Genomic DNA, 55,602 nt, shown 5'->3' with positions numbered 1-55,602 from the left:
GGTCAAGCCGGTGGTGCCCATGCGCAGGAAGCCGAACCCCCAGTAGAGGAAGCTGAACAGGGTGGCGCCCAGTGTCACGCCGGCCAGGTAGCGTGAATCCGGCAGGTGGCCGACCACGGCGGTGTCCACCAGCCCCAGCAGCGGCACGGTGATATTGGAGAGAATGATGGGCCAGGCCAGCGTCCAGATGCGCCGTCGGGCAGCCGCGGGGGTCTCGCTCCGCAGAGTCGCCACCTGGGTCAGGCGGCGGTGATCAGCTGATACTTGGTCATCAGCTCGTCGCGGGTCTCGCGGCGCTCGGGGTCGAGCGGAATGCAGTCGACCGGGCACACCTGCTGACACTGCGGTTCGTCATAGTGGCCGACGCACTCGGTGCACAGGTTCGGATCGATGACATAGATCTCCTCACCCGCCGAGATGGCGTCGTTAGGGCATTCGGGTTCGCAGACGTCGCAGTTGATGCACTCGTCGGTGATCATCAGAGCCATGGATTACCTCGCGATCGGGCGGGCCGCGTCCGGCCTCGCCCAGATATAGCGGCTCGGGAAAGCCGAGTAATTCGGTCAGGTATTATAATGCTTGCGCAGCGCCTCGGCGACCCCGGGATGCACCAGGCGGGAAACGTCGCCGCCGAGCTTGGCGATTTCACGCACGATGGTGGAAGAGATATAGGAATTTTCCACCGCGGGCGTCAGGAATACGCTCTCCAACTGCGGCGCCTGGGCGCGGTACATGTTGGCGAGCTGCAGCTCGTACTCGAAATCGGAGACCGCCCGCAGCCCGCGCAGAATGATGTGCGCCCGTTGCTCGGACATCATGTCGGTGAGCAACCCCGAAAAACCGATCACCACCACGTTGTCGAGCCCGGACGAAACGTCTTGTGCCAGGGCGATACGTGTATCGAGATCTAGCGCCGGCTTCTTGCCGGGGCTGGCCGAGATGGCCACCACCACCTTGTCGAACAGCCGGGAGGCGCGCTCGATGAGATCGTAATGCCCATGGGTGATGGGGTCGAAGGTGCCGGGATAGACCGCGATTTTCATGGCGCTCCGCTCACTTGCACAGCTCAGGGGGGCTCAGGTTACCCGTCTGCGATCGGCCCGACAACGTCGAAGCGGTCGCAGACGGGTCAGTCTTCCAGGGTGCCGTAAGGGTTGTCCACGGCAAGTGACACCGGGCGGGCATAGCCGGGTATGCTGATCTGGTCGGGGCCGACCTCGAGTTCAGGCCCTTCCAGTACGCCCTCACCGAAGCGATAACGCACTTCGAACTGGCCACGGTCTGCCCCCGCCAGATACGCCTGACTGACCTGACGTACCTCTTCACGGCGCTGGCGCCAGGCAGCCACGGCCGTTTCGCCATGACGCTGTGTCAGCAGCCGTTCAGTCACGGCGGGCGAGAGCACCACACCGGTGGCGTTGTTGCCCCCGAACCCCTTGGCATTGATGAAGGCGGCATCGGCATGGAACGCCTGTGCTTCACGGGAGAAGCGCAGGCGTTCGGCGTGGACGTCGTTGGCCACCGCGTCAAGCGTGGGGATGCCCGGCAGCAGGCCGTAGGCGAAACTGCCCAGGGCGCTGGTCAGCTGGTCGCCGGCGGCGCTGCCCTGTGAGTGGCCGACGAACGCCTTTACCGCCACCACCGGCCAGCTTTCGATACCGTTGGCCTTGGCGACCAGGTCGAAGACATGGGATTCCGTCACCCGGTTCTTGGGCGTGCTGGTGCCGTGGGCATGCAGGAAGGTGCGCTCACGCAAGGCCTTTTCGCCGAGCATGTCGCGCACCAGGGCGGCCGCCTTGCCCAGGGTGATGTAGTTGCCGATGCCCGGGGCGGAAATGGAACGCTTCCAGCCATCGGCATTGACGTAAACCCCAGGCACGCTGCCCAGGATCTCGGCACCCAGCTCCAACGCCAGGGCATCGTCGAGCAACAGAATGAACTGGCTGGACTCGGCGATGGTGAAACCGCAGTTGCGGGCGAAGGGCCGACAGGCGCGCTGGTAGTCGGCATCGGTGAGTAGCTCCAGGGCATCCAGCGCCTTGAGGCTCTCGTCGTCGGCCAGCGCGCCCATGGCGCGAAAACCCTCGATGATCTCCGGTGTTACCGGCGCATCGGAGGTGCCTACCATGACCGCACGGCGCTGGCCGCTGCGGATGTCCTCCACGCCCAGCCGCAGGTTGTAGAGAAAGCTGGCGCAGGCACCCAGGACCGCACCGGTACCGCCAACGCTGCCCAGCACATAGGCATTGAGAAAATCGGCGGGCATCTGCCCATAGCCCAGCGGCATCTGCTTGGAGGTGGCTCGGTTGCCCGAAACGAAGCTCTTGAGCAGCCCCCCCCAGCCTTCGTCGTCGAGCTGGCCGATGGAGTTGCCGGCATAGACGGCGATATCGTCGGGATCGAGGCGGTCGCGCAGCGCCTCCCACTGCAGGCCGCTGCCGGCCAGACAGTCGCTGGCAGCGAAAATGGACATCGAAAGCCCGCGGGGGTGGTGGACGCTGCGGTAGTAGCGCCTTGGGTCGAAACCGCTGGGAAGCTGACCGGCAGCGCGCACCAGAGCCGGACGCGTTTCCGGCAGCAGCACGTCGAGCTCGCCGGGGGGAACCGTGACCTCCAGTGTATGGCGATCCAGTTCACGGATGTGCCAGGTCGGCGGCAGCTGATCGGGCAGGTGGCGACGGCGGATGCTGAAGGTGAGCTCCGCCCCCAGGCCCAGGCTGGCGCGACGATTGGCCGGCAGCCCCTCGTCGTTGAAGCGGGGGTCCTCGATTCTGCGAATCAAGGTGTGGTCGAGCACCATTTCGCGGCAGTTATCGGCCAGGCGGCTGGGATCGACCGGGTTTCCAGCGGCGTCGTGCCAGATGCCTTCGCGACAGCTGCCCAGGCCCATCAGCGCGGCCAAGCCGAGCAGCAGGGAGGCTTGCTCGGCTTGCGGAAGAGCGTCGATCACGGTGCGACGAAACGCTTGATGGCCAGAGGTACGACCGGCGGCGTTGACGCCGCCCATGCCGACGATCACCGGTAAGTGTGACAAGCCGCTTTCCTCGTTGTGCTGTTCGTGCGAGTCGGTAATGTAGGTATAGGACTGGCGATCATAGCACCCGCTTCGGGACGCCGTCATGGGCGCAACACGCAAGTTATGGCCAGCAAAGATAAAACAAACGTTTGAAATGATGCGGCCAAAACGCTATGCTGTTGCTGCTGTTTGAGTCATACGAGTGGGTATGTGGGCGCTCCTGTTTATTTGGGGCGCCTTTTTTTTGCCCCTCGCCCGCAGGGCCATGGCTGTTAGAATGTTCAGCCTTCAGCCACCGATCTGCCGCTATGCAAGCCACTTCCCGGACCATTGCCACGAATCAGAACGGCCCCCACAAAGACGTGGTGCGTCGCGTCGAACGTGCGCTGCAAAGCCCGTTACGCAAGCCCGTGGCCGAGCATACCCGCTCGGCCTTCGAACAGGCCTGCAGCTGGTATGAGCGCCAAGGGGGCGAGCAGCGGCCGCTGATCCTCGATGCCGGCTGCGGCGTCGGCGTCTCGACCCGGCAGCTGGCCGCGCAGTTCGCCGACCATCTGGTGATCGGCATCGATCGCAGCGCCGACCGGCTCTCGCGGGAGCATGGCGAGGTGAGCGACAACGCCCTGCTGGTGCGCGCCGATCTGGTGGACTTCTGGCGTCTGGCGCTGGCCGCGGGCTGGCGACCGGTGCGCCACTATCTGCTCTATCCCAACCCCTATCCCAAGTCGGCGCATCTCAAGCAGCGCTGGCATGGCCACCCGGTGCTGCCGGTGATACTGGCGCTTGGCGGTCGGCTGGAGCTGCGCTCCAACTGGCAACTCTACGTGGCGGAGTTCGCCCAGGCCCTGGAGCGTGTGACCGGCGTGGTCAGCCCGGTCGAGCCCTTCGAACCCCTCGACCATTATCTGACGCCCTTTGAACGAAAATACCACGCCAGTGGTCAGTCTCTGTGGCGCCTGACCGCTGAGCTACCTCATGCTCCCGAGCTGGTGCCCGGCCTCATGGAGGAAAGCTGAATGGCCTTTTTCTACCTGGCCCTGGCCATCATCGCGGAAGTGGTGGCGACCAGCGCGCTCAAGGCGACTCATGGCTTCACGCGGCTCGTCCCCAGCCTGATCGTGATTGTCGGCTATGCGATCGCCTTCTACATGCTGTCGCTGGTGCTGCGTACTATCCCGGTGGGTATCGCCTATGCGATTTGGGCGGGGCTGGGTATCGTACTGGTGGCGCTGGTGGGTGTGCTGGTTTACGGCCAGCGCCCCGACCTGCCGGCGGTGCTGGGCATCGGCCTGATCGTCGCCGGCGTCGTAGTGATTCAACTGTTCTCACGTATGTCCGCCCACTGAGATGACTCGCGTGGGCTTTGTATGGGTTTTTCAATGATCTCCAAAGCTGCTGTCAGGATGAGCTGTCTGCTCTTCGTTTTCGGTTCGATGCTGCCCGTCGCCACCCTGGGGTCGGGCTTCGCCGAGCTCGGTGCAATGGCCGAGAGAGGGTTTCGTATCAGCGCCGAGGCCAGGCTGCTGGGCGATGGCCAAAGCCCCGGCGCAGTTCTCGGGGCCATCGATGCGGAGCGCCAGCTGTCGCCGGCATCGGTGAGCAAGGCTTACCTGGCAGCGGCCGCGCTCGACCGCTGGGGGCCGCAGCATCGCTTTGCCACGCGACTGGTCAGCGCTGCGCAACTGGATGCCAACGGCGTGCTGAGCGGCGATCTGATACTCGACGGCGGCGGCGATCCGGGGCTTGCCAGTGAGGACCTCTGGCGGCTGACCCAGCGCCTGCACCAGGCCGGGGTGCGTGCAATCGACGGGCGGTTGGTGGTGAGCCAATGGCGCTTCGGCCCGGTGGAGTGCATTACCACCGACCGCTGCGAGGCGCGTACGCGCGTGGCCAACAGCTATAGCGCACTGCTCTCCTCGGCCGGCGTCAATCATGGCAATTGGTGCGTGAATGTCGCCCCCGGCGCGGCGGCGGGTGAGCCGGCCCGTATCACCAGCTGCGACAGCCAAGCGTTGATTCTCGACATCGACAGCCAGATCGAGACGCGCCCGCCCGACAGTGGCACTGAGTTCAGCGCCGAGCGAGTGACCCGCGAGGATGGCGATGTGATGCTGCTGCGTGGCCAGATATCGCTCAACGCTGCACCCCGCGACGTCTACCGTGCCAGCGGCGATCCCGCTCGCCAGACGGCACGCACCCTGATGGCGATGCTCGAACAGGCCGGTATAGCCGTGCGGGATGGCTACGCTACCAGCATCGAGCAGCCGCCGGCATCGGCCCGTGCGTTGGCTCAGGTGGAGAGCAAGCCGCTGCAGGAGCTGCTGCTGCATGTGATGAACTACTCCAACAACTTCATGGCCGACGTGCTGGCGCTCAACCTGGTGGATACACCCAGGTCGGACCTGCTTCAGGCCGGCGAGGCGATCCAGGAGTACGTGGCGGGGCTTCCCGACCATGGTCCGGTGATCATGCTCAGCGGCAGCGGCCTGACTACCGAGAACCGCACCTCGGCCCAAGGCAGCAACGTGCTGCTGGAAAGCATGTTTCATCGCGCTTCGCTGTTCCCGAGCTTCGTGGCCAGCTTCCAGTCGCCGGCCAACGGCGTGTCGCGCTTCATACGCCGCGGCTCGCCGCTGTTCCAGGACAACATCATGCTCAAGACCGGCACGCTCAATCAGCCCTATGCGGTGCGAGCCGTCGGCGGCTACTTCCGCACGCGCTCGGGCCGCTGGGGCGTGTTCACGGTGATGGTCAACGGCACCTCGTCCACGCCCTGGCTCAACTGGGCCCAGGTGCTGGACCCGCTCGCCGATGACCTGGCTCGCATGATCGAGGCGAACTGACACCCGACCACCACTCGCAACTCAGGACGCGACGATGAAACCACCCCGTACCGGATGGCGCCATGTCATCGATGCCACCGGCTATTCGCTCAAGGGTCTCAAGTTCGCCTTTCGCCACGAGACAGCCTTCCGTCAGGAGCTGGCGCTGTGCGTGGTGCTGCTGCCGCTGGCCTGGTGGATCGGTGCGGGGCCGGTAGAGTGGATCCTGCTGGTGGGCAGCTGCCTGCTGGTGCTCACCGTGGAGCTGATCAACAGCGCCATCGAAAGCGTGGTGGACCGCATCGGTACCGAGCACCATGAGCTCTCGGGCCGGGCCAAGGATATCGGCTCGGCGGCAGTGATGATCGCTCTGATCGCCGCTGGCTTGACCTGGGGTCTGCTCACCTGGCAGAAATTCTTCGGCTGAAGCCACGCTAGAACGCAACGGGGATGCCGCGGCGATGAGCCTTCGATATGCTGGGGGCATTTCCGCTGCGACAAGGCGCGTTGCCCATGGCTATCCCCGACGATTTTCTGCCTGCCGATGAGATTCCTGCCGCCCTTACGCCAGCCCTGGAAAAGGCCTGGCAGCGCCTGAGCGAAAGTCTGTCGCGAGCCGATAACGTGGCCGAGATGACCGGTCAGGAATTGCCTTCGGAAAGCTGGCTGGCACTGGAGCCGGAACGTCGCCGTCAGCTGGCCCGCGTCATCACCATTTCCGACTTCGCCCTCGACACCCTGGTGCGCTACCCCGAATGGCTGCTGCATCTGGATGCCGGCGGCGAGCTGGACGAGGCGCCGGGCGCCGAAGCGATCGAGGCCTGGCTCGCCGAGAGGCTCGAAAGCGTCGAGGACGAGGCCGGCCTGCACGTCGCACTGCGGCGCTTTCGTCGGGCGCGGATGCTGGGCATCGTCTGGCGTGACCTGGTGCGACCTGCGGCTATCGACATGTGGGCCACGGCGGCTTCGGTGTCGCATCTTGCAGAAGCCTGTCTCGAGGGGGCGCTGAGTTGGCTCGAGCAGCACCTGGAGCCGCGCTGGGGCCGTGCGGCGCCGCGCGCCGATGGCAGCCCCCAGCGGCTGGTAGTGCTGGGCATGGGCAAGCTCGGCGCCGGTGAGCTCAACCTCTCTTCGGACATCGATCTCATCTTCGCCTTCCCCGAGCAGGGCGAGACCGAGGGCGGCCGCACGTCGCTCGAACATCAGGAATACTTCACCAAACTCGGCCAGAAGCTGATTGCCGCGCTGGATGCGGTGACAGCCGACGGCTTCGCCTTTCGCGTCGACATGCGCCTGCGCCCGCTGGGCGAGGGTGGGCCGCTTGTAGGCAGCTTCGCCTCGCTGGCCGCCTACTATCAGGATCAGGGCCGCGAGTGGGAACGCTACGCCATGCTCAAGGCGCGCCCGGTCGCCGGCGATCTCGAGGCGGGTGGCGAGCTGCTCGGCAACCTGCGTCCTTTCGTCTACCGCCGGTATCTCGATTTCGGCGCCATCGAGTCGTTGCGCGAAATGAAGGGGCTGATCAACCGCGAGGTGAAACGTCGCGGCATGCAGGCCAACATCAAGCTTGGTCCTGGCGGTATTCGCGAAGTGGAGTTCGTGGTGCAGGCGTTTCAGCTGATCCGCGGCGGACGCGATACCGAGCTCCAGGTCACGTCGCTGCGTACCGCGCTGGCACGCCTGCCCGCGCTCGGCCTGTTGCCCCAGGCGATCGTCGACGAACTGGTTCCCGACTATGTGTTCCTGCGCGATCTCGAGCATGCGCTGCAAGCGCTGGAAGACCGCCAGACCCAGAGCCTGCCGGAAGATGACCTCGACCGCGAGCGTGTCGCCCTGGCCCTGAACATGGAGGATTGGCCGGCCGTCATGGCCCGGCTCGAAGAGGTGCGCGCCAGAGTCCGCCGCCACTTCGACGCGGTGATTGCCGACCCGGAAAATGACCTGGAAGAAGCCGGCGAGGAGAAGACGCCGGGCGACGTCTCGCTGGACGACTGGCGTACCTTGTGGCGCGACGAACTCGACGCCGACGAGGCGAAGGCCCTGCTGGCCGAGGCGGGCTTCAACGAGGTCGAGACGGCCCTGCGCCGCCTCTCGGATCTGCGCCAGTCACGCCAGGTGCAAACCATGCAGCGTATCGGCTACGACCGCCTGGAAGCGTTGATGCCGCTGCTGCTCGATGCCGTGGCGCAAAGCGATGCTCCCGATACCGCGCTGGAGCGGGTGCTGCCGCTGATCGAAGCCGTGTTGCGGCGCACCGCCTACCTGGCGCTGCTCCGCGAGAACCCCGAAGCCCTCAGTCACCTGATGGGGCTATGCAGCGCCAGCCCGTGGATCGCCGAACAGCTGGCCCGCTATCCGCTCCTGCTGGACGAACTGCTGACTCCGGACACCCTCTACACCCCGGCAGACAAGACGCGCCTGGCCGATGAATTGCGACAGGTTCTGGGGCGCATTCCCGAAGAGGACGAAGAGGCCCAGCTCGAGGCGCTGCGTGTGTTCAAGCACGCCCATGTGCTGCGAGTCGCCGCTTCGGACATTGCCGGTACCCGGCACCTGATGAAGGTGAGCGACTACCTCACCTATATCGCCGAGGTGTTGCTCCAGGCGGTGCTGAACATGGCCTGGCGCCACCTGGTGCGCAAGCACGGCCACCCCTTGCGTCGCGACGGCTCGCGCGCCGACGGCGAGGCCGAATTCCTGATCGTCGGCTATGGCAAGCTGGGCGGCATCGAGCTTGGCTACGGTTCCGATCTCGACCTGGTGTTCATGCACGATGCCGGCACTCACGGCGAGACCGACGGTGCGCGGCCCATCGATACGGCGGTGTTCTTCACCCGCCTGGGCCAGCGCATCATCCACCTGCTCACTGCGGTGACCCCGGCCGGCACGCTCTACGAGGTCGACATGCGTCTGCGTCCCTCGGGCAATGCCGGGCTGCTGGTCACCTCGCTGGATGCCTTCGGCGACTACCAGCGCCGCGAGGCCTGGACCTGGGAGCATCAGGCACTCGTGCGTGCCCGGGTGGTGGCGGGGCACCCGCGCCTGGCTGCGGCCTTCGAGGCTCAGCGGCGTGAAATCCTCGGGCGCGAGCGTGACCGCGAGGCGCTGCGGGAGGACGTGGTCAAGATGCGCCACAAGATGCGTGACCACCTGGGGGGCAAGAGTGAGGCGGGGCAGTTCGACCTCAAGCACGATCCCGGCGGCATGGTCGACATCGAGTTCCTGTGTCAGTACGCGGTGCTCTCCATGGGCCGCGAAACGCCGGAACTGCTGCAGTGGAGCGACAACATGCGCATCCTCGAGACGCTGGAAAGCACCGCACGTCTGCCGGCCGAAGAGTGCCAGCTGCTGCGCGAGGCCTACCTGGCCCTGCGTAGTGCAGCCCACCGAGCTTCGCTCACCCGCGAGGCGGCACGAGGGAGCGAGGTCGATTTCGAGGCCCACCGGCACACCGTAATCGCCGCCTGGCAGCGGCTGCTCGAACCCCAGGCGTAAGCCTGGGCAGTCAGATTCGAATCACCTGAGAGAACCGTCGATGAACAAGGTACTGGTACTGCACGGCCCCAACCTCAACCTGCTGGGAACGCGCCAGCCGGAGATCTATGGCCGCGAGACGCTGAACGACATCAACAATGCGCTCTACGAGAAGGCCGCCGTCAACGGCTGGGACATCAAGGCGCTGCAAAGCAATCACGAAGGGGGGCTGATCGACGCCATCCACGCCGCACGCGATGACGGTACCGCGGCGATCATCATCAACCCCGCCGCTTACACACACACCTCGGTGGCCATTCTCGATGCGCTCAATGCCTTCGAGGGCAAGGTGATCGAAGTGCACCTCTCCAACGTGCACAAGCGCGAAAGCTTCCGCCATCACTCCTACGTTTCGCTGCGCGCCGACGGCGTGATCGCCGGGCTCGGCAGCCAGGGCTACCTGGCGGCACTCGACGCGTTGATTCGCGGCGCCGAACGCGCCTGAACCTGCCCCCGCGGCCCGCGCGTGACGGCGGGCCGCTACCACCCTGGCTAGCGAATCGAGTCGTTCAGCTCGCCGTTTACCAGCAGGGTCTCGAGGGTGTCGAACAGGTGATTGTTTAACTCATCGAGCTGCTCGTCGCCCGGTGAGCGATTCCGTTCGAGATATTCGATGGCGGCCCTGTGCAGTTCCATCTGGTAGGCCAGGAAGGCCTCGTCGAACGCCTCACCGTCCAGCTCCCCCAGGGCTTCGTAGGCTTCGCTGTCATAAACCGCCGTGCTGTGTTGCTCGGGGGGCTCCTCGTGGCCATCGGCGGCGAGCAGCCACTCCTCGAGAATGCCGTGGTCGCGTTCCAGTGTGCTTCCCAACTGGGCCACCTCGTCGCTCTCGGCGCGATCCCGGGCCAGCTCGGCCAGCTCCGCCTGATGGGCATGCAGGGCGTACAGTGCCGTGCGCAACTCGTCGCGATCGATTTCCGCCCAGGCGGCATTAGCAATCAACCAGCAGGTCAAGCCCGCCGCGGCAACTATCGAGCCTGATGGAAAAAATCCTTTCATTAATTCCTCCTGTTTTAACTTTCGCTGCAAATTGAAACAAGTCAGACATTTGCATCAATAGCGGTTACTACCTACGGTAGTACAAGACGACACGCTATGGTGCCGGTTATGGATCAAACAATAGAAAAGCGCGGCAAGCCGCCCAAACCAGAAACGCCGCAAGAGAGCCGTGAAAAACGTCGGGAGCTGGCCGTTTTCCTCTTTCTGGCGGGAATTCTTTTTCCCATTCTGGCCGTCATCATCGTGGCCGGATATGGCTTTGCCGTGTGGATCGTGCAGATGTTTACCGGCCCACCCGGGCCGCCGGGATAGGCGATATTTCGCCAATTGCCAGGCATAAAATAACGACATAAACCGTGACGAAAATGCCAGTTCACCTGGCCGGTGGGGATTTCATCATGCCGCCTGTGGATCCTTCGCGTCGTGCGCTACTGAAAGGTCGCGTGCGTCACGAACCGGTACTCAGACCTCCTTGGTCCGCTCCAGAAGAGGCCTTCACGCAGCTCTGCACCCGCTGTGGCGAATGTGCCAGCGTCTGCGAAACTCAGATCATCGTTGCCGGAGACGGCGGCTTCCCCGAAGTGGATTTCACGCGGGGCGAATGCACCTTCTGTCAGGCCTGCGTCGAGGTCTGTCCGGAACCGATCTTCGACACCCGCGAGCAAGCATCCCCCTGGAATCACGTCGCTACCATCAGCGAAAGCTGCCTGGGGTTTCAGGGCGTCTACTGCAAGAGCTGTGGCGAAGTATGTGAGGTCGCCGCGATTCGTTTCACCTTCAATTCCATGCGTGTACCCGAACCCGAGGTCGATACCGACGCCTGCAATGGCTGCGGGGCCTGCGTGCAGCTGTGTCCGGTACAGGCGGTTGAAGTGAAGCGTGATGCCGCGACCGAGCTCAGGCTGAACGCCAGTTAGAACAAGGAACGAACATGGACGACAACGTGCACATTTCCAGCTTGGTGGCGCAGGTAAAGCCACAGTCGATCGATTCGATCAAGGCGCAGTGCAGCACCTGGGAGGGGGTGGAAATTCCTGCCGTGGACCCGGTCGGGAAACTCGTGGTGCTGCTGGAGCTGCCTTCGCAGCGCCACATCGTCGAGTTCATCGACTGGCTGCAGGGGCGTGAAGGCGTGATATCGGTAAGCATGGTTTACCACCATGTGGAATCCAGGTTGGCGTTGGAGCAGGAGGTGCAGGGCACATGAAGCTGACACGGCGTGATTTCATCAAGAATTCGGCGGTAGCCACGGCGACCACCGCGGCGGGCATGTCGACCGCAGCGCAGGCGCAGAACATCGTCACCGATGCTCAGCACACCCGGCTGCAGTGGTCCAAGGCGCCCTGCCGATTCTGCGGCGTGGGCTGCGGCGTCAACGTGGCGGTACGCGACAACCGGGTCGTGGCCACGCACGGCGACATGCAGTCGCCCGTGAACCGCGGCATCAACTGCATCAAGGGCTACTTCCTCTCGAAGATCATGTACGGCGAGGATCGGCTCACCCAGCCGCTGCTGCGCAAGACCAACGGCGAGTACGACAAGAACGGCGAATTCACCCCGGTCAGCTGGGACGAAGCCTTCGACGTCATGGCCGACAAGTACAAGGCTACCTTGCGCGAGAAGGGCCCCGGCGCCATCGGCATGTTCGGCTCGGGGCAGTGGACGATCTGGGAAGGCTACGTGGCCAACAAGCTGATGAAGGCCGGCTTTCGTTCCAACAACCTCGACCCCAATGCACGCCACTGCATGGCCTCGGCGGTGTTCGGTTTCATGCGTACCTTCGGCTCCGACGAGCCGATGGGCTGCTACGAGGACATCGAAGCGGCGGATGCCTTCGTGCTGTGGGGGGCCAACATGGCCGAGATGCACCCGATCCTGTGGACGCGCATTACCGACCGCCGGCTGTCGCATCCCCATGTCCGGGTCTCCGTGCTCTCCACCTTCGAGCATCGCTCCTTCGAGCTGGCCGACCAGCCGATCATCTTCACCCCCCAGGCCGACCTCGCCATCCTCAACTACATCCAGCGCTACATCATCGAGAACGACCGGGTGAACTGGGACTTCGTCAATGACCACGTGCGCTTCATGGAAGGCAATGTCGATATCGGCTACGGCCTGCGCCCCGAGCATCGCCTGGAGTTGGCGGCACACAACGCCAGCGACAGTGCCGGAGCGCGCAATATCGACTTCGATCGTTACCGCGAATTCCTGCAGCAGTACGACGCCGCGACGGTGACCGAACTCTCCGGCGTGCCCAAGCGACAGCTCGATGAGCTGGCCGAGCTCTATGCCGACCCCGACACCAAGGTGATGTCGTTCTGGACCATGGGCTTCAACCAGCACACCCGCGGGGTGTGGGCCAACCACATGATCTACAACATCCACCTGCTGACCGGGAAGATCTCGACGCCGGGCAACAGTCCCTTCTCGCTCACCGGGCAGCCCTCGGCCTGCGGCACCGCGCGCGAGGTGGGTACCTTCTCCCATCGTCTGCCGGCCGACATGGTGGTCACCAACGACAACCATCGGCGCTACGCCGAGGAGATATGGAGGGTGCCGGAAGGCACCATCCAGTCCCAGCCCGGTGCCCACGCCGTACTGCAGAACCGGATGCTCAAGGACGGCGATATCAACGTCTACTGGGTGCAGTGCAACAACAACGTGCAGGCGGCAGCCAACCTGGTGGAGGAGACCTATCCGGGCTATCGCAACCCCGACAACTTCATCATCGTCTCCGAGGCTTACCCCACCGTCACCGCCGAGGTGGCCGACCTGATCCTGCCGGCGGCGATGTGGGTGGAGAAGGAGGGCGCTTACGGCAACGCCGAGCGGCGCACCCAGTTCTGGCAGCAGATGGTCACGGCTCCCGGCGAGGCGCGCTCCGATCTGTGGCAGATGATGGAGTTCTCCAAGCGCTTCGACATCGAAGAGGTGTGGCCGGAAGAGATGCTCGATGCCAACCCGGAGTATCGCGGCAAGACCCTCTATGAAGTGCTCTTCCGTAATGGCCAGGTGGACGCTTTCGGTCTCGACGAGCTCAATACCGACTTCCCCAACGACGAGTCCCACCACTTCGGTTACTACGTGCAGAAGGGGCTGTTCGAGGAGTACGCCCGCTTCGGGCGCGGCAAGGGCAAGGATCTCGACACCTTCGACAGCTATCACCAGAGCCGCGGCAAGCTCTGGCCGGTGGTCGACGGCCAGGAGACCCGCTGGCGTTACAACGGCGACTACGATCCCTACGTGGAGGAGGGGCGCCAGTTCCAGTTCTATGCCCAGGCCGACGGGCGCGCCATCATCTATGCCGTGCCCTACGAGCCGCCCGCCGAGGCACCCAGCGAAGACTATCCGCTGTGGCTGGTGACCGGGCGCGTGCTCGAGCACTGGCACTCCGGCTCGATGACTCGACGGGTACCCGAGCTGCACCGGGCCTACCCGCAGGCGGTGGTCTACATGCATCCGCAGGATGCGCAACAGCTGGGCGTCAGACGCGGCAGTGAGGTGCGTATCGTCAGTCCACGGGGCGACATGCACACCCGGGTCGAGACGCGGGGCCGCAACCGTATGCCTCGCGGCGTGGTGTACGTGCCCTGGTTCGACGCCAGCCAGCTGATCAACAAGGTCACGCTGGATGCCACCGATCCCATCTCCAAGCAGACGGATTTCAAGAAATGCGCCTGCCGTATCGAGGCCGTCTAGGAGGCGAACATGCGACTGATCAGCATTACCTTCCTGTCCTGCATTGCCGCGTTCAGCCTGCTGGCCTTGCACAGCTTCGCTGCCGAAGGGGAGCTGGATGCACTGCGTGCCAACGTACCGCTGCTGGAGGAACCGACCCCGGAGCCGCTGTATCAGGCCGAGGACCGCAGCCGACGTCCGGCGCGTGAGTACCCGATGCAGCCGCCTACCATTCCGCACCGCATCGACAATTACCAGGTGGACCTCAACGCCAACCGCTGCATGGCCTGCCATGCGCGCACCCGCGTTGGTGAAACCCAGGCGATCATGGTCAGCGTCACCCACTACATGGATCGTGAGGGCAACTTCCTCGGCGACCTGTCGCCGCGGCGTTACTTCTGCATGCAGTGCCACGTGCCGCAGACCGACGCCCCCTCGCGGGTGGGCAATACCTTCGTGGACATGAGCGAACTCATCCGCGGTTCACGTCAGTCAAGCGAATAGGAGAGGACGCTATGTTCAGATGGATCGGCAACGTCCTCGGCACGTTCTGGCGGGTATTCCGCTCCCCCAGCGGCTACTTCAGCCTCGGCTTTCTCACCGTGGGCGGCTTCATCGGTGGCGTGCTGTTCTGGGGCGGCTTCAACACGGCGGTAGAGGCTACCAATACCGAGCAGTTCTGTATCAGCTGTCATGAGATGGAGGCCAACGTCTATCAGGAGATTCTGCCTACCATCCACTACACCAACCGTTCGGGCGTGCGCGCCGTGTGCTCCGATTGCCACGTGCCGCACAACTGGACCGACAAGATGGCGCGCAAGATGCAGGCCTCGAAGGAAGTGTGGGGGCACATCTTCGGCATCATCGACACCCGCGAGAAGTTTCTCGATCACCGCCTCGAAATGGCTTCTCGCGAATGGCGCCGGCTGGAGGCCAACGACTCGCTGGAGTGTCGCAACTGTCACGACGAGCAGTACATGGACTTCACCCGGCAGAGCCCACGTGCCGCCGCGGCTCATCAGCGCGGCCTGGTGGAAGGGGATGCGACCTGCATCACCTGTCACAAGGGCATCGCCCACGAGCTGCCCGACATGGCGGGCGTGCACGGCTGGGAATGAGCGGCTCGGTGCCGCAGGAGGAAGGACGATGAGCGATTACAAGGGAATGGGAGTGCTGTTGGCAACGCTTACCCTCGGCATGGCGACTTCGGCATTCGGTCAGGATCCGTTTCCCGAGCCGAGTACGGCGGCTCAGCCTGGCTCGGTGGCGGAGGAGGCGGAGATCGGCACCATCGAGGCACGCGAGGACGACCTCGGCGTTGCTCGCGACGATCCCGAGCAGGACATGCAAGGGACCGCAACGCGAGACGAGTCAATATCGGGAGATGGCGCAGGGGCGGAATCGGGACAGGACGGCGGTGAACGCCAGGGGGAGAGCAACGAATTCGACTCCCCCTACCGCGACCTGGAGCCGGAGGACCCTGGCCTCGAAGAGCCCCGCCAGCCGATTCGACCGGGCCAGATGGAGGAGGATCAGGAGCGGGAGCGGGATAGCCAGGAGTGACGCGAAGCTCAGAGTTGCTCCAGAGCCGCTTCCAGGCCATGCAGATCGCTGATCGTAACGGTGTCGTCAGGGAACGGAGAGGCCGTGCGATCAGCGATGACGCCAATGAAGCGGGTGCCGTTGGAGCGTGCGGCACGAAAGTCGTTGTACGAGTCGCCGATCATCACCGTCTCACCTGGGGCATGATCCCTGCGTGCAAGAAGGTTGCGTAGGCCGGTAACCTTGTCGGGCGGCGCACCGATGACCTCGGTAAAGTATGAGGCGAGCTTGCGCTTCTCGACGATGGCTTTGAGCTCAGCCTCGGGAGTAGCTGAGAGCAGATAGAATGGACACACACCGGCCCAACGCGAGAGAAACTCCACGGCTCCAGGAATCTCCGGTGCGTCGAGCAAACGCTGCTCGACGCTGGCCTTGAATCTTGCGCAGAGTTCCTGAACGCGCGCGTCACTGGGTGGTCGTCCGAAAATCTGCCCTTCGATGTGTCGAAACTTCACTTCCCGTGGCTGCCCCCCCTTGCGCCCCAGGTAGGCGCATACGGCCCGATACTGCGGCTCGGGTGCCTCGGCGTAGAGGTCGGCGAAGGCTTGGCGCTTGAGGGTGGCCGAGTCCAGCACCACGCCGTCAAAATCGAAAACCAGCGCGCGGTGGCGGGATGGGTCGGTCACACTCGCTCCTCTCGTCGCTCATCTCAATCGTCGGCGCGATGTAAGCTCGCGCCGGTGTTCAGCCTTTGCCGAGGCGTTTGGACAGCCAGCCTTTGAGCGGGGTGTTGCTCAGCAGCACTAGCATGATCACGCTGGTCAGGACGAGCGACAGCGGATTGGACACCAGGGCCAAAAGGAAGTCACCCCCTCGATCGCCCACCGATGACATGGCCTGACGATAGGACTCATCGAGCAAGGGGCCTAGTATCACCCCTAGAATGATGGGTCCCATCTGGAAGCCGAACACCTTGAGCCAGTAACCGAGGATGCCGAAGCCGAGCATCCAGTAGACCTCCATCATGTTGCTGTTGATGGAGTAGGTCCCGACCACGCAGAGCACCAGGATCAGCGGGATCAAAACAGCCTTTGGCACTTCGACGATCTTCGAGAAAATCTTGATCCCGGTGAGCCCGAAGACCAGCAAGAAGATGTTCGCCAAGGCCAAATTCCCTACGGTGAACCAGAAGATGTGCGGGGTCTCGATCATGAGCATGGGCCCGGGGTTGAGACCGTGGATGACCAGCGCCCCGATGATTACAGCGGTAACCGCATCGCCCGGCATGCCCAGCGTCAGCATCGGGACATAGGCACCGCCTACCGCAGCATTGTTGGCCGTTTCCGGCGCCACCAGGCCTTCGTAGGCTCCCTCGCCGAATGGGCGGGTCGGGTTCTTTACGCTGCGCTTGGCGTGGTCGTAGGCGAATAGCGATGCGATGTCTCCGCCGGTACCCGGTAAAGCGCCGACGATGACCCCTATCACCGAGGTGCGTACCGATAGCGGCAGGAATTTCAGCACCATGCTCAAGGGTGGGACGATCTTGTCGACCTTCTGCTTGACCGGCACCTTGGCCAGGTTGTGCAGCTGGTAGAGAGCTTCGGCTACACCGAATAGCCCGATCATCACTACGACGTAGTGTATACCGCCGAGCAGCTCCATCTGTCCCAATGTAAGGCGTGGCTGGGCGGTAACCATGTCCATCCCCACCAGGCCGATGATGCCACCAAGCGCCACCGAAAAGATGCCGCGTGATAGCGACTTGCCCGACAGTGAGCTGACCAGCAACAGACCGAGTACGGCAATCAGGAAATAATCCCTGGGGGCGAACTGGAGCGCCAACCCGGAGAGATAGGGAGCAGTGCCGGCCAGTACCAGCACGCCGATGAGTCCACCGATCACCGACATGACGGTGCTCAGGCCGATGGCGCGCCCCGCTTCGCCCCGCTGAGCCAGAGGATAGCCGTCGAAGGCGGTGGTGACGGCCGAGGGGGCACCGGGAATGTTTAGCAGGATGGCGGTACGTGAGCCACCGTAGACGCCGCCTACATAGATGCCCACCATCAGTGCCAGCGCATTGTCGATGTGCCAGGAGAAGGTGAAGGAGATCAGGATCGATACCGCCATGGTCACCGAGAGCCCCGGGATGGCGCCGATATAGATGCCGGCCAGAACGCCGAGGGCGGTCAGGCCGAGCAGGCCAGGATTTAGCCAGGCCATTAGCAGGAAGGAAAGCGTGTCACTCATCGAGGGCCTCGAGGGTCAGGGAAGGTAGACGCGGAAGACCACGGTGAAAAGGACGTAAATGACCGCAATGGCAGCGGTCGTGATAACGAGCGAGCTCACCACTCTGCCCTGACGGAAATAGATGAACATCGCGGCCAAAAAGAGAAACGTGCTGACGTAGAAGCTCGCCCAGACGATGGCAGCCAGGTAGAGGATCGAGACGATGGAAAAGACCACGATATGCGGACGGAAGTGGTCCTGCAGAAACACCTGGAATTCATGCATAGCGCTCCTGATGTTTCCGTCGCGACGCTTGTAGCGGTGGCTGACCAGTATGGCCAGGGACGAAGCCAGCATGACAAACGCCAAGCCCATCGGAAAGGAACCGGCCGAGTTGAGCCGAAGCCCGCCGTCGATACGATAGGCTTCGATCAGCACACCGATGCTCAGCAACAGGAGCAGCCAGTCGAAAACCTTCTCACCGGCCTGTACGCGTTCGATTTTCTTGCTCATCACAGACTCCAAGGGGGGCGGCGGTGCCGCCCCCCTGCGCCATGGGGCGTGTTACGGCCGCGGAATGCCCAGTGCTTCGGGCGTGGCTTCCAGCGCCTCGGCATCGGCTTCGTACATGGACCAGGCAGTAACCGACTGCCAGTTGCTGAGATACTGCTGGGCTTCCTCGCCGCGCAGATTCAGCGGTTCGGCACCGAAGTTTTGCAGGAACTGGGTGAATTCGTCCGTGCCTACCGCCTGCTCGAAAGCATCCTCGAGGGTTGCCTTGATATCGTCCGGGGTGTCTGGGTGCACGAAGACGCCCCAGAACGGCCCCCACGGTAGAAAGCTCTCGATATCGGGCAGGGCATCAACGATCGGCGGGACTCCGGGCAATGCCTCGATCTCTTCAGCGGTGAGAATGGCCAGCCCTTTCAGCTTGCCGCCCCGGATCTGCTCGCCGGCAGCTGCCAGGCTCAACGGCATGAAGTCGATGTGGCCCCCCAACATGGCTGTGATGCCGGGGCCGTCACCACCGAAGGTGACAGTGCGAACGTCGAGTTCGTCAACCGCGTTGATCATGGCATGAACCGTGCTCGGCAAGCCGCCGGCACCGGTCCCGCCCATACGCAGCTCGTTTGGATTCTCCTGTGCATGTTCGAGCAGCTCGGAGAAGCTCTCGAAGGGACTGTCTTCGGGAGCGGCGATCACTACCAGGCCCTGGCCGATGATATTTACGGTATGCATGTCATCATAAGTGAAGTCGGCCAGGCCCATCAGCGGGTAGAGCTGCGGGTTCTCGGCGCCGAAGAGCATGTTGTAGCCGTCCGCACGCTGGCGCATGACGTGGTTCATGCCAATCACACCGGTACCGCCCGGGCGATTGGTTAGTACGATCGTGGTGTCCAGAATTTCTTCAACGTGGGGAGTCAGGCTGCGTACCACGTTGTCGGTAGCGCCGCCGGCGCCCCATTGAATAGTGCCCTGAATGTTTCGCTGGGGATAATCGGCCAGAGCGCTGCTGGCGACAGCCAAAGAGCCGAGGGTGACGGCTAGGGATGCAAATAGTGGCTTGAACATGGAATCCTCCGGGGTGGTTGTTGTGCATGCCGCTTATCGGCGACCTCCTGTCTCGGCAGGAGTGAACATGTGTTCGGCTTGCGAACGCTAGTGCTTTTAGCGAACACTAGAACTCCCTTCCAATAGTGTCAATGCTTGAGGAAGTTTCTGCGACGAAGGTTGAATGCTGCCTGATGCTGCCCATGCCGGTCATAGAGTAGGCAGGGCCACAATGCCAAGGCTAGTGGTGCAGGTTCATCGAGCGCATTGCCAGGATGGTGAAGTGCTCAGATATTGCGAACTAAAGAACGCTATGCGAACATTGAAACCTAGTTCTATTTTCCCTTGCAGGTAAGGGGAGCGACGAGCCAACCAAAAGGCTGACCATTGCTGTCAGGCGGTGGGGCCGGGAGAGGTAGAGGATGCGTGCCATTGCCACGGTCTGCTTGAGCGGCGACCTAAGGACGAAACTTGAAGCCATCGCTCGGGCGGGCTTCGAGGGAGTGGAAATCTTCGAGAATGACCTGCTCTCCTTCGACGGGTCGCCTGAGGAGGTGCGCCAGCTCTGCGAGCGTCTGGGGTTGGCTATCGTGGCCTTCCAGCCGTTCCGCGACTTCGAGGCCATGCCCGAGCCGCAGCGCAGCCGCAACCTGCAGCGGGCCGAGCGCAAGTTCGACCTGATGGAGCAGCTCGGCACCGATTTCATGCTCGTCTGCAGCAATGTATCGCCCCAGGCCAGTGACGATATGGAACAGGCCGTGAATGACCTGCGTGAGCTGGCCGAGCGGGCGGCCAGGCGAAATCTGCGCATTGGCTTCGAGGCGTTGGCCTGGGGACGCCATATCTCCGACTACCGCGATGCCTGGGAAGTGGTGCGGCGCGCCGACCACCCCAACCTCGGCGTGGTACTCGACAGCTTCCACATCCTTTCGCGCGGCCACGACCTCTCCACGATTGCCAAAATTCCCAGAGAGAAGATCTTCTTCGTTCAATTGGCCGACGCGCCGCTGCTCGAAATGGACGTCCTCCAGTGGAGTCGCCATTTCCGCTGTTTTCCCGGCCAGGGGCGCCTGCCGCTACAGGCATTCATGGCGGCGTTGAACAAGGCGGGATATGACGGCCCCTTGTCGCTCGAAATTTTCAGCGATGCCTTCCGTGCCGCACCCGCCGACATCACTGCGCTGGATGGGCTGCGCTCGCTGATCTGGCTCGAGCACCTGGACCGGCACGGGCCTGCGGGCACCGTGCCTCAGGCACCGAACTACCACGGTGTGCATTTCATCGAGTTCACCCTCGACGAAGAGAGCGCCGCTCCCTTGGGCGAGTTCATCGATGCGCTGGGCTTTCGCCATGTGGGGCGTCACCGTTCCAAGAACGTGGAACTGTGGAAACAGGGCGAGATCCACCTGGTGCTCAATTTCGAGACCGACAGTTTTGCTCATACCTTTCGTCTTCTGCACGGCACCTCGGTGTGTGCCGTGGGCTTCCGGGTCGACGATGTGCAGTTGGCCCTGGAGCGGGCGCGCGCCTTCAAGGCACCGCTGTTCCGAAGTCAGGTAAGCGAAGGCGAGATGGAGATCCCCGCGATACGTGGCGTCGAAGGCAGCCTGATCTACCTGGTCGACGAGTCGGCGGCAGACGATCTGCAGTGGCGCACCGACTTCGAGCTGTTCGACCAGAAAAGCCGGAACGAGGCGGGGATGGTTCGCATCGACCATCTCTCCTATGTTCTGCCGGCCACCCAATTGCTGAGCTGGCAGCTTTTCTATCGCACCGTATTCGGCTTCGCCGCCGAAGCCGAGAATGAAATCGTCGACCCGCACGGCATGATGGTCAGCCAGGCGGTAGTGAGCCCAGACCGTAGCATTCGCCTGCCGCTCACCGTCTCCCAGGCTCAGGAGACCCAGCCTGGGCGCTTCCTCAGCGAGTTTCGCGGCGGTGTGCAGCAGATCGCCTTTGAGAGCAACGATCTTATCGCCACCGTCGACGAACTGCTGGCGCGTGGATTGCCACTGCTGCGGATACCGCGCAACTACTACGACGACCTCGAAGCACGCTTCGAGGTCGACCCGGCACTGCTCGAGGCCATGCGCTCCCGCAACATCCTGTTCGATCGCAATGAAGAGGGCGATTTTCTCCACGTCTATACCGAGACCTTCTCGGGGCGCTTCTTCTTCGAGATCGTCGAGCGCCGCGGTCGCTATCAGAAATTCGGTGAAGCCAATGCGGGCATACGTCTCGCGGCCCAAGCGAAGTCCGGTTGAACGCACGCCCAGCGTTCAAGAGAGGAGAAAAGTATGAAACTCGGATTGATCGGCAAGGCCATCATGAACTCCAGCTCGCCGGACCTGCACGTGCGGCTTGGTAGGCTGACCGGCATTGCCACCACTTACGACCTGTTCGATGCCAACGAACAGTCCATCGCTTCGCTGGAGAGCCAGGTACGAAAGGTGATGGCTGAGGGATACCGGGGCGTCAACGTCACCTACCCCTGGAAGGAAGACGCCGTGCGCCTGGCCGATCATGCCAGCGAGGGCGCGCGGATGGTGGGTGCTGCCAATACTCTGGTCTTCGAGGCGGATGGAATTTTTGCCGATAATACTGACTTCACCGGCTTCATCAGCGGCTTTCGCGCCACGTTGGGCCAGCGTCACCCCGGGCGCGTCCTGGTGCTCGGCACCGGCGGCGTGGGCAAGGCGGTGGCCTTTGGCCTGGGCCGGCTCGGCGCATCGGAGGTGGTGCTGATGGACCTGGACCCGGCCAAATCGAAACGGCTGGCCGAGGAGCTAAAGGCCCAAGGCTTCGATGCCTCCATCATCATGCCCGAGCAGCTGGCCGAGACGGTGCCGGCCTGTAACGGCCTGGTGAACTGTACGCCCATCGGTCACGAGAAGAGCCCTGGCTGCCCGCTGCCCAAGGCGCTGGTGGCGGCGCACCACTGGATCTTCGATGCCGTCTACGTGCCGGCAGTCACCGAGTTCGTCGCCGCCGCCAAGGCGGCCGGTGCCGAGGTGATGAGCGGTGTGGGCCTGTTCGTGTTCCAGGGTGTCGACGCCTTCAAGCGGTTTTGCGAGGACGACGGCAAGCGCGACGCTGTGGATGCGCAGGCCACTACTCTCTACACCCACTACCGTCGTGAGCTTCTGAGAGAGTCCTGAGGTGCCGGCCGCAAGCACCGGCACTCAGCGTTTGCGGGTGGCCAGGAAGATGCCCGCACCGATGATCAGCACGGCACCCAGGTAGGTCTCCAACAGAGGCACGTCGCTGAACACCAGATAGCCCGACACTGTGGCCCAGACGATCTGTAGATAAAGGAAGGGCGACACCAGCGATGCCGGGGCGCAGCGCATGGCCATGATCAGGGCGAGTTGGCTGACGGCCCCCAGGGCTCCGACCACCAAGAACAGCGGGACGTCGCCGCCGGCGATGGGCGTCCAGAAGAACGGCACCACCACGGAGCTGACCATGGCGCCGGCCAATCCTGCATAAAATAGCGACGCCAACGGGTGGTCGTTACGCCCGAAGCGTCGTGTGGCCAGTTGATAGAGCGCAAAACAGAGCGCCATGCCGAAGGGCAGCAGGGCGGCGGGCTGGGCACGCCAGTCGACGGGCCCCACCGCAATCACCACGCCGACGAAACCGGCCGCCACCGCTGCGCCCCGAGCCAAGGTCACACGCTCGCCCAGGAGCGGAATGGCCAGCAGGGTGACCAGCAGCGGCGAGCTGAAATTGATCACATAGACCTGCAGTAGCGGCAGCTCACGAAAGGCCAGAAAGGCGAAGGTACTGGCGGCTAGCAACAGCAAGCCGCGCACGAACTGCCCCGGGAGCGATTCGACGGACGCCATTATCACTCGGCAACGAGGCCAGCCCAGCATCAGCAGGTAGCCCCCCAGCACCAGCATGTGGCCGGCATAGCGGGCCCAGACCACCTGTACCGGCGAGTAGCTTTGGGTGAGCCACTTGACCCCGGTGTCGAGCAGCGTGAACAACAGACCGGCCCCCAGCATGAAGGCAATGCCCAGCAGCGGACGGTCTGCAGTCCCGGTAGCGGCGGTGGTCGTCATGGCCTTGAGTATCTCTTTAAAAAGCTTAATGGTAGCAGGCTAACGGATAGCCTTCGCAGGGGCGTGCTCTCGATGAATTTAGAACTATGTTCCAGTTTTTTCAATAGCAGGCAAATAAACTGTCGGACGGAGCGGGCATGGACGGCATTCTCAGCCGAGAGGCAGCAAGCCGAACGCCTTCATCAGCCCGATGGCCAGACTGAGGCTGAAGAAGGCAGCCAAGGTGGCCACCATGAGAGTGGCGGCGCTGACCCCCGCCATTTCGTAGCGTTGCCCCAACAAGGGAAAGACGCTGATCATGGGGGCGCAGGCAAACAACAGGGCACCGGCCAGCAGCATGGGATCCACCTCGGGCATCAGCAGGAAGATAGCGAGCACCGCAAGCGGATGGAGCAGCAGCTTGCCGGCCACGATCTGCCCCACGTCGCTCATCATGCCGCGTACCTGAAGACCGAAAAGCGTGCCGCCGATGACGAACAGCGCTGCGGGGCCGGAAGCGTTGGCCAGCATATCGACGGCTTGCGCCAGTGGCCGGGGCAGGGTGGTTTCGGTCACCGCCAGCAGCAGACCCAGCGCCAGGCCCAGCAGGATGGGGTTGCGCACCAAGCGCATGAGCGTTTTACGTGCTGCGGTGCCAATGCCGGCACCGCGCTGACGGCCTACTTCAGCAAGGATTAGAGCCATGGGGATGATCAGTAGATTCTCGATCAGCATGTTCAGCGCCAGGAAAACGGCCGCTGGGGAGGCCCCCAACACCATGGCCGCGACCGGAAAACCGATGAAGCCGCTGTTGGAAGCAGACATGCCCAAGGCGTGGATGGCTCCCTCGCTGAGCGGCTTGCGCTGCAGGCCGAGAGTCAGCAGCAGGGCGAAGGCAAATACCGCCAGCGAGCCGAGGCCGTAGGCAAGCAGGTAGTGAGGTTGCAAGACCTCGTCGAGAGGATTCTGGGTCAGGGCGCGGATCACCAGCGCCGGCAGGGCGAAATAGAGCACGAAGGTGGCCACGCCCTGCATCTGCTCCCGGTTCACCAGTCGAGTTCCCATGGCCAGGTAGCCGGCACCGATCAACAGGAAGATCGGCGTGGTGATGGCGAGTATCTCCAGCATGGGGCCTCCTTGCCGCGGCGAGTGCGAGCGGGCCGAGGCACATGCCCGGCTCGCTCACGAAACCAACGCAGTGCGTCAGGTGAAGAGTTGCGAGGTGGGCGTGGCCTGCGAGAGCTCCTGGGCGGCGGTTACCAGCGCTTGTCCCAGTTCCTTCACCCGCTCGGCGTCGAGCCGCACGCTGGGCCCGGCAATGCTGAGGACGCCTTGGGGATGCCCATCCAGGGGGTGGCGTACCAAGGCCGCCATGGCAGCGGTGCCGGGACCCATGCTGTCGTGGGTCCAGCTGTATCCCCGCTCGCGGGTTTGGCGCAGGTGGTCGAGCAGTGCCTCTTTGGTACGTGGCGCATTGGGCCCCAGCGGGTGATCGGTTTCCATACCCTGGGTATCCACCAGCGCTAGGGCCTGCTCGTCGCTGAGCGCGGCCAGCCAGGCGTGACCGCTGGCGGTGCAGAACAGCGGTGCCTCCTTGCCCATGTCGGGGTCATAGCGCAGGCCGCTGCGTGCTCCTTGGGCCTTGGCAATCCAGGTCAATCGGTTGCCCTCGATTATCGAAAGGCGCACCAGCTCGCCGCTCTGCTCGGCCAGGCGGTCGAGGATGGGTTGTACGATATCGCTGGCACCGGTGCTGGAGAGATAGCGAAAGCTCAGGGCCACCAGGCGGGTAGTAAGCTGATAGCGTTGACTGGCAGCGTCCTGACGTACGTGGCCGAGGCGGATCAACTCGTGGCAGATGCGATGGGCGGCACTCTTGGGAATGCCCAGACGCTCTGCGATGACCAGCAGCGGCAAGCCATTGGCATCTTCTGAGAGGGCTTCAAGCACGCCCAGGGTGCGTTCGATCAGGCTGCCCGCCATGGAAAATCTCGCTTGGCAAAATTACTATTTTAGAACGGTGTTCAAGAAAATTCATTCGCCGTTTCGTCAACTGACCGTCGTGCGAATCTCGCGTGCCTTCTGCTGCAACAGCGGCAGGTACTCTTTCATCAGAGTGTCGAGATCGATGCGTGCGGCGTTGGTGCTGATGTTGATGGCGCCCAGCAGCTTGCCGTTGGCGTCGAAGGCCGGCACCGCCAGCGAACGCAGCCCGGAATCCAGCTCCTGATCGGCAATGGCGTAGCCCTGCTGGCGCACCTTGAGAATGCACTTCTTCAACTGCGCCTTGTCGGTCACGGTCTTGTCGGTGTAGCGCTCAAGCGTCACCCGCTCGAGAAAGGCATCCAGCTCGGCGTCGGGAAGCTGGGCCAGCAGCGCTCGCCCCATGGAGGTGTGGGCGGCGGGCAGCCGGGTGCCGACCGAAAGCGTAATGGCCATCAGCCGGTGGCGGGCGGAGGAGCGCGCCACGTAGGTGACCTCGTCGCCGTCGAGCACCCCAAGGGAGGAAGATTCGCCGCTCTCGGCGGTAATGTCCTCCAGCACCTGCTGGATCACGCTACGGTAGTTGTTGGCGGAGAGAAACGCGTAGCCGAGCTGCAATACCCGCGGTGCCAGCTCGAAGTTGCGACCCTGCTTGCGTACGTAGCCAAGGGCATGCAGTGTGAGCAGGAAGCGCCGGGCGCGGGCGCGGTTCATACCGGTGCGCGCCGCCACCTCGCTCAGCGTCATGCGCGGGTGCGCCTCGTTGAAGGCCAGAATGACCTCCAGGCCGCTTGCCAGGGCGGTGACGAAGTCGCGGTCGTCTGGGCTGAGAACCTCTTCCTCTGGTGTCATTGTCGTTCCGTTATCGTGAGTTGCTCCCGAGTAGCACCCAATCTAGCATAGTGTTCGAATCACGAACACTTGTTCGACTTTGGGCTAAGCCGGGAGTCCGAGTCTTTATTCGAGGGAGACATGATATGTCCGACGCTCTGCTTCAGCATCCTTTCATGAGCCAAACCGCACTGACGGAGTGCGACGGCCAGGCCATGGTGTCGGGCATGCTGGCCTTCGAGTTCGCCCTGGCCGAAGTGCAGGAGTCCCGAGCGCTTTTACCCGAGGGAACGGCGGAGCAAATGCGTCATGCGCTCGCCGGGCACGCTTTCGACATCGCGGCCATTGGCGCCGGCGTGGCCAGCGGCGGCAACGCGGCGATCCCCTTCGTCAAACAGGCCCGCGCGGCATTGCCCGCTGAGCTGCAGAGTCATTTTCATCTGGGGGCGACCAGCCAAGACGTGATCGACTCGGCGCTGATGCTGCTGGTCAAGCCGCGTTTGACGGCACTGAATGCGCTGCTGCTGCGCTGTCGTACCGCTGCGGTCGCGCTGATGCAGGCCCACGAGGCCACGGTGATGGTGGGGCGCACCCTGATGCAGCAGGCGCTGCCGATCACCTTCGGAGTCAAGGTGGCGCACTGGGCCATCGGGCTCGAGCAGGCCCGTCGTCGCCTGTCCCAGATTGAGCTGCCGGTTCAGTTCGGCGGCGCCGTGGGCGTCCACTCCGGTTTGGACGAACCGGGCCTGGACGGGCTTGGGCTCGAGATCATGGATGAGCTGGCGGCGCGGCTCGGTCTGAGCGTCCCGGTGCTCCCCTGGCACACCGACCGCCAGCCGATTCATGCATTGGCCACGGCGCTGGATGCCGTGGCCGGGGCGGCCGAAAAGCTGGCGCTGGATGTCGCGCTGCTGACCCAGACGGAGGTGGGCGAAGTGAGCGAGCCCGGCGGCGAAGGCATGGGGGAGTCCTCCTCCATGCCGCACAAGCGCAACCCGGTGCGCTGCGCACTGATTCGCGCTGCAGCGCGTCAGGTCCATGGACATGCCTCGGTCATTCTGAACGCCCACGCCCAGCCGCTTGAACGCGGTCTGGGCGAGTGGCACGCCGAGTGGACGCCGCTGATCGACGGCGCCCTGCTGGTGGAGGGGGCGCTGGAACAGGCCGCCGTGCTGCTCGAAGGCCTCGAGGTGCACCCCGAGGCCATGCGCCGCAACCTGTCGGCCACCGGCGGCGGCATCATGGCGGAGCCGGTGTCGCGCCTGCTGGCGCCAACGCTGGGTCAGCAGGGGGCCAAGCGCATCAGCGCCGAGGCGGCCGAAACGGCTCGCCTGCAGCGGATCGAATACGCCGAGGCGCTGCAGGTCCACCCCGAGCTGCTGGGGCGGGTGGATGCGGAGGCCCTGCGTCAGGCGACCGACCCTTCCTTATACCTTGGTAGCGGTCGGGCCCAGGTGCGGCGCGCCGTTGCCTGGCTTCAACACGAATAATCCCCTGAAAACCCATCGCTTTCATTGAACCCAACGAGGGGTGGCCTGGCTGCCCCTCGTTTTTTTCGGCGTCGACAATTTGACGACCGAGAGGCTTGGCGGTAACTTGTTCGCATCACAAAACAAAGTTCGTTATTCGAACTTTAACCAGAGCGCCCAGGAGAACACCATGGCCGAATTCCTGAGCCTCCGTGACGCGGTGGCCCGCTACGTCAAAGACGGTGCCACCGTGGCCATGGAGGGCTTCACTCATCTGATTCCTTTCGCCGCCGGTCACGAAGTGATCCGCCAGAAGAAGCGTGACCTGACCCTGATCCGCATGACCCCGGACCTGATCTACGACCAGATGATCGGGGCCGGCTGTGCCAAGAAGGTGATCTTCTCCTGGGGCGGCAACCCCGGCGTGGGCTCGCTGCACCGTCTGCGCGACGCGGTGGAGAAGGGCTGGCCGCACAAGGTCGAGATTCTCGAGCACAGCCACGCCGCCATGGCCTGCGCCTTCGAGGCCGGTGCCGCCGGGCTGCCGCTGGCCGTACTGCGCGGCTACGTGGGCAGCGAGCTGCCCAGCGTCAACGACCAGATCAAGTTCATCGAGTGCCCGTTCACCGGCGAACGCCTGGCGGCGGTGCCTTCGGTGCGCCCGGACGTCTCCATCGTTCACGCACAGAAGGCCGACCGCGCCGGCAACGTGCTGGTGGAAGGCATCGTCGGCGTGCAGAAGGAAGCCGTGCTAGCGGCGAAGCAGAGCATCGTCACGGTGGAGGAGATCGTCGATGACCTGCGTAGCGAGGCCGACTATCACCCCAACGCCTGCATCATCCCGGGCTGGGCCATCAGCGCCGTTGCCGTGGCCGAGAAGGGCTCGCTGCCCTCCTATGCCCACGGCTACTATCCGCGCAACAACGCCTTCTATAAGGAGTGGGATGGCATCGCCCGCGACCGCGACACCTTCACCCGGTGGATCGAAGAGAACATCATGAATGCAGGGGGGAACGCCTGATGAGCCTCGACTACACCTCGGCGGAAATGATGACCGTTACCGCGGCGCGTGCCCTGGAGAACGGCATGACCTGCTTCGTCGGCATCGGTTTGCCCAGCGAGGCGGCCAACCTGGCGCGCCTGACCCACGCTCCCGACGTGGTGCTGATCTACGAATCCGGCACCCTGCAGACAAAACCCGACGTGCTGCCGCTCTCCATCGGCGACGGCGAGCTGGCCGAGACGGCGCTGACCACCGTTTCGGTGCCAGAGATGTTCCGCTACTGGCTGCAAGGCGGCAAGGTCGACGTGGGCTTCCTCGGCACCGCGCAGATCGACCGCTACTGCAACCTCAATACCACCCTGATCGGCGACTACCGCGAGCCCAAGGTGCGCCTGCCGGGCGGCGGCGGTGCGCCGGAGATCGCCACCAACGCCGGCGAGGTCTTCATCACCCTGAAGCACTCCAAGCGTGCCTTCGTGAAGGACGTGGACTTCATCACCACGCTGGGCTTCGGCCGTGACGGCAAGGGCCGCGACGGCGTGCCCAACATCGGCAAGGGGCCCACGCGGGTCATCACCGACCTGTGCGTGATGAAGCCCGACCCCGAGACCCGGGAGCTGGTGGTGGTTTCGTTGCACCCGGGCGTGAGCCGCGAAGAGGTGATCGAGGCCACCGGCTGGGAAATTCGCTTCGCCGACACCCTCGAGGCCACGCCGGAGCCGAGCGCCAACGAACTCGAGATCCTGCGTGAATTGAAGGCTCGCACCGAGCGCGCTCATAGCGTTCAGTAAGCCGAACAGGAGAGTCCCATGACCGACGTATTCCTTTGCCACCCGCGGCGCACGGCCATCGGCCGCTTCGGCGGCACCCTGGCAAGCGTGCGCCCCGACGACTTCGCCGCCACCATCTTCAAGGCGGTGCTGAATGATGCGCCGGATCTCGACCCGGCCGCCATCGAAGAGGTCTTCATGGGCTGCGCCAACCAGGCCGGCGAGGACAACCGCAACGTGGCGCGCATGTCGGCGCTGCTGGCGGGCCTGCCCACCTCGGTGCCCGGCACCACCATGAACCGCCTGTGCGGCTCCGGCATGGACGCGGTGGGCACCGCCTTCCGCGCCATCAAGGCCGGCGAGATGGAGCTGGCCCTGGCCGGCGGCGTGGAGTCCATGTCCCGCGCGCCCTATGTGCTGGGCAAGGCCGACGGCGCCTTTTCTCGCGGCCAGAAGATCGAGGACACCACCATCGGCTGGCGCTTCGTCAATCCGCTGATGAAGAAGGCCTACGGTATCGACTCCATGCCGGAGACCGCCGAGAACGTCGCCGAGCAGTTCAATATCTCCCGCGAGGATCAGGACGCCTTCGCACTGCGCTCCCAGCAAAAGACCGCCGCCGCCCAAAAGGCGGGCCGCTTCGCCATCGAGATCACGCCGATCGAGATTCCCCGGCGCAAGCAGGAGCCGCTGGTGTTCGATACCGACGAGCACCCGCGGGAGACCACCCTGGATAAGCTGGCCGGCCTGCCGACGCCCTTCCGCGAGGGCGGCAGCATCACCGCGGGCAACGCCTCCGGCGTCAACGACGGCGCCGCCGCCATGCTAGTGGCCAGCCAGGCCGCGGTGGAGCAGCAGGGCCTCAAGCCCATGGCCAGGATCATCGGCATGGCCACAGCCGGCGTCGAGCCGCGCATCATGGGCTACGGCCCGGTGCCGGCGGTGCGCAAGCTGCTCGAGCGCACCGGCGTTACCATGGACGAGATCGACGTGTTCGAGTTCAACGAGGCCTTCGCCGCCCAGGCGCTGGCCTGCACGCGGGACCTGGGACTCGCCGACGACGACCCGCGGGTCAACCCCAACGGCGGCGCCATTGCCCTGGGCCACCCGCTGGGTATGTCCGGCGCGCGCCTGCTGCTCACCGCCGCTCACGAGCTGCAGCGCACCGGCAAGCGCTACGCGCTGTGCACCATGTGCGTAGGCGTGGGGCAGGGTATCGCTACCCTGATTGAGCGCACTTAAGCGAGACTGAAAGTATGAACCGAGGCCGGTGGTGATGAACTGCCGGCTTTTCCCGTTGCACTGCAGGGAGAAGGAACATGGCATTTCTGAACGTCGACGGCCGCAGCGTCGCCTATCGCCTGCTCGGCCCCGAGGCGCTGCCGCTGGTGGTGCTGGCGCATCCGCTGGGCATGAGCCAGGCGGTATGGGACGACCTGCTGCTGGCGCTGCTGCCGCGCTACCGCGTGCTGACCTGGGACCTGCCGGGCCACGGTGCCAGCCAGGCCTGGCCGGAGGCGGGTGGCGAAATCACTCCGGCGGCGCTGGCCCGCGAGGCGCTGGTGCTGGCCGAGCATGCCGGGGCGTCGCAGTTTCACTTCGTCGGCACCTCCATCGGCGGCGTAGTCGGCCAGCAGTTGATCAGTGAGCACGCCCAGTGCCTGCTCTCGGCCACCCTGACCAACACCGGCGCGGTGATCGGCACCGCCGAACTGTGGTCCACCCGCGCCGGGCGTGTGCGCAGCGAAGGCCTGGCGGCCATGTCCGGCGAGATCGTGCCGCGCTGGTTCGCGCCGGCCTGCTTCGAGGCCGAACCGGCGCTCAAGGACGGCTGGTGTACCCAGATGGGCCGCAGCGACGACGAATCCTATGCGCGCCTGTGCGAAATGCTCGGCAGCCATGCCTTTAGCGGCAAGCTCTCCGGCCCGCTTGCTGAGCATCCGGGCCTCAAGGTGCAGCTGCTCGGCGGCAGTGAAGATCTCGCCACGCCACCGGCCACCCTGGAGGCGCTGGCCGCCGAACTCGACGGCGCCCCGCTCGAGATTCTACAAGGTGTCGGCCACGTGCCCTCAGTGGAGCGCCCGGGGCTCTTTGCCGAGAAGTTGCTGGCCTTCCTGGCGCCGGTGCTGGGCGACGTGGGAGCCAACGGCGTGGACTACGCCACCGGCCTTGCCACCCGTAAGCAGGTGCTCGGCGAGGCGCACGTCGCCCGTTCCACCGAAAACGCCAACAGTCTCGATGCGCCGTTCCAGCAGATGATCACCCGGCTGGCCTGGGGCGAGCTGTGGAGCAACGACGACCTGACCCGCCGCGAGCGCAGCCTGATCACCACCGGCATCCTCGCCGCCCTGGGCCGCGAGGAGCTCACGCTGCACCTCAAGACCGCCAAGCGCATCGGTCTCTCCGAGGCCGAGCTGCGACAGGTACTGATGCACGTGGCGATCTACGCCGGCGTGCCGGCAGCGAACCATGCGTTTGCACTTGCCAAGGAGCTGGGCTGGGGCGGGGAGATTGACTAGCTGTTTTGCTCGCGATACGACTCAGCGCTGGTCTGGGTACGCCTGAGCCGGGCGGCTCGCCGCTTACATGGTGCTGGTGTATCGTCTGAGCGACATTCGGCGATGATCGGCATCGTGATGATGAGGAACCCCCATGCTCAACGCCCGTATCAAGCTGCGCCATCTGCAGGCCTTCCTCGAAGTGGCCCGCCAGCGCAGCTTCGCCCGGGCCGCCGAGCGCCTGGCCATCACCCAGCCGGGCATTTCCAAGACCATTCGCGAGCTTGAAGAGAGCCTCGCTGCGTCGCTGTTCGAGCGCACGCCCCAGGGCGTGGCGCTGACCCAGGCGGGCCTGACCCTGCTGCGCCACGCTGGGCCTGCCATGCGTGCGCTGGAAGAGGGCGTGGCCGCGGTCGGCGACGTTCACCTGGGCGCTCACGACCTGCGCGTGGGAGCGCTCTCCACGGTGGAGAGCCGGCTGCTGCCCGAGGCCATACGCCGCTGGCACGCCGCGCCCGGCGGGCAGAACGCGGTGGGCGTCAACGTGGTAACCGGCTCCAGCGCCTTCCTGCTCTCGCGCCTGCGCCGCGGCGAGCTCGATCTGGTGGTGGGGCGCATGACCGAGGCCCGCGAGATTCGCGATCTGGCCTTCGAGCACCTCTACTACGAACCGCTGCTGCTGTGCGTGCGCAGCGGCCATCCGCTGGCCGGCATCGCGCCGCTCGCAGCCGCGCGCCTGGCCGAGTTCCCCTGGGTGCTGCCGCCGCCCCAGACCACCCTGCGCCAGCAGGTCGACAGCTTCTGCGTGCGTCATTCGTTGACACTGATGAGCCAGCGGCTGGAAACGCTTTCGCTGCCCATCAGCCGTGCCTACACCCTGGAGAGCGATGCGATCTGGGTCGTGCCCGAAGAGGCCGTGGCCGAGGACCTGGCGGCGGGGCGGCTGAGTCGTCTCGGCATCGAGCTGGAGCCCCGCGGCGGCTCCGTGGGGGTGTGCTACAACGCCAGCATGCAGCCCTCGCTGGCGCTGGAGGCCTTCTGCGAAGTGCTGCGCGAGGTGAGCGCGGGCCGCAGCTCGGGGAGTGGCTCGTCCCGCCATCAAAGTGGCGCTGCAACATAACCCAGCGGTTATGAGGGGTGCCCGAGTCGTCAATTGGCGGGCCTGCGGCAAGACGCCACACTGGGCGAGACAAGACCACTCTCCCCAAGAGACGACCGACATGCAAGATCACAACAAGCGCTTCGTAGAGCGCGACCGTAACTGGCACCCCCCGGCCTACGCCCCCGGCTACAAGACCACCGTGGCCCGCTCGCCGCAGCAGGCGCTGGTCAGCATGCAGCAAGCCAGCGCCTCCGAGCTCACCGGCCCCGACTTCCGCCACCTGCGCATGGGCCCTCACGACAACGACCTGCTGCTGAACTTCCGTCAGGACCCGGCCCAGGGCCAGGGGCTCCCGGTGGGCGAACGCATCATCATGTTCGGCCGCGTGGTCGATCAGTTCGGCAAACCGGTGCCGCACACCCTGGTGGAGATGTGGCAGGCCAACGCCGGCGGGCGCTACCGCCACAAGAACGACCGCTACCTCGCCCCGCTGGACCCGAACTTCGGCGGCGTGGGCCGCACCCTGACCGACGAGCAGGGCTGGTACCATTTCCGCACCATCAAGCCCGGCCCGTACCCCTGGCCCAACGATCCCAACAGCTGGCGCCCCTCGCACATACACGTCTCGGTGATGGGCCCCTCGATCTCCACCCGCCTGATCACCCAGATGTACTTCGAAGGCGATCCGCTGATTCCGCTGTGCCCCATCGTCCACACCATCAAGGACCCGGCCGCGGTCGAGACCATGATCGGACGCCTCGACATGGCGCGCAGCAAGCCCATGGACTGTCTGGCCTACCGCTTCGATCTGGTGGTACGCGGCGAGCTGCAGACCTATTTCGAAAACCAATGAACGGGTTCGAAAATCAGTGAGGGGAAATGACATGAAACAACCGAATACCGTTCCCGCGAGCGAACTGATGCTGCGCGAGACCGCCTCCCAGACCGCCGGTCCCTACGTGCATATCGGCCTGGCCCTGGCCGCCGCCGGCAACCCGACCCGCGACGAAGAGATCTGGAACGAGATGGCCCGAGAAGGGGCCGAGGGTGAGCTGATTGAAGTCGTGGGTACCGTGATCGACGGCAACGGCGACCTGGTGCGCGACGCCTTCCTCGAAGCCTGGCAGGCCGACGCCAACGGCGTATACCAGGCCGAGTACGACCTGAAGAAGCCGTTCAACAGCTTCGGGCGCACCGCCACCACCTTCGACCACGGCAGCGAATGGTCGCTCAAGACCGTCAAGCCGGGCCAGGTGGCCCACCCCAACGGTCAGCCCATGGCGCCGCACATCAACCTGTCCGTTTTCGCACGCGGCGTGAACGTCCACCTGCAGACCCGGCTCTACTTCGAGGACGAAGCTGAGGCCAACGAAACGTGCCCGGTGCTCTCCCGCATCGAATCGCCGACCCGGCGCCAGACCCTCATCGCCAAGCGCGAAGAGGCCGACGGCAAGGTCCGCTACCGACTCGACATCAAGCTGCAGGGCGAAGGTGAGACGGTGTTCTTCGATTTCTAGACGCTTCGGTGTAGGCGTTTGCCAAGCAAGGGCGGCCCGCTCAGCAGGGTCGCCACATCAAGAGCCAGCGCATTGCGCTGGCTCCTGGCTTTTAGGCTTACGTTGATCTGGGCCTCTGGTGCAGGTCTGCTTGGGCGTATAGGCTATAAACAAGTGTCTATTTTGTAGCCGGAGTTCGGTGCTCACCGAGGTCAGTATTAAATTAGGCGGTTTATTTTAATATTGGAGCCAACATGGGAATGAGGAGAGGCGCTTGCAAGGAATCAAAGTCTCCTGTGCTTGATGACCTGCTCAATGACGGCCGTCTGGCGCGGCTGTTCTCGAAGGATGCCCGTCACTGCGCACTGCAGCTGTGGATATTGCAAATTAAGTCCGGCCAGTCAGTTGAAAATCGGGTCCTCTATGGTCGCCTGCTTCCCTACAGTCATTCCAGTGATTGCTGGTCTTTTAGCGACAACGATAATTTTCTAACCGTCGGTCAAGTCAAGGCAAAGATTACCCGGCTCAATCTGTACGTAAAAAGTATCCACTGTGCGGAACTCCTACGGCGTTTGAGTACAGGTCGAACTATCTCAGCAATCAGCGAAGAGCTAAAACTCGGGCTCTCGAACAAGTTAAAAGCCCAATTCGGAGCGACTTCGCTCGCTGCCGACCTGGTCTACCGGCCCGTCGCCTACTTGCTCAATCGCGACGCATATGACCGAAGTTCGCTATCCAGCCCACATGGTGGAGCTGGGGCCTTAAGCGCTTCGATCACCCAGACCGACAAGGGTGCCCTGTTCCGCCTGGGTCAGGACTACGACGCCGCCTTGATTGAATCGGCGGTCAAACATCTTAGCGCGGATACTGGTCTGGACTTCGGTGGCACGGATACAGCTCGGATCGGTGATCTTGAGCTGCTGGTCTTTCCTGCGCTGGATGACTTAGAGCGGAGCTTGCTGAGCGTGAGCTGGGAAGATGATCCGTGCGCCCTAGTCGCCCGTTTTAATCCAATGCAAGTACCACACTACAGTGGCTTCCAATTCCGCCTGAGCATCACGAACGGCGGCCAAATCGCCTACTCGGGGTTTGCCATAGCAAAGCGCGATGCTGAAGGCGCGTTCGAGTGTAAGTTCGAACTAGATGATCAGTTGCGAGCCAGGACCGACAGCACTGAAATGGAAGTCTTTGGTGTTCATGATAGCCACCCAGGAGAAGGTAGGTTGTGTTGTCGTTGGCAGATAGGGTACGTTCGGGAAATCAGCTTTCAGAGCCATGTGATTGGCCACAGGGCTAGCCTTGTCAAGTTCGACTGGTTGGAAAAAACCTCACGACCGTCTATGTCGGCACGGACGAAGGCAGCGTTAACGATCAATCGAGGCGATCAGGGACTCACCAATCGCATCGGCGGGCGTGAGGCGGATCCCTGGGTCCCAGCCAACCGCGAACTCGTATCCCTTTTTTCACGGCTCCATCCGCCGAAGTCAGAAGGGCGATTCTTCCTGCGCTACGGGTTGGGCGACGGCGAGGGGCGGCTGCAATTCGTGGAGTGGTTCCGGGGACTGCTAAAAAAGTATCAGCAGCAGCATCAGATAGTAATTTTTGATCCCTTTTTCGAGGACATTGGCCTAGGCCTGTTATTGCTCTGTGCTGCGCCGAATACCGACTATATTGTCTTTAGGTCCCTTCCAAAGCCTACCAAGGAAGATAAGCCTCTGCGTCGCAAATCTGACAAGACCACCCAGGGAGGAATTAACAATCTGTTGGCAAACTGCGAGCAGAACCGCCACCTATTGAAACGGATAAAGCTGCGTATCTATGGCCTTAAAGAAGGTAGGCTACATGATCGCTACATCTTGGTCATGGGGCCGGACAGGCTACCGGTCGCAGGTTTCAATCTGTCCAACTCATTTCAGAAAGCCGCCGAAAACTATCCCTTAATGGTTACCCCAATACCTGAGGATATTCTGCTCCAGGTTGAGAAATATAAGGTCGGGCTGATACAGGAGGCCGCGCCCGAAGGTCAAACCTCGAATCCTTCTATACAGAACCTCTTCGACTCAACGGCATTGCCGACGGCGCCGCGCCGCTACGAACCACTGCGCTTTCTCGAGAAGGCCCAGGCAGGCGACGTGTTAAGTGTCTGGACCGGCGAGCGCTCTCTACAAGGCTTGAGTGGCGATCCTTTGAAAGAACGGATGGCGGTGCTGAATCTGCTCAAGAATGAGTCACTCGCTTTGCCTGAGACGGAGGGCCTGCGTAATTGTCTGGACCGGCAGGTGGGCGACTTCTCGGGCTTCACGTTGGCCTGGGAGGTGCTTGGTGAGGTACTCGCACATTCACACAATGAGGACAGCCACTTTCGCGCACTTGAATCCGAGTCTGGGTTTTTAGACTTTTTGGCGCAATTCCTCATTTCATCGTTCAATCGCTCGTATGACCACATGGACAAGGAATTGGCCGTGACGGACTCTCGGCTTTTTCGAGAATCGGTCGAGACCCTTCTACACAGCTCTTATCACCCGCATCACTTATGTCATGTAACAAAGTACACAGCCTTGACCTGGCCGGAGTACTTCGCCACCAAGTTCTTGTGGTGGTATGTTCCCGACGTTCTGCTGGAGATTGCCGAAGCCCAGATGGCCTGCGTGCCAACGGAACCTCAAGGCTCTGACGTGGTGCGCCTATCCCTATTGAGCCAAATCGCTAGCGAAATTGCTCTGTCGGTACAGTTCGACATTACTGAGGCGCAACGGGACCGCCTAGTTCGCAGCGATAATGGTCTGCTGCAATGGATGGGGCTGAACGCGATTGAGCGGCAGCTTGAGGAGTCAGGGGGGCTCGACTATGTACTGCAGGCGGTCGGCGCGTTTCCCGGCTCTGAGCAAGTACGGGCCCTAGGCTGGATGGCTAACCGCGCTACAAAGAGCCAGAAAAAAAATGAGATTTACAAAGGGTTAGTTGCGGCGCTTCATGAGGCACTACCGACAACCATTTCCACCGAAGAACTGCGGAACTTGGTCGATTCCATGCGCGGGCATATGCGGCAACTGGCTTGGGCTGAGCCGTGGCTTTTCCAGGATGTGATCTTTCCCTTGTTGCAGAATGATCGCGCTAACACCGATGACGCTTGCGAAATCTGGGTTCACGAACTGGTTTCTTTAATAGGGCCGGCACAGCCGCCGCGGCTGTTTGACTTAACGCGTGAAGGTCAAGTGACTAATATTACTGCTTTTCTCTTCGCATATAGCACCCCCGAGCAACAGCAGGCCAGTCTGAAGTCGATGCAGGCGATCCTGAAGCGGCAGCAGCGGACCGTGCAACAGCCTCTCGCTAGCACCTCAGACTGGACTCGGTGGGATGACGCCCTCGTAGTCTCGATGTGGATTCTGGCCTTTACCCGATGGGGGCAGTACTACCTGCTCGGCCGCGGCATAACCGATGGTAAGCTGGAGGAACTGGCGCAGAGCGCCCGCGAGCTAGCGATGATCAGGCCGATGGACGAATGGCGGGAGAATGATGTCGGCAAGCAAGGCGAGCTTGCCGTGTTTCTCGATCAAGTGGAGGAGCTTCTCGCCTCAAGCTGCGACTAGTCAACTGAGAACGCGCGTGAACGTCCACCTGCAGACCCGGCTCTACTTCGAGGACGAAGCCGAGGCCAACGAAACGTGCCCAGTGCTCTCCCGCATCGAATCGCCGACCCGCCGCCAGACCCTCATCGCCAAGCGCGAAGAGGCCGACGGCAAGGTCCGCTACCGACTCGACATCAAGCTGCAGGGCGAAGGCGAGACGGTGTTTTTCGATTTCTAGACGCTTCGGTGTAGGCGTTTGCCAAGCAAGGGCGGCCCGCTCAGCAGGGTAGCCACATCAAGAGCCAGCGCATTGCGCTGGCTCTCGTCTTTTTGGCTTACGTTGGTTGCTGCTGTGGGTGTGCGGGGGGCGTCTAGGCTGAGGGAATGTGCTCGTTTGCAAGCTGGGTTTTGGCGCCTATTGGCCTTCCCCCATAGTTAGCGCGGGCCAAGGTGGTGAACGCCTTGAGCGCTGCGGACGGGTTGTGGCGGTTCGGGTAGTAAAGACACAGGGCATCTCTGGGCGGGGTCCAGTCTTCCAATACTCGCTCGAACTCGCCCGCCTCGATTTCGCGGTATACGTCTTGTTCCATAAAAAAGCCGAGCCCAACGCCTTGCTGTACGACAGTCTTGGCGAGATTTGCTTCGTCCAGTGTGAGCTGCCCGCTCACTTCGACTCTAGCCACATCTCCAGCACGCTCGAAATGCCATGGATAGATCGCGCCATTTGGGAGGCGGATGCGTACGCAGTTGTGAAAAAGGAGATCAGACGGCGAACTGGGCCGGCCATAAGTATCGAAATACGCTGGCGATCCAACCACTGCATAGCGTTGCGGCTTACCAAGAGGAATCGCGATCATGTCACTGGGTACGAGGTTCGCAGACCGCACACCGAGATCGAACCCTTCAGAGACGATGTCAACCAGGCGACCTTCAGTAACAAGGTCGATATGTACTTGTGGGTGACGTCGCAGAAACTCCAACACTAGCGGAAGAAGAGCTTCACGTGCGGCGCTGGCAAACGCATTGATACGCAAGACACCCGTAGGTCCGGCGCTGTGGGATCGCACTGCTTCCAGCGCACCGCGTAAATCCTGCAATGCCGGACCAACACGGTCTACGTACATCTTGCCTGCTTCGGTCAGAGATACGCTGCGTGTCGTGCGATTGAACAGCCGCGTGCCGAGATTCGCCTCCAGTTTGGCAATGGTGTTGCTCAAAGCGGTGGTTGAAATACCGAGTTCGATAGCCGCCTGTCGAAACGAGGCCCTGCGTGCCACGGCCAGTGCAGCTTCGAATTCATTGAGGCCTAGGCGTTGTTCTGACATCGGATTGTCCTGTTTTTCGGGATTAGTCATTAACGTACATCCCGATTGTTGGAATTATGGGCGGCTCGTATCCTAACTGCAAGGTTGCTCCGTAACCCCATTGCTTAACAGCCAGGAGATCCGATGATGCACCTACTACTACCTAAAGCCGTCGAGACGTTCTTTGAAATCAGTAATGGTGGCGACACCACCCGTGTCGTGGACTGCTTTTGGACAGATGCCACGGTGATCGACGAGAACCAGACACACCAAGGAGTCAAAGCTATCGAGGCCTGGCAGCGTGATGCAAAGCAAGCCTTTACCTACCGTGTCGAGCCCCTGGAATCATCAAATGAAGAGGGCCATCTGGTCGTCAAGACTCGTGTTGTCGGTAATTTTCCAGGCAGTCCAGCGGAGCTGAGCCACGTATTTCTGCTGCAGGATGGCCGGATTCGCTCATTGGAGATTAACTAATGAACCTCGACTTGGCAGGCAAGCGGGTCTTGATCACCGGAGGCACCAAAGGGGTCGGAAGAGCCGTAGTTGCACTGTTCCTCGAGCAGGGAGCAAAGGTGGTGACCTCGGCCCGTCACGCGCCTGCCGATATGGCTGACGACCAGTGTGTTTCGGCTGATCTCATGACCAGAGAGGGATGTGATTTCCTGGTGACCGAGGCAAAACGTCTCTTGGGAACGGTGGACATCCTCATTCATGTTTTGGGCGGCTCGTCAGCCCCAGGGGGAGGGTTTGCTGCGCTAAACGACGAGCAGTGGCAAAGCGAATTCGACTTGAATCTGCTTCCCGCCGTGCGTCTGGATCGGGCCTTGCTCCCCGATATGTTAGCGCGAAAAAAAGGCGTCATCATTCATGTAACATCTATCCAGAGCAGGCTGCCCCTACCTGAATCAACGACTGCTTATGCCGCTGCCAAAGCTGCGCTCTCCACTTACAGTAAAAGCCTATCGAAAGAAGTTTCACCGCAAGGTGTTCGAGTCTTGCGGGTTGCGCCTGGGTGGGTCGAAACCGAATCATCCGTCGCACTGGCTAAGCGACTGGCGATGGAAGCAGGAACGGATTACGAAGGGGGTAAACAGGTAATTATGGATTCAATCGGTGGTATTCCGATCGGCCGCCCTTCCGCGCCGTCCGAGGTCGCTAACCTTATTGCTTTTCTAGCTTCGCCTCGCGCCGCATCCATCACGGGGTCCGAATTTTTCATTGACGGAGGAACAGTGCCAACAGCCTAGTAACGCTGCCTCATGGGCGAGGCGACGACTGGCATAGAGAGACTGCCACGAGGCTGCTTTCGGCCGAGGCGGATACTTCCTAGGGGCCGCTTCTGGCCGAAAGCCATCACTTACCCTCGGAGCTATCGCCTGTTCACATGCAGTGATTCTCTAGCAGGAAGTCCACGAACAATCGCACCCGCGCCGGCATCGCGGAGCCACCCACGAACACCGCATGAATGGGTTCCCTATCACCGGGATTGAAGGCTTCCAGCAGCGGCACCAGGTCGCCGCGCTGCAAATCCTCGGCCACGCTGAATTCGCCGATGCGCGCGATGCCGGCGCCCACCCGTGCGAATTGGGCCAGCGCCTCACCGCTGCTGCATTCGATATTGCCGCATATCTTGAGGGAGAATGCCTGGTCGTCGCGGATGAACGGCCAGTTGGGTTCAGCACGTCGGAAGTTGAAGCGCAGGCAGTTGTGTTGCAGCAGGTCTTCCGGTTGCTGCGGCGTGCCGTGACGCTGGAGATAGTCTGGGGAGGCCACCACCACCTGGCCGGTATCGCCTATGCGGCGAGCGGTCAGTGGGCTGTCGGGCAGATGGCCGAAGCGCACGGCTACGTCGGCCTGGCCGCCGAGAATATCGACTACTTCGTCGCCCAGAGTGAGGTCAACAGTGATGTTCGGGTAACGCGCGCTGAATGCGGTCACCAACGGCACGATGGCCAGCCGCCCGTGGCCGAGCGCAGCACTTACGCGCAAGCGGCCTTTGGGCACGCCCTGGTCAGCAATGGCCTCTTCGACCTCGGCCATATCGGCAAGGATGCGTCGAGCACCACGCAGATAGGCCTCGCCTTCGGCGGTAAAAGTGATCGCGCGGGTAGTGCGCAGCAACAGGCGGGTACCGAGGCGTTGTTCAGTGCGCGCGATGATTCGGCTGACGGCCGAGGGTGTCAGCCCCAACGTTCGCGCGGCGGCCGACAGGCTGCCTTCCTCCGCCACGCTGGCGAACACGACCATTTCACCTGACCTGCCGCTAAAGTCCATTTGTTCCTCCCAAGCAAAGGTGTTTGCCGCAGAGGCTACCTACCGCTTGCAATGTCCGAATTGTAGCATTCGCGGCATAGATGAGGAGCCTTTCCATGCGTATAAATCCCCCCCTTGTAGCGCTCGCCATTGGTGCCTTCGGCATCGGTGTCACCGAGTTCTCCCCTATGGGCTTGTTGCCGGGCATTGCGCTCGATCTCGGCGTTTCCATTCCTGCTGCCGGCCTGCTGGTCAGCGCCTATGCGCTGGGCGTGCTGCTCGGTGCGCCCCTTATGACTCTGACCACGGGCAGGATCCCCCGGCGTTACTTGTTGATCGGACTGATGGCCATCTTCACTCTGGGCAACCTGATGTCGGCGCTGGCGACTGACTACTACAGCCTGCTTGTCGCCCGGCTGGTGACCTCGCTTAATCACGGCACCTTCTTTGGCGTCGGCTCCATCGTCGCCGCCAGTCTGGTCGCGCCGGACAAACGGGCGGGGGCGGTGGCGGCGATGTTCATGGGCTTAACCCTGGCGACCATCGGTGGCGTGCCGTTGGCAGCCTGGTTTGGCGAGGTGTTCGGCTGGCGCACGGTGTTCTGGGGCATTACCGGCCTTGGTGTGTTGACCATGCTTGCGCTGTGGTTCGCATTGCCCAATGTGCCTCTGCCGAAAGGCGGCGGCGTGCTGGCTGAAATCCGCGTGCTGGGTCGTGGCTCTGTGCTGGCAGCCTTGGCCCTGACCGTGGTCGGGTCCAGTGCGATGTTTACCGTATTCACCTATATCGTGCCGATCCTCAGCAGCGAGACCCAGGCGTCCACCACCTTCATCACCGCCATGCTAGTGCTATACGGCATCGGCCTGACGTTGGGCAACATATGGGGCGGAAAGGCGGCGGATCGCTCTGTCGACCACACCCTGATCGTCTCGCTGAGTGCGCTGATCTTGGTATTGCTGGCGTTCACGGTGCTGATGCGCTGGCCGCTACCGGCTGCTGCGGCCATTCTGATCTGGGGTATCGCCAGCTTCGCCATTGTGCCGCCGCTGCAGATGCGGGTGATGGAAGCCGCCAAGGACGCGCCCAACTTGGCCTCGGCTGTGAACATCGGCGCCTTCAACCTGGGCAATGCCATTGGTGCGGCGCTGGGTGGTGCGGTGATCAACTTCGGCCTGGGCTACCCGGCGATTTCCCTGGCCGGTGCGGCGATGGCCGTGCTGGGGTTGTTGATGGTGTTGGGGTTTGCCTGGCGTTCCAGGGCGGTGGCGGCAGCAGTGGTGTAAAGGCGGGCCTGTGTCCACTGAGGAAGCCACGGTTTGAAATGAATCGTGGCCTGCCCCCGATTCTTTGCTGGCCTACCGCGCATCCTTGGGCTTGCCAGCGCAGCGCGACCTCGAACTCGGCTACATAAAAAGGCAGTACGTGGGTGGTCAACTGTCAGCCTCAGCAAACCCTTCCTTCACGCTTTGCGCGATACGCGGTACCGCGAAATCGATGAAGGCTCGCAGCTTCTGCGGGAGCAGCGGCCGGCGCTCGTAAACCAGGTGGATCGGCCAAGGCGATGGCTCCCACGCCTGCAATACGGTTTCAAGGCGCCCGGCCTGTATTCTGGGTGCGGCCTGATAAGAGAGCACGCGGGTAAAACCGAGCCCCGCTTCTGCCGCATCAAGCGCCGCTTCGGCCGTGTTCACGGTTAGGCGTGCTTGAACAGGAATGCGCAGCGACTTTCCCCCCGCTTCGAAGCGCCAGGCCTGGGTGGCCAGCAGCTGATCGAAGGTGATGCAGGAGGCACCTTCGAGATCGCTCGGCGCAGCGGGCCTTCCGTGCTCGTCGAGAAAGGCGCGGCTGGCACAGACGACTTGGCGTACTTCGCCGACCTTGCGGGCGATCAGGCCGCTATCCGGCAGCGGGCCGATACGCACGGCCATATCGATGTGCTCCTCACCGATACTCATCGGGCGGTCGGTGAGTTGCAGCTGAATGTTCACTTCCGGATGGCACTGTAGGAAAGCCGTGACCACCGGCAGGACATACAAACGTCCGAATACGATCGGTGCCGTCAGGGTCAGCGTCCCCCGAGGCGCCGAAAATTCGCCCGAGGCGTCACGTTCCGCTTCGGCCACCTCTTCCAGAATCCTGCGGCAAGCCGCCACGTAGGCAGTGCCCGCTTCGGTCAACGTCAGCCCACGGGGCGAACGCAGGACCAGCTCGGCGTTCAAGTCGGCTTCCAGCTCGGAAATCCTGCGGCTAACGGTTGCGATGGGCATTCGCAGAGCCCGGGCGCCCGCGGTGATGCTGCCTTCGTCGACGACTCTGAGGAGCATGGCCATTGTTTGCAGTCTGTCGGGCATGGGTCACCGATCCATCGAACCTGTGGCTTCCAAATAATGGAAGCCTGAGTTTCAATTTTGCCACCTACTGCGGATTTTTGGAAAGCAATATCCTCGTGAACAGCTCATCACATCGAGCGCGAAAGTCCCCATGTTTCGTTCACAGGAGCCCAAGCATGAACCCCAATTTCCCCACTCGAGCCGTCCCGATCAAACTTTACCGGCACCCGAAATCAGGCCACTGCCACCGCGTCGAACTCATGATGGCGCTGCTCGACCTGCCCTATGAATCGGTCGATGTCGATCTCGCGAACGGCGCGCACAAGGCACCCGAATTCCTCGCCATCAGCCCCTTCGGTCAGGTCCCGGCCATCGATGACAACGGCGTGACCCTGTCGGACTCCAACGCCATTCTGATCTACCTGGTGAAGTCCTATCCCACCGGCCATGACTGGCTGCCTGAAAGCCCCAAAGCCGCGGCTGAGGTGCAGCGCTGGCTATCGGTGGCCGCCGGTGAAATCGCGCGTGGCCCTTGCGCGGCACGGCTGGTGACGGTCTTCGGCGCATCGCTGGATCACGAAGGTGCAAAGGCAGCGGCGCATCGATTGTTCGCCCACATGGAGCCGATTCTGGAACGCCGCGATTTCCTGGCCGGGCCGACGATCACGATCGCCGATGTGGCCGGCTACAGCTACATCGCCCATGCGCCCGAAGGCGGCGTCAGTCTCGATGCTTACCCGTCGATCCGGGCTTGGCTGGCCAGGGTGGAGGCGCAGAAAGGCTTTGTCGGTATGGCTCGTACGCCACTTCCCGCAACCGCCTGACCGAGAGGGGCACCGCCATGGCACAGGACAATGTCTTTCACGCCGGCGAGCGTGCCGTCCAGGCGCGTGCCGAGGTTTCCGACGACTGGCTCGAGAGTGCGGCGGCTTTCGTGCGCCCGGAGATGCCGCAGCAGCATCGCGATTTTTTCGAGAACTTGCCGATGCTGTTTCTCGGGCTGCTCGACCCGGCGGGGCGGCCATGGTGCGTGCCCGTCTTCGGGCCGCCTGGCTATTCGTCATCGCCCACGCCGAATACGCTGGTGTTGCAACGTGCCCCGATTCTCTCAGATGAGCTCGGGCTGAATTTGACGCCGGGTGCGAGTGTCGGTGTCGTCGGGGTCGATCTCACCAACCGGCGGCGCAATCGGATGAATGGCCGAGTGCAGCGCGGCTCGGATGGCGCAATTACCATTGCGGTCGACCAGAGCTTCGGGAATTGCCCGCAATACATTCAGACTCGCTCCCTGGCTCCCGCCAGGGGCGAGCCCTCGGCCGCCAACGGCCGATGCAGCAGCCTGGATGACCCGGCGGTTCGTCGCATTATCGAATCCGCCGACACCTTCTTCATCGCCTCCCGTGCGGCCAGTCCGCTCGAAGGGGGAAGCTCCGGGGTCGATGCCTCACACCGCGGCGGGCGGCCGGGGTTTCTCGGCATCAACGACGATGGGTCGCTCTCCTTTCCCGATTTTTCCGGCAACCGCATGTTCAACACGCTCGGCAACATCGAAAGCGATGGCCGGGTCGCCCTGTTCGTGCCGGATTTCGAAACCGGTGAGGCGGTAGTGCTGACAGGTCGTGCCACCATCGACTGGAGCCCAGGACGCGCCGGCGCTTTTACGGGCGCCGAGCGTATCGTCGATGTGGTGCCGGATGAGGTGTGGCACGCGACCGCGACCTTGCCGGTTACCGCGAAGCTTGCCGAACAGTGGCCGGCACTCGATGCCACAGGCACCTGGGATGAGGTGCGCTTGGCCGCGCTCAGGACCGACGGTTATCGCCGCTTCCAGATCGTCTCGAAACGCAGGGAAAGCGACACCATCACCTCTTTCTATCTGTCACCTGCGGATGGCGGCCCGATCGAGCCGCACGTCGCAGGGCAGTTCCTGCCGATCCGGCTTCAGGACGATGACGGACCGATTCTGCGCAGCTACACGATCTCGCAAGGGCCAAACGGGCGCGACTACCGCCTCTCCATCAAGCGTGAAGCGCACGGCCGGGCTTCCCGCCTGCTGCACGACCGGCTTGAGAGCGGGGATACGATCGACGTCGCCTCGCCAGCGGGAGCTTTCGTGCTGGACGACGGCACCCAGCCCATCGTCATGCTCTCCGGCGGCGTCGGCATCACGCCGATGATGGCCATGCTCGACGGACTTGTGAGCGCGCTGCGTGGCGGCGCGCCTCGACGCGAGGTGTACTTCATCCATGCCGCTCGGAACGGTGCCAGCCGGGCGTTTCGCGGCGAGCTCGAAGCCTTCGCCAGCCAGCACGACTGGCTGCATCTCTTCACTGTGTATTCGGCGCCGGGGGTGGGCGACAGGTTGGGCCACACCCACGATACCGAGGCGCGGCTGAGCATGGAGGTGCTTGCTGAGCTTCTCCCTTTCGGCGGTTATCAGTTCTATTTGTGCGGTCCCGAGAGTTTCATGCGAGCGCTGTATACGGGCTTGCGTGACATGGGCATCGACCGCTCGCATATCCACTACGAATTTTTCGGCGCGGGCGAACTCGATGAGCCGAAAGAGATAGGTCCGGTCGTGGAGTTACCTGCGCGCGCAGCGATTACCTTCGCCCACTCGGAGTCCCAGGCCGAATGGACCGCGCAGAGCGGCACGCTGCTGGAAACCGCCGAGGCGGCGGGGCTGAAACCTGCCTACAACTGCCGCTCGGGAAAATGCGGCACTTGTGCTACGCGGCTGCTCTCGGGAAGCGTGCATTACACGCGCAAGCCGCTGGTCATCCCCGCCGATGGCCATGTGCTGACGTGCTGCGCGGTCCCCATGGGCGAGCAGGTCGAGATCGGGCTTTGAGGCCCCGTGAAACCAGCGGTAGGGGGGCGGTTGGCGGGGGCTTGCCGGGCAGCGCTGCCTCGCGTTCGGGTATGGCTCCAAGCGCCTGAGCGCGGCGTATGCGACTAAAGACGAATAAATTAGACTAAAGTCTAAATCTCGACTATTCTGTTAGCATCCTCATGAAGTAACCGAGAACCGCCACCATGACCACTCAGACGCTTTCCCACAGTGTGACCGCCCCCAGCACCAGCGCTCCTCTGATCAAGCGCATCGGTTCTGCCGTTTATCGTCTGCTCGAGCGGATGAGCGAAGCTGCCTACCGTCAGCATGAGCCCCGCCTGCGCAACAACTACTACCTCTAACGGCCAAGGCCGTGCCGCGGGTCGGCAACCTGTCACGATGAGAAGAGCCAGCGCAAAAAAGCGCTGGCTCTTCTCGTTTGTGAATGCTCGCTCGACGAGTCTTCCGTTCCGGCAGCGGTGGCCACCGCCAGTTAATGTCGATTTCACCCGCTCCCGCTCGACTGGATGAGAGGCCTGCAACACAGCGGATGCCTGCCAATCGATGGAGCCGGAAATGCTGACACTCTACGGAACGCCCCCGACCCGCACCCTGCGTGTGATCTGGATGCTCAACGAACTCGGCCTGGAGTATGAGCAGGTCCCGGTGGCCCTCCTGCAAGGGGAGCATCTTCACCCCGATTTCCTTGCGCTCAACCCCGCCGCCAAGGTCCCGGTGCTTGTCGACGGCGACCAGGTCATCACCGAATCGGCCGCGATACAGCTCTACCTGGCCGAGAAATATCCACAGGCGGGTTTCGTTCCGGAAGCTGTGGAAGAAAGAGCCCAGATGTACCGCTGGATATTCTTCCTGATGACCGAGATCGAGCCGCCGCTGTGGCGTATCGCTCGCCACACCTTCCTTTACCCGGACGAGAAGCGCCTGCCTCAGGATGTCGACCAGGCCAGGGAGGAGTGCGCGGAGATGGTGGCAGTGCTCGAGCGCCACATGCAGGAGCGCGAGTACCTGGTCGGCGACCGGCTCAGCGTGGCCGACTTCAACGCCGCCTATACCCTGGACTGGGTGAGCGAGGAGAACTTGCTCGGCAACACACCGCGGCTGAGAGAGTACCTGAAGACGATGTACGCCCGCCCCACGGCACCGCCCACCATTGCCGTAGCGTTCGCGGCGATGGAGAGCTGAGTCGAACTCGGGTGCCCACCGAGCTTATGCGATCAGGGAATGATCTTCTCGGCGCGTAGGCGATCGAACAGGTCGAAGAACGCACCGCGGGTCTCGCGGAAATGATCGAAACCGAAGTCGCGTGACTTCGTTGTGTCGTTGACACACTCCTGGTCGCGGCCCAGGTCGGCATCGGTGTGCCACCAGGAAGCCAGCTTGGCAACGTCCGGCTCGACCAGGTCATGCTTCTCGGCAATGTCACGCCAGGTTGCGTCGGCCGCCGTCATCTGCGTGTCCAGCGGCTGCTGTTTTTCGGGGCAGTCCGCCACCTCGAGACCGAAGTACTCGCCGATCTCGCGCCACATGCGGCGCCAGCGAAAAACGTCGCCGTTGACGGTGTTGAATGCCTGGTTTGCCGCCCCCGGCGTCGTCGCGGCCCACTCCATCTGACGGGCCAACACCAGCGCGTCGGTCATGTCGGTCAGTGCGTTCCACTGCACCTGTGACCCTGGGAACACGAACGGCTTACCGGTCGCCTTGCAGATCGAGGCGTAGACGGCAAGCGTGGTGCCCATGTTCATGGCGTTACCGCGGGCGTAGCCGATTACCGTGTGCGGTCGATGCACGTTCCAGGTGAAGCCTTGGCGCTCGGCGGTTTCGAACAGGACATCTTCCAGTGCGTAGTAGAAGTTGTCGCCGGGGACGCGCGGCTCGGATTCGCGGAACGGCGTCTCGGTGCGGCCGCTGCCGTAGGCTTCGAACGAACCGAGATACTGCTTGGTTCCCGTCACCAGCGAGGCGTGCTGCAGATCGGCGCCATCGAGTGCCGAGAAGAGGTTGCGCATCATGGCGCTATTGGCCTCGACGTTGGCTTTCTCGTTGTCGCGGCGAATCCAGGTGCAGTAGAAGACATGGGTGATCGGCAGGCCGGCCAGCGCCTCTCGGGTTGCCGATTCGTCGAGCAGATCTGCGGCAACCGGTATCACGCCGCTCTGTTCGGTCGCGCGGCGCGAAAGTCCATAGACTGTCCAGCCGCTGGCAACCAGGTAGGACGCTAGATTGCCACCGGTGATCCCGGTGGCGCCGACGACCAGTGCGGTACCTTTGCGCATACGCTGTCTCCTCTCGTGAACGCTCTCTGGCCCCGAAGCGGGAAACCAATGCATGCAGTCTGGTAGCGGCTGTCTTTTGCTACAATCGGAAAGTGTGCAAATCTTTATTGCGTGAAACGCAACATAAGGGATATCAGCTCGATGGATCTCAATGCGCTGCGCGTCTTCGAGCGTGTCGCCGCCACGGGAAGCTTCACTGCCGCCGCACGCCACTTCCAGCGAGCCGTTTCTTCCATTTCTCGGCAGATCCGAGGCTTGGAAGAGGCGGTGGGTCAACCGTTGCTCTACCGGCATACCCGTGCAGTGACGCTGACAGAGGCGGGCTGGCGCTATTACGAAGAGGTGCGCGATATCCTGGAGCGGCTCGACTTCGCCACGGAGGCGCTGGCGCATCCAGATGCCGAGCCCAGTGGCACGCTGCGCATCAACGCGCCGGTGGCTTTCGGCCAGCGCCAGATCGTGCCACTGCTGCATCGCTTTCAGCGTCGCTATCCCTCGATCGACGCCGAATTGCAGCTCAACGACCGCGTGGTCGATCCGGTTCGCGAAGGACACGACATCACCTTCCGAGTGGGGGATCTCCCGGATTCTTCGCTGGTAGCGCGTCGCCTGGCGCCGATGAACTACGTGATTGCCGCGGCACCGAACTATCTTCGGGCGCATGGAGAGCCCGTGTCGCCGCAGGCACTCATTAAACACAACTGCCTGCTCTATCACGGCGAGCTGGGCCGGCAGCGCTGGTACTTTCAGGCACCGGATCAATCCAGTGCCGTGCCTTTCGAGGTCAACGGCAATCTCTACAGCAACGATGCCCTCAGCCTGGTTCAGGCTGCCCTGCTAGGTCAGGGGTTGGTGATGTTCCCGACCTGGCTGATTGCCGACGAGCTTGAATCCGGCGCGCTGGTCGCCCTGCTCGAATCCTGGCGCTGCGAGGTCATGCCGGGGCGGCGCGACATTCATGTGCTGACTTCTGAACGACGCCTTCGCTCACGCAAGGTGCGCGCTTTCCTCGACTATCTGTTCGCAGCGATGGACCCCCATCCCCCTTGGGATCGCTGGCGGAAGGCACTGACAGCCGTAACATCCGAATAACCCTCAATAAGCTATCGATGGCCCTTGAGGCTGAGAGAGTACCTGGATGAGATGTACGTCTCCCACGGTGCCGCCCACATTGCCGTAGCGTTTGCGGCGAGGGGCTAGATCTCACCGGTGGGTCATGCTCATACAGTTCGGTCAGGCTGGACCTGCCAAAATGCATAGACCCGATTTATAAACGATATAAGACGCTTAGATACAACGTTAAGTTGCTTTATCCTTCTGTAATTACTGATTTTTTTGTAATTCAGTCACAGCTACAACTTTGGCATGACTGTACCTCGACTCGCGGCGATTCTAGGCTCGATATGCAATGCGTATATTTGTTCGTTATTCGAACTTGTGTATGCGAAAGCTATCCAGCCACAACAAGAACGGAGCCGCAATCATGCCATCGACCTCACTTGCCCGGGCGTTACTGGGAATCGGAGCCTGTGTCGCCCTGAGCCTTCCCGCCATGGCCGACGACCTGCCGGAGAGCATTCGCATCGGCTATGCCGTCTCCGATACGGGACCCTACGCCGGGGGCGCCGGCACCACCATCACCCCGAACTACAAGCTGTGGGTGGAGGAGGTGAACCAGGCCGGCGGTATCCGCGTGGGGGACCGCCAGCTTCCCATCGAGGTGGTGGCCTACGACGACCGCAGCAGCTCCGAGGAGGCGGTTCGCGCCGTCGAAAGGCTGATCAATCAGGATGAGGTGCACTTCGTGCTGCCGCCCTGGGGCACGGCGCTCAACCTGGCGGTGGCGCCGGTGCTGCACCGCGCCGGCTATCCGCACCTGGCCGTGACGGCGGTATCCGACCGCCAGCAGGATCTGATGGACCGCTGGCCGCGACTCTTCTTCTTCCTAAGCACCTCCAGCCACTACGCCGAGGGCATCGTGACCATGCTCGAGGAGCTGCGTGAGAGCGGCGAGATCGAAGGCCGGGTGGCCATGGTCAACGTGGCCGATCAGTTCGGCATCGAGCTGGCCAACGCGGCCCGGGCGCTGCTGCAGGAGGCCGATTTCGATGTCGTCTACAGCCAGTCGTATCCGCCGGGCACCCAGGACATGCAGGGCATCATCAACAGTGCCCGCCAGCGCGACCCCGAGGCGTTCCTGGCCTTCAGCTACCCGCCTGAAACCATCGCCATCACCGATCAGGCGCAGACCCTCGGCTTCAATCCGCCGCTGTTCTATACCGCCGTGGGGACGGCGTTCCCGCTGTTCAAGAACCGCTTCGACGACAACGTCGAAGGGGTGCTGGGCATCGGCGGCGTGGATACCGACAGCGAGGTGATGGTGGATTACATCGAACGCCATACCGAGATGACCGGACAGGCGCCGGACCTTTGGGCAAGTGCCCCGACCTACGCCAGTCTGCAGGTGTTGCAGCAGGCCATCGAGCGGGCCGGCAGCCTCGATCACGAGCAGGTCGTGGCCGAGATGGAGAACGGCACCTTCGACACGGTGCTGGGGGAGATCACCCTGGATGGACGCGCCTACTGGGAAGGGTGGCAGGTCGGCCAGTGGCAGGACGGCGTGTTCCGCGCCATCGGCCCCAGCGACCGCGAAGGCGCGGCGGAGATCGTGCTGCCCAAGCCCGATTGGCGTTGAGCTAACCCAGCGGCAGGCGCCTCGCCTGCCGCTGCCAGTCTAGAACACAGGGTAAACCATGGCTTTTCTCGATGCCCTGCTCAATGGCCTCACCCTGGGCGGCATGTACGCCCTGGTGGCCATGGGGCTGACGCTGCAGTACGGCGTCGCCAGGATCATGAACCTCTCCTACGGGGAGTTCCTGATCGCTGCCGCTTTCTCCGCCTACTGGCTATTCCAGGTGCAGGCGATCAATCCGCTGCTGGCGCTATTGCTGGTGGTGCCGGTGGCATTCGGCGCCAACTGGTTGATCTATCAGATCATGCTGCACCCACTGGTGAAGCGCTCGCGAGATCGCGGCGAGCTGGAGGTCAACAGCATTCTGGCCACCTTCGGCCTGCTGTTCGTGATCCAGGGGCTGGTGCTGCTGATTTTCGGCAGCAATTACTTTAGCTACACCTACATCAGCAACGTGTTCATGATTGCCGGCTCACCGATTGCTGCGGATCGCCTCCTGGCGGTAGGCGTCGCGGTGGTGCTGGGCACGGCACTTTATCTGCTGCTGGTACGCACCCGCCCCGGCACTGCGCTGCGGGCGGTGTCCGTCGACCCCAGGGCGGCACAGCTGGCCGGTATCGACGTGCGTGCGGCCTCGGCCATGGCATTTGCACTGGGGGGCGGCATGGTGGCCGCCAGCGGCGTGCTGGTCAGCATGTTCACTACCTTCAATGCCTCGATGGGGGTCGTCTTCACCATGAAGGCGCTCATCGTGGTGATCATGGGCGGTGCCGGTCATCTGCTGGGGGCCCTGGCGGCAGGGCTTATCCTTGGCCTAGTGGAGAGTTTCGTGGCGGTGTACGTGGCGCCGGGGCTGACGCTGGCGGCAACCTTCGCGCTGTTTCTGATCGTGCTGCTGATACGGCCGACCGGGATGATGGGGAGGGCCGGAGCATGACCACGAACTCACGTTCGACGCTGCTCGGCGCCGTCCTGCTGCTGGCCGGTGTCGTCGGCCTCGCCCTGCTGCCCGGCTTCGTGGGCGGCTATGGGCTGTCGCTTGCCATCAACTTCCTGATGTTCGCCATCCTGGCCACCGCCTGGGCGATGTTCTCGGGGCCGAGCGGCTATGTCTCGCTGGCGACCGTGGCCTTCTTCGGTATCGGCGCTTATACCGTGGCGGTACTCGGCGAGCAGCTACCCTGGGGCGCGGTGCTGCTGCTCGCCGCGGGCATCGCCTTTGTGGTGGCGCTGCTGGTCGGGCTCTCCACGCTGCGCCTGCGCGGGGTCTATTTCGTCATCTTCAGCTTCGGGCTGGCGGAGCTGATTCGCCAGGTGGTGAACTGGTACGAGTCGACCCAGGCGGGCAGCGTGGGCCGCTATGTGTTCCTCGACATCACTCAGGAGCAGATCGTCTGGCAGCTCACGGCGGTGCTGGCGCTGCTGTTCATCGTCGGCTGGCTGATCGAGCGCTCCCGGGTCGGCTTCGCGCTGCGCATGATCGGCGATGACGAGACGGTGGCGCTGCACTGCGGTGTCAACATCACCCTGATCAAGGTGCTGGTGTTCTCGCTCAGCGCCGCCTTCATGGCGCTGGTGGGCGCCATCGTGGCGCCTCGCTGGACCTATCTCGACCCGAGCATCGCCTTCAACCCCAACATCTCGTTCCAGGTGCTGATCATGGCGCTGCTGGGCGGTGCGCGACGACTCTATGGGCCGCTGCTGGGAGTGATTCCCATGGTGCTGCTGTTCGAGTATCTCTCCTCCAACTTCCCGCATCTGTTCAGCATCCTGCTGGGCATCACCTTCCTGGCCATCGTCTATATGGTGCCTCACGGTGTGGCGGGCCTGATCGACAGCTATGTGCAGCGCTATCGTGAGCGTTTCCCGGGCCGGCGTGCCGGGAAAAACCTGCAGAAGGAGAGCGCACTATGACGACATCGACAACGCTGCTCTCCGTGTGCGACGTCACGCGCCGCTTCGGTAGCCTGCGGGCGGTGGACGGCTTGAGCTTCGACATCGCCGAAGGGGAAATCGTCGGGCTGCTGGGGCCCAACGGCTCGGGCAAGACGACCATGATGAACCTGGTGTCGGGGGCCTTGAAGCCCGATGCGGGCACGATTCGCCTGGCGGGTAGCGACATCGCCGGCCTGCCGCCAAACCGCATCGCCCGTCAGGGCATCGCACGGACCTTCCAGCTCGTCAGGGTGCTGCCCTCGATGAACTGCCTGGACAACGTCAAGGCCGGCCTGGGGTTCGGCGCCCAGCCGACCTGGGGGGCAACCGCCGACTCCAAGGCCGAGGGGTTGCTGGAGCGGGTCGGCATGGCGCACCGCCGCCTGACGCTGGGTAAGGATCTCACCTACATGGATCAGAAGCGCCTCGAGCTGGCCCGGGCACTGGCGCTGCAGCCGCGCCTGCTGCTGCTGGACGAGTGGCTGGCGGGGCTCAACCCGTCCGAACTGGTCGAAGCCATCGAGCTGCTGCGCAAGGTTCGCGGCGAAGGCGTCACCATGGTGATGGTCGAGCATGTCATGGATGCCATTCGATCGCTGTGCGACCGCTGCGTGATCATGAACGCCGGGGCCAAGATCGCCGAGGGCACGCCGGCGGAGGCCCTGGCCGAACCGGAAGTGGTCCGAGCCTACCTGGGAGACGATGTCGATGCTTGAACTACACGATGTATCCGCCGCCTACGGCCAGCATCTCGCGCTCCAGGGTATCGACCTGCGAGTGCACGCCGGTGAAATGGTGGTCATGTTGGGCGCCAACGGGGCGGGCAAGTCGACCCTGCTGTCGGTGATTACCGGCCAGGTGCCGGCCCGCCCGGGCAGCGAAGTGCAGCTGGACGGCGTCGACCTTCTCGGGCTGGCGCCTCACAGGATAGTGGAGGCCGGCATTGCCCTGGTGCCGGAAGGGCGGGGGATCTTCGGTGCCATGACGGTACGCGAGAATCTGCTGCTGGGTGCCTATCCCAAACGGGCCAGAGCCGAGGAAAGGCGCAGCCTGGAGCGGGTGATGACGCTCTTCCCCAAGCTCGAGGAGCGTCTGGGCCAGGTGGCCGGCACCATGAGCGGTGGCGAACAGCAGATGGTGGCGATCGGTCGTGCACTGATGTCGGCGCCCAGCCTGCTGCTGCTCGACGAGCCTTCGCTGGGCCTGTCGCCGTTGATGGCCGGAGAGCTTTTCAAGGCGCTGGAACGGATCCGCGAGATCGAAGTGAGCGTGCTGTTCGTCGAGCAGAACGCCCGCAAGAGCCTGGCCATTGCCGACCGCGGCTATCTGATCGAGAACGGCACCGTGGTGGGCGAGGGAACGGCCGAGGCGCTGCGCGCCGACGATGCCGTACAGCAGGCCTATCTCGGGCTTGCCAGGAGCGCCTGAGCGAGAGGGCAGCAAGAGGGGATCAAGAGGGGCGTTCCAGCGGCTCGGCAAGCACTGCGCTTGCCGAGCCTTGTCGTGCCTGAGAAAAGCTTCATCACGCCTGGCTAGCGCATGAAAAAAGGCCTGGTGGGACTGCCACCCACCGGGCCGAAAGCAAGCTAGTCGGACACAGAGCGCGTTACCTCAGAAGCTGACGCTGAGACCCGCCGCCACGTTGTTGTCGGTGCGGTCGTAGCGGCCCGCTTCGAGGAAGGCGTAGACGTCCTGGTTGAAGTGGTGACGAACGATGCCGACCAGAGCGTCGTTATCGAGATCGAAGTTCCTGTCGTTCTCGGCGTAGCCCAGGGAGACCGACCAGGCATCGCTGAGACTGGCCGAGACGTTAACGCCCCAGG

Annotated in this window: 55 protein-coding genes and 1 pseudogene (1 of these 56 only partly in view); 38 read left to right on the top strand and 18 right to left on the bottom strand. The window is 63.1% G+C overall.

The features are described 5' to 3' along the window. The 4 genes from AC2VNO_RS03260 to AC2VNO_RS03245 form a co-directional block, all read right to left on the bottom strand. Positions 1–234 carry the 5' portion of an MATE family efflux transporter gene (locus tag AC2VNO_RS03260; RefSeq protein ID WP_486932799.1) on the bottom strand. It extends 1,158 nt beyond the left edge of the window, so only the first 234 of its 1,392 coding nucleotides appear in the window; its start codon is at positions 232–234; its stop codon lies beyond the left edge, outside the window. A gap of 5 nt (positions 235–239) precedes the next feature. Beyond that, positions 240–488 (bottom strand): YfhL family 4Fe-4S dicluster ferredoxin, encoded by a 249-nt coding sequence (locus tag AC2VNO_RS03255; protein ID WP_228576682.1) that lies wholly within the window; start codon positions 486–488, stop codon positions 240–242. A 75-nt stretch (positions 489–563) separates the two neighbouring features. Beyond that, a complete protein-coding gene (coaD, locus tag AC2VNO_RS03250; RefSeq protein ID WP_486932798.1) occupies positions 564–1,043 on the bottom strand; it encodes a pantetheine-phosphate adenylyltransferase in 480 nt (159 codons plus the stop codon). A gap of 86 nt (positions 1,044–1,129) precedes the next feature. Beyond that, a complete protein-coding gene (locus tag AC2VNO_RS03245) occupies positions 1,130–3,007 on the bottom strand; it encodes a beta-ketoacyl synthase (protein WP_486932817.1) in 1,878 nt (625 codons plus the stop codon). A 317-nt stretch (positions 3,008–3,324) separates the two neighbouring features. Between AC2VNO_RS03245 and trmB the strand changes: the two genes are divergently transcribed. The 6 genes from trmB (at position 3,325) to aroQ (ending at position 9,817) form a co-directional block, all read left to right on the top strand. After that, entirely contained in the window at positions 3,325–4,032 is a 708-nt protein-coding gene (gene trmB / locus AC2VNO_RS03240) for a tRNA (guanine(46)-N(7))-methyltransferase TrmB (RefSeq protein ID WP_486932797.1), read from the top strand. Next, entirely contained in the window at positions 4,033–4,362 is a 330-nt protein-coding gene (locus AC2VNO_RS03235; protein WP_486932796.1) for a DMT family transporter, read from the top strand. A 57-nt stretch (positions 4,363–4,419) separates the two neighbouring features. Next, positions 4,420–5,859 carry a D-alanyl-D-alanine carboxypeptidase/D-alanyl-D-alanine endopeptidase gene (dacB, locus tag AC2VNO_RS03230; protein ID WP_486932795.1) on the top strand — a complete coding sequence of 480 codons (1,440 nt, stop codon included), beginning with the start codon at positions 4,420–4,422 and terminating at the stop codon, positions 5,857–5,859. A 34-nt stretch (positions 5,860–5,893) separates the two neighbouring features. Then, on the top strand, positions 5,894–6,265 hold the full coding sequence (locus tag AC2VNO_RS03225) for a diacylglycerol kinase (RefSeq protein ID WP_228576671.1): 372 nt from the start codon (positions 5,894–5,896) through the stop codon (positions 6,263–6,265). A gap of 86 nt (positions 6,266–6,351) precedes the next feature. Beyond that, entirely contained in the window at positions 6,352–9,333 is a 2,982-nt protein-coding gene (gene glnE, locus AC2VNO_RS03220; RefSeq protein WP_486932794.1) for a bifunctional [glutamate--ammonia ligase]-adenylyl-L-tyrosine phosphorylase/[glutamate--ammonia-ligase] adenylyltransferase, read from the top strand. 40 nt (positions 9,334–9,373) lie between these two features. Next, a complete protein-coding gene (gene aroQ, locus AC2VNO_RS03215) occupies positions 9,374–9,817 on the top strand; it encodes a type II 3-dehydroquinate dehydratase (RefSeq protein ID WP_228576667.1) in 444 nt (147 codons plus the stop codon). Between the two features lie 47 nt (positions 9,818–9,864). On the opposite strand, the gene AC2VNO_RS03210 is transcribed toward aroQ, so the two are convergent. Continuing rightward, positions 9,865–10,371, bottom strand: coding sequence for a DUF4142 domain-containing protein (locus AC2VNO_RS03210; protein WP_486932793.1), 507 nt, complete (start codon positions 10,369–10,371; stop codon positions 9,865–9,867). 108 nt (positions 10,372–10,479) lie between these two features. On the opposite strand from AC2VNO_RS03210, the gene napE reads away from it, so the two are divergent. From napE to AC2VNO_RS03175, 7 genes are read left to right on the top strand one after another with little or no spacing between them, the layout of a single operon-like run. Continuing rightward, positions 10,480–10,683: a periplasmic nitrate reductase, NapE protein gene (napE, locus tag AC2VNO_RS03205; protein ID WP_486932792.1), complete on the top strand. Its 204-nt coding sequence runs from the start codon at positions 10,480–10,482 to the stop codon at positions 10,681–10,683. Positions 10,684–10,736: 53 nt separating this feature from the next. Then, positions 10,737–11,288: a ferredoxin-type protein NapF gene (gene napF / locus AC2VNO_RS03200; protein WP_486932816.1), complete on the top strand. Its 552-nt coding sequence runs from the start codon at positions 10,737–10,739 to the stop codon at positions 11,286–11,288. 14 nt (positions 11,289–11,302) lie between these two features. Beyond that, positions 11,303–11,578 carry a chaperone NapD gene (locus AC2VNO_RS03195; RefSeq protein WP_486932791.1) on the top strand — a complete coding sequence of 92 codons (276 nt, stop codon included), beginning with the start codon at positions 11,303–11,305 and terminating at the stop codon, positions 11,576–11,578. After that, positions 11,575–14,070, top strand: coding sequence for a nitrate reductase catalytic subunit NapA (gene napA / locus AC2VNO_RS03190; protein ID WP_486932790.1), 2,496 nt, complete (start codon positions 11,575–11,577; stop codon positions 14,068–14,070). The genes AC2VNO_RS03195 and napA overlap by 4 nt, the downstream gene beginning before the upstream one ends. A 9-nt stretch (positions 14,071–14,079) precedes the next feature. Next, a complete protein-coding gene (locus AC2VNO_RS03185) occupies positions 14,080–14,553 on the top strand; it encodes a nitrate reductase cytochrome c-type subunit (protein ID WP_486932789.1) in 474 nt (157 codons plus the stop codon). 11 nt (positions 14,554–14,564) lie between these two features. After that, positions 14,565–15,167, top strand: a complete 603-nt coding sequence (locus AC2VNO_RS03180; RefSeq protein ID WP_486932788.1) for a NapC/NirT family cytochrome c — start codon at positions 14,565–14,567, stop codon at positions 15,165–15,167. A 28-nt stretch (positions 15,168–15,195) separates the two neighbouring features. Further along, on the top strand, positions 15,196–15,612 hold the full coding sequence (locus AC2VNO_RS03175; protein ID WP_486932787.1) for a hypothetical protein: 417 nt from the start codon (positions 15,196–15,198) through the stop codon (positions 15,610–15,612). An 8-nt stretch (positions 15,613–15,620) separates the two neighbouring features. Here AC2VNO_RS03175 and AC2VNO_RS03170 read toward each other — a convergent pair whose 3' ends face one another. From AC2VNO_RS03170 to AC2VNO_RS03155, 4 genes are read right to left on the bottom strand one after another with little or no spacing between them, the layout of a single operon-like run. Then, positions 15,621–16,277, bottom strand: a complete 657-nt coding sequence (locus tag AC2VNO_RS03170; protein ID WP_486932786.1) for an HAD family hydrolase — start codon at positions 16,275–16,277, stop codon at positions 15,621–15,623. A 58-nt stretch (positions 16,278–16,335) separates the two neighbouring features. Further along, positions 16,336–17,838, bottom strand: a complete 1,503-nt coding sequence (locus AC2VNO_RS03165; protein ID WP_486932785.1) for a tripartite tricarboxylate transporter permease — start codon at positions 17,836–17,838, stop codon at positions 16,336–16,338. Between the two features lie 15 nt (positions 17,839–17,853). Beyond that, positions 17,854–18,330 carry a tripartite tricarboxylate transporter TctB family protein gene (locus AC2VNO_RS03160; protein ID WP_486932784.1) on the bottom strand — a complete coding sequence of 159 codons (477 nt, stop codon included), beginning with the start codon at positions 18,328–18,330 and terminating at the stop codon, positions 17,854–17,856. 51 nt (positions 18,331–18,381) lie between these two features. Next, complete coding sequence (locus tag AC2VNO_RS03155; protein ID WP_486932783.1) at positions 18,382–19,389, bottom strand: tripartite tricarboxylate transporter substrate binding protein; 1,008 nt, start codon at positions 19,387–19,389, stop codon at positions 18,382–18,384. Between the two features lie 401 nt (positions 19,390–19,790). Here AC2VNO_RS03155 and AC2VNO_RS03150 point away from each other — a divergent pair, with 401 nt between their 5' ends. After that, complete coding sequence (locus AC2VNO_RS03150) at positions 19,791–21,632, top strand: bifunctional sugar phosphate isomerase/epimerase/4-hydroxyphenylpyruvate dioxygenase family protein (protein ID WP_486932782.1); 1,842 nt, start codon at positions 19,791–19,793, stop codon at positions 21,630–21,632. Between the two features lie 33 nt (positions 21,633–21,665). Beyond that, positions 21,666–22,526 carry a shikimate dehydrogenase family protein gene (locus AC2VNO_RS03145; RefSeq protein ID WP_486932781.1) on the top strand — a complete coding sequence of 287 codons (861 nt, stop codon included), beginning with the start codon at positions 21,666–21,668 and terminating at the stop codon, positions 22,524–22,526. A 24-nt stretch (positions 22,527–22,550) separates the two neighbouring features. Here AC2VNO_RS03145 and AC2VNO_RS03140 read toward each other — a convergent pair whose 3' ends face one another. The 4 genes from AC2VNO_RS03140 to AC2VNO_RS03125 form a co-directional block, all read right to left on the bottom strand. Then, positions 22,551–23,435 carry a DMT family transporter gene (locus AC2VNO_RS03140; protein ID WP_486932780.1) on the bottom strand — a complete coding sequence of 295 codons (885 nt, stop codon included), beginning with the start codon at positions 23,433–23,435 and terminating at the stop codon, positions 22,551–22,553. 150 nt (positions 23,436–23,585) lie between these two features. Continuing rightward, complete coding sequence (locus AC2VNO_RS03135; RefSeq protein WP_486932779.1) at positions 23,586–24,542, bottom strand: AEC family transporter; 957 nt, start codon at positions 24,540–24,542, stop codon at positions 23,586–23,588. Positions 24,543–24,617: 75 nt separating this feature from the next. Then, positions 24,618–25,397, bottom strand: a complete 780-nt coding sequence (locus AC2VNO_RS03130) for an IclR family transcriptional regulator (RefSeq protein WP_486932778.1) — start codon at positions 25,395–25,397, stop codon at positions 24,618–24,620. 66 nt (positions 25,398–25,463) lie between these two features. Further along, the gene (locus AC2VNO_RS03125; protein ID WP_486932777.1) at positions 25,464–26,249 is read right to left on the bottom strand and encodes an IclR family transcriptional regulator domain-containing protein; all 786 of its coding nucleotides are present in this window, start codon (positions 26,247–26,249) and stop codon (positions 25,464–25,466) included. A 125-nt stretch (positions 26,250–26,374) separates the two neighbouring features. Here AC2VNO_RS03125 and AC2VNO_RS03120 point away from each other — a divergent pair, with 125 nt between their 5' ends. From AC2VNO_RS03120 to AC2VNO_RS03075, 10 genes and pseudogenes are all read left to right on the top strand, one after another. After that, the gene (locus tag AC2VNO_RS03120; protein ID WP_486932776.1) at positions 26,375–27,718 is read left to right on the top strand and encodes a class-II fumarase/aspartase family protein; all 1,344 of its coding nucleotides are present in this window, start codon (positions 26,375–26,377) and stop codon (positions 27,716–27,718) included. A 169-nt stretch (positions 27,719–27,887) separates the two neighbouring features. Further along, positions 27,888–28,718, top strand: coding sequence for a CoA transferase subunit A (locus AC2VNO_RS03115; protein WP_486932775.1), 831 nt, complete (start codon positions 27,888–27,890; stop codon positions 28,716–28,718). Next, the gene (locus AC2VNO_RS03110) at positions 28,718–29,491 is read left to right on the top strand and encodes a CoA-transferase subunit beta (protein ID WP_486932774.1); all 774 of its coding nucleotides are present in this window, start codon (positions 28,718–28,720) and stop codon (positions 29,489–29,491) included. The genes AC2VNO_RS03115 and AC2VNO_RS03110 overlap by 1 nt, the downstream gene beginning before the upstream one ends. 18 nt (positions 29,492–29,509) lie before the next feature. Next, complete coding sequence (gene pcaF / locus AC2VNO_RS03105) at positions 29,510–30,712, top strand: 3-oxoadipyl-CoA thiolase (protein WP_486932773.1); 1,203 nt, start codon at positions 29,510–29,512, stop codon at positions 30,710–30,712. Positions 30,713–30,789: 77 nt separating this feature from the next. After that, entirely contained in the window at positions 30,790–31,989 is a 1,200-nt protein-coding gene (locus AC2VNO_RS03100; protein ID WP_486932772.1) for an alpha/beta fold hydrolase, read from the top strand. A 133-nt stretch (positions 31,990–32,122) separates the two neighbouring features. Then, positions 32,123–33,088: a pca operon transcription factor PcaQ gene (pcaQ, locus tag AC2VNO_RS03095; RefSeq protein WP_486932771.1), complete on the top strand. Its 966-nt coding sequence runs from the start codon at positions 32,123–32,125 to the stop codon at positions 33,086–33,088. A 100-nt stretch (positions 33,089–33,188) separates the two neighbouring features. Continuing rightward, on the top strand, positions 33,189–33,923 hold the full coding sequence (gene pcaH, locus AC2VNO_RS03090) for a protocatechuate 3,4-dioxygenase subunit beta (RefSeq protein WP_486932770.1): 735 nt from the start codon (positions 33,189–33,191) through the stop codon (positions 33,921–33,923). A gap of 31 nt (positions 33,924–33,954) precedes the next feature. Continuing rightward, on the top strand, positions 33,955–34,587 hold the full coding sequence (gene pcaG, locus AC2VNO_RS03085; RefSeq protein WP_486932769.1) for a protocatechuate 3,4-dioxygenase subunit alpha: 633 nt from the start codon (positions 33,955–33,957) through the stop codon (positions 34,585–34,587). 275 nt (positions 34,588–34,862) lie between these two features. Further along, positions 34,863–38,159 (top strand): VPA1262 family protein, encoded by a 3,297-nt coding sequence (locus AC2VNO_RS03080; RefSeq protein ID WP_486932768.1) that lies wholly within the window; start codon positions 34,863–34,865, stop codon positions 38,157–38,159. A gap of 16 nt (positions 38,160–38,175) precedes the next feature. After that, a pseudogene (locus AC2VNO_RS03075) lies at positions 38,176–38,376 on the top strand (protocatechuate 3,4-dioxygenase subunit alpha); the annotation flags it as partial. Positions 38,377–38,509: 133 nt separating this feature from the next. Here the strand turns inward: AC2VNO_RS03075 and AC2VNO_RS03070 are convergent. Next, on the bottom strand, positions 38,510–39,493 hold the full coding sequence (locus AC2VNO_RS03070) for a LysR family transcriptional regulator (protein ID WP_486932767.1): 984 nt from the start codon (positions 39,491–39,493) through the stop codon (positions 38,510–38,512). Positions 39,494–39,586: 93 nt separating this feature from the next. Here AC2VNO_RS03070 and AC2VNO_RS03065 point away from each other — a divergent pair, with 93 nt between their 5' ends. Then, the gene (locus AC2VNO_RS03065) at positions 39,587–39,916 is read left to right on the top strand and encodes a nuclear transport factor 2 family protein (RefSeq protein WP_486932766.1); all 330 of its coding nucleotides are present in this window, start codon (positions 39,587–39,589) and stop codon (positions 39,914–39,916) included. Next, positions 39,916–40,689 carry an SDR family oxidoreductase gene (locus tag AC2VNO_RS03060; RefSeq protein WP_486932765.1) on the top strand — a complete coding sequence of 258 codons (774 nt, stop codon included), beginning with the start codon at positions 39,916–39,918 and terminating at the stop codon, positions 40,687–40,689. Before AC2VNO_RS03065 ends, AC2VNO_RS03060 begins: the two co-directional genes overlap by 1 nt. A gap of 133 nt (positions 40,690–40,822) precedes the next feature. Here the strand turns inward: AC2VNO_RS03060 and AC2VNO_RS03055 are convergent, their stop codons facing one another. Continuing rightward, complete coding sequence (locus AC2VNO_RS03055; protein WP_486932764.1) at positions 40,823–41,716, bottom strand: LysR family transcriptional regulator; 894 nt, start codon at positions 41,714–41,716, stop codon at positions 40,823–40,825. A 95-nt stretch (positions 41,717–41,811) separates the two neighbouring features. Between AC2VNO_RS03055 and AC2VNO_RS03050 the strand changes: the two genes are divergently transcribed. After that, complete coding sequence (locus AC2VNO_RS03050; protein ID WP_486932763.1) at positions 41,812–42,978, top strand: MFS transporter; 1,167 nt, start codon at positions 41,812–41,814, stop codon at positions 42,976–42,978. Positions 42,979–43,125: 147 nt separating this feature from the next. Here AC2VNO_RS03050 and AC2VNO_RS03045 read toward each other — a convergent pair whose 3' ends face one another. Next, entirely contained in the window at positions 43,126–44,025 is a 900-nt protein-coding gene (locus tag AC2VNO_RS03045; protein WP_486932762.1) for a LysR family transcriptional regulator, read from the bottom strand. Positions 44,026–44,201: 176 nt separating this feature from the next. Between AC2VNO_RS03045 and AC2VNO_RS03040 the strand changes: the two genes are divergently transcribed. From AC2VNO_RS03040 to AC2VNO_RS03025, 4 genes are all read left to right on the top strand, one after another. Continuing rightward, positions 44,202–44,849 carry a glutathione S-transferase family protein gene (locus tag AC2VNO_RS03040; protein WP_486932761.1) on the top strand — a complete coding sequence of 216 codons (648 nt, stop codon included), beginning with the start codon at positions 44,202–44,204 and terminating at the stop codon, positions 44,847–44,849. Between the two features lie 17 nt (positions 44,850–44,866). Beyond that, a complete protein-coding gene (locus AC2VNO_RS03035; protein WP_486932760.1) occupies positions 44,867–46,876 on the top strand; it encodes a 2Fe-2S iron-sulfur cluster-binding protein in 2,010 nt (669 codons plus the stop codon). A gap of 185 nt (positions 46,877–47,061) precedes the next feature. After that, positions 47,062–47,220, top strand: a complete 159-nt coding sequence (locus AC2VNO_RS03030; RefSeq protein ID WP_486932759.1) for a hypothetical protein — start codon at positions 47,062–47,064, stop codon at positions 47,218–47,220. Positions 47,221–47,434: 214 nt separating this feature from the next. After that, the gene (locus AC2VNO_RS03025; protein ID WP_486932758.1) at positions 47,435–48,061 is read left to right on the top strand and encodes a glutathione S-transferase family protein; all 627 of its coding nucleotides are present in this window, start codon (positions 47,435–47,437) and stop codon (positions 48,059–48,061) included. A gap of 32 nt (positions 48,062–48,093) precedes the next feature. Here AC2VNO_RS03025 and AC2VNO_RS03020 read toward each other — a convergent pair whose 3' ends face one another. Beyond that, on the bottom strand, positions 48,094–49,152 hold the full coding sequence (locus AC2VNO_RS03020; RefSeq protein ID WP_486932757.1) for an SDR family oxidoreductase: 1,059 nt from the start codon (positions 49,150–49,152) through the stop codon (positions 48,094–48,096). 141 nt (positions 49,153–49,293) lie between these two features. On the opposite strand from AC2VNO_RS03020, the gene AC2VNO_RS03015 reads away from it, so the two are divergent. The 6 genes from AC2VNO_RS03015 to AC2VNO_RS02990 all read left to right on the top strand — a co-directional run bounded on the left by AC2VNO_RS03015 (position 49,294) and on the right by AC2VNO_RS02990 (position 55,207). Further along, positions 49,294–50,244, top strand: coding sequence for a LysR family transcriptional regulator (locus AC2VNO_RS03015; RefSeq protein WP_486932756.1), 951 nt, complete (start codon positions 49,294–49,296; stop codon positions 50,242–50,244). A gap of 391 nt (positions 50,245–50,635) precedes the next feature. Beyond that, positions 50,636–51,847: an amino acid ABC transporter substrate-binding protein gene (locus tag AC2VNO_RS03010; protein ID WP_486932755.1), complete on the top strand. Its 1,212-nt coding sequence runs from the start codon at positions 50,636–50,638 to the stop codon at positions 51,845–51,847. A gap of 58 nt (positions 51,848–51,905) precedes the next feature. Then, positions 51,906–52,781: a branched-chain amino acid ABC transporter permease gene (locus AC2VNO_RS03005; protein WP_486932754.1), complete on the top strand. Its 876-nt coding sequence runs from the start codon at positions 51,906–51,908 to the stop codon at positions 52,779–52,781. Beyond that, positions 52,778–53,758, top strand: coding sequence for a branched-chain amino acid ABC transporter permease (locus tag AC2VNO_RS03000; protein ID WP_486932753.1), 981 nt, complete (start codon positions 52,778–52,780; stop codon positions 53,756–53,758). The genes AC2VNO_RS03005 and AC2VNO_RS03000 overlap by 4 nt, the downstream gene beginning before the upstream one ends. Then, positions 53,755–54,495 (top strand): ABC transporter ATP-binding protein, encoded by a 741-nt coding sequence (locus AC2VNO_RS02995; protein WP_486932752.1) that lies wholly within the window; start codon positions 53,755–53,757, stop codon positions 54,493–54,495. The genes AC2VNO_RS03000 and AC2VNO_RS02995 overlap by 4 nt, the downstream gene beginning before the upstream one ends. Continuing rightward, the gene (locus AC2VNO_RS02990) at positions 54,488–55,207 is read left to right on the top strand and encodes an ABC transporter ATP-binding protein (RefSeq protein ID WP_486932751.1); all 720 of its coding nucleotides are present in this window, start codon (positions 54,488–54,490) and stop codon (positions 55,205–55,207) included. The genes AC2VNO_RS02995 and AC2VNO_RS02990 overlap by 8 nt, the downstream gene beginning before the upstream one ends. A gap of 183 nt (positions 55,208–55,390) precedes the next feature. Here the strand turns inward: AC2VNO_RS02990 and AC2VNO_RS02985 are convergent. After that, the coding region (locus AC2VNO_RS02985; protein WP_486932750.1) for a hypothetical protein at positions 55,391–55,602 on the bottom strand (212 nt) is incomplete at its 5' end.

Source organism: Halomonas sp. TH-94, assembly GCF_057473365.1.
The sequence above is the reverse complement of the archived record's forward strand: the minus strand, read 5'-3'. Positions and strand labels throughout refer to the sequence as shown.

Coding starts and splice junctions, on each gene's coding strand:
- AC2VNO_RS03255 (WP_228576682.1), bottom strand. CDS start 488: ATGGCTCTGATGATCACCGACGAGTGCATCAACTGCGACGTCTGCGAA.
- coaD (WP_486932798.1), bottom strand. CDS start 1,043: ATGAAAATCGCGGTCTATCCCGGCACCTTCGACCCCATCACCCATGGG.
- AC2VNO_RS03245 (WP_486932817.1), bottom strand. CDS start 3,007: ATGGGCGGCGTCAACGCCGCCGGTCGTACCTCTGGCCATCAAGCGTTT.
- trmB (WP_486932797.1), top strand. CDS start 3,325: ATGCAAGCCACTTCCCGGACCATTGCCACGAATCAGAACGGCCCCCAC.
- AC2VNO_RS03235 (WP_486932796.1), top strand. CDS start 4,033: ATGGCCTTTTTCTACCTGGCCCTGGCCATCATCGCGGAAGTGGTGGCG.
- dacB (WP_486932795.1), top strand. CDS start 4,420: ATGAGCTGTCTGCTCTTCGTTTTCGGTTCGATGCTGCCCGTCGCCACC.
- AC2VNO_RS03225 (WP_228576671.1), top strand. CDS start 5,894: ATGAAACCACCCCGTACCGGATGGCGCCATGTCATCGATGCCACCGGC.
- glnE (WP_486932794.1), top strand. CDS start 6,352: ATGGCTATCCCCGACGATTTTCTGCCTGCCGATGAGATTCCTGCCGCC.
- aroQ (WP_228576667.1), top strand. CDS start 9,374: ATGAACAAGGTACTGGTACTGCACGGCCCCAACCTCAACCTGCTGGGA.
- AC2VNO_RS03210 (WP_486932793.1), bottom strand. CDS start 10,371: ATGAAAGGATTTTTTCCATCAGGCTCGATAGTTGCCGCGGCGGGCTTG.
- napE (WP_486932792.1), top strand. CDS start 10,480: ATGGATCAAACAATAGAAAAGCGCGGCAAGCCGCCCAAACCAGAAACG.
- napF (WP_486932816.1), top strand. CDS start 10,737: ATGCCAGTTCACCTGGCCGGTGGGGATTTCATCATGCCGCCTGTGGAT.
- AC2VNO_RS03195 (WP_486932791.1), top strand. CDS start 11,303: ATGGACGACAACGTGCACATTTCCAGCTTGGTGGCGCAGGTAAAGCCA.
- napA (WP_486932790.1), top strand. CDS start 11,575: ATGAAGCTGACACGGCGTGATTTCATCAAGAATTCGGCGGTAGCCACG.
- AC2VNO_RS03185 (WP_486932789.1), top strand. CDS start 14,080: ATGCGACTGATCAGCATTACCTTCCTGTCCTGCATTGCCGCGTTCAGC.
- AC2VNO_RS03180 (WP_486932788.1), top strand. CDS start 14,565: ATGTTCAGATGGATCGGCAACGTCCTCGGCACGTTCTGGCGGGTATTC.
- AC2VNO_RS03175 (WP_486932787.1), top strand. CDS start 15,196: ATGAGCGATTACAAGGGAATGGGAGTGCTGTTGGCAACGCTTACCCTC.
- AC2VNO_RS03165 (WP_486932785.1), bottom strand. CDS start 17,838: ATGAGTGACACGCTTTCCTTCCTGCTAATGGCCTGGCTAAATCCTGGC.
- AC2VNO_RS03160 (WP_486932784.1), bottom strand. CDS start 18,330: ATGAGCAAGAAAATCGAACGCGTACAGGCCGGTGAGAAGGTTTTCGAC.
- AC2VNO_RS03155 (WP_486932783.1), bottom strand. CDS start 19,389: ATGTTCAAGCCACTATTTGCATCCCTAGCCGTCACCCTCGGCTCTTTG.
- AC2VNO_RS03150 (WP_486932782.1), top strand. CDS start 19,791: ATGCGTGCCATTGCCACGGTCTGCTTGAGCGGCGACCTAAGGACGAAA.
- AC2VNO_RS03145 (WP_486932781.1), top strand. CDS start 21,666: ATGAAACTCGGATTGATCGGCAAGGCCATCATGAACTCCAGCTCGCCG.
- AC2VNO_RS03140 (WP_486932780.1), bottom strand. CDS start 23,435: ATGACGACCACCGCCGCTACCGGGACTGCAGACCGTCCGCTGCTGGGC.
- AC2VNO_RS03135 (WP_486932779.1), bottom strand. CDS start 24,542: ATGCTGGAGATACTCGCCATCACCACGCCGATCTTCCTGTTGATCGGT.
- AC2VNO_RS03130 (WP_486932778.1), bottom strand. CDS start 25,397: ATGGCGGGCAGCCTGATCGAACGCACCCTGGGCGTGCTTGAAGCCCTC.
- AC2VNO_RS03125 (WP_486932777.1), bottom strand. CDS start 26,249: ATGACACCAGAGGAAGAGGTTCTCAGCCCAGACGACCGCGACTTCGTC.
- AC2VNO_RS03120 (WP_486932776.1), top strand. CDS start 26,375: ATGTCCGACGCTCTGCTTCAGCATCCTTTCATGAGCCAAACCGCACTG.
- AC2VNO_RS03115 (WP_486932775.1), top strand. CDS start 27,888: ATGGCCGAATTCCTGAGCCTCCGTGACGCGGTGGCCCGCTACGTCAAA.
- AC2VNO_RS03110 (WP_486932774.1), top strand. CDS start 28,718: ATGAGCCTCGACTACACCTCGGCGGAAATGATGACCGTTACCGCGGCG.
- pcaF (WP_486932773.1), top strand. CDS start 29,510: ATGACCGACGTATTCCTTTGCCACCCGCGGCGCACGGCCATCGGCCGC.
- AC2VNO_RS03100 (WP_486932772.1), top strand. CDS start 30,790: ATGGCATTTCTGAACGTCGACGGCCGCAGCGTCGCCTATCGCCTGCTC.
- pcaQ (WP_486932771.1), top strand. CDS start 32,123: ATGCTCAACGCCCGTATCAAGCTGCGCCATCTGCAGGCCTTCCTCGAA.
- pcaH (WP_486932770.1), top strand. CDS start 33,189: ATGCAAGATCACAACAAGCGCTTCGTAGAGCGCGACCGTAACTGGCAC.
- pcaG (WP_486932769.1), top strand. CDS start 33,955: ATGAAACAACCGAATACCGTTCCCGCGAGCGAACTGATGCTGCGCGAG.
- AC2VNO_RS03070 (WP_486932767.1), bottom strand. CDS start 39,493: ATGACTAATCCCGAAAAACAGGACAATCCGATGTCAGAACAACGCCTA.
- AC2VNO_RS03065 (WP_486932766.1), top strand. CDS start 39,587: ATGATGCACCTACTACTACCTAAAGCCGTCGAGACGTTCTTTGAAATC.
- AC2VNO_RS03060 (WP_486932765.1), top strand. CDS start 39,916: ATGAACCTCGACTTGGCAGGCAAGCGGGTCTTGATCACCGGAGGCACC.
- AC2VNO_RS03055 (WP_486932764.1), bottom strand. CDS start 41,716: ATGGACTTTAGCGGCAGGTCAGGTGAAATGGTCGTGTTCGCCAGCGTG.
- AC2VNO_RS03050 (WP_486932763.1), top strand. CDS start 41,812: ATGCGTATAAATCCCCCCCTTGTAGCGCTCGCCATTGGTGCCTTCGGC.
- AC2VNO_RS03045 (WP_486932762.1), bottom strand. CDS start 44,025: ATGGCCATGCTCCTCAGAGTCGTCGACGAAGGCAGCATCACCGCGGGC.
- AC2VNO_RS03040 (WP_486932761.1), top strand. CDS start 44,202: ATGAACCCCAATTTCCCCACTCGAGCCGTCCCGATCAAACTTTACCGG.
- AC2VNO_RS03035 (WP_486932760.1), top strand. CDS start 44,867: ATGGCACAGGACAATGTCTTTCACGCCGGCGAGCGTGCCGTCCAGGCG.
- AC2VNO_RS03030 (WP_486932759.1), top strand. CDS start 47,062: ATGACCACTCAGACGCTTTCCCACAGTGTGACCGCCCCCAGCACCAGC.
- AC2VNO_RS03025 (WP_486932758.1), top strand. CDS start 47,435: ATGCTGACACTCTACGGAACGCCCCCGACCCGCACCCTGCGTGTGATC.
- AC2VNO_RS03020 (WP_486932757.1), bottom strand. CDS start 49,152: ATGCGCAAAGGTACCGCACTGGTCGTCGGCGCCACCGGGATCACCGGT.
- AC2VNO_RS03015 (WP_486932756.1), top strand. CDS start 49,294: ATGGATCTCAATGCGCTGCGCGTCTTCGAGCGTGTCGCCGCCACGGGA.
- AC2VNO_RS03010 (WP_486932755.1), top strand. CDS start 50,636: ATGCCATCGACCTCACTTGCCCGGGCGTTACTGGGAATCGGAGCCTGT.
- AC2VNO_RS03005 (WP_486932754.1), top strand. CDS start 51,906: ATGGCTTTTCTCGATGCCCTGCTCAATGGCCTCACCCTGGGCGGCATG.
- AC2VNO_RS03000 (WP_486932753.1), top strand. CDS start 52,778: ATGACCACGAACTCACGTTCGACGCTGCTCGGCGCCGTCCTGCTGCTG.
- AC2VNO_RS02995 (WP_486932752.1), top strand. CDS start 53,755: ATGACGACATCGACAACGCTGCTCTCCGTGTGCGACGTCACGCGCCGC.
- AC2VNO_RS02990 (WP_486932751.1), top strand. CDS start 54,488: ATGCTTGAACTACACGATGTATCCGCCGCCTACGGCCAGCATCTCGCG.